Here is a 57036-nt window from a genome sequence, read left to right as displayed (position 1 = left end):
TTATAATATCCCCGTCCTTTGTGATCAGAAACTACATTAAAATGATCCTCTTCTAAAGATTAAAGCAAATATAGCTTGCCTTCAAGTTTTTAACATCTTAAATTTTCCATTTTTTAAAATATATAAGGAAAGAAGGCTCCTTGTGACCACCCATCCATTAATCGGTTTTGCAATTATGAGCTAGCGAGCACAAATACTTTTCAAACCAATTTGAATTAACGTTTCCCTTCCTTATTAAAGGGACCCGGACAAAATAAAATACTACCTTATTATATATTGGACATTTAATGAAAAACGGACACATTATTTTTAATAAATAAAGTGTCCGTTCATCTATAATAAAATTCCTTGTATTGAAATTGATTCATTTCCTTTATTCATTCTCCTTCAAGATCTCTGCAGCCAATTATTTACAAGGCTTTCAATTTCAACAATTCCAAGCGGATGCGTTCTAGCCTTTGCTTGCATTGTGACCTCTTTTGGTCATTCTCTTCACCAATAGCTTCAAAAAGGGTTGCTAATTCATAGTCCATTTCCATCCTTAACACTGCAGCTCTATGTCTTTCAACTTCTTTAGCTTTTAATGCTTGGTTCATGACTTGTTTCATAATTAACATTCTCCCTTCAACAATTAACGTAATTTTCTGAATTTATCTTATCATATGACTTCCTACCTCAAATAGCAACTAATTTGTGTTATAACCTATAAGGAAATTTACATTGCCAATCCAAATCGTATTTTTTAAATTTTACTTTTACTTATGCTACAATATGTGCAGATATTACGGTAGGAGAGATGAAAATGAATGTAGCAAGTTTTACAGCAAATGATTTTGATGTTTTTAAAATTGATGGTCTGGAACCGCGCATGGATGCTTTAAAAGAACGGATCCAGCCCAAACTACATGCACTTGGAGAGCATTTTTCTCAAAAACTGTCAGTTATGACCGGCGATGAAATGCACCCTCATGTTGCAAAGCATGCCAGACGGTCAGTGAATCCTCCTAAAGATACTTGGGTTGCTTTCGCTGCCAATAGCAGAGGTTATAAAATGATGCCGCATTTCCAAATCGGGTTATGGGAAACGCATATGTTCATCTGGTATGCCGTGATTTATGAAGCCCCTAATAAAATTGAAATCGGAAAGCGACTGGAGCAACAGGCAGGCCAATTGGTGAATAGCATTCCCTCCCATTATGTTTGGTCAATGGACCATACAAAACCTGATGTCATCACTCATGGTGGTCTTGGAGTAGATGATTTGAATTCAATGTTCACTCGTTTGCAAACTGTAAAAAAAGCCGAAATCCTTTGCGGTATAAAAATTTCACGTGATGACGCTATTAAGTTAAAAGATGATGAATTCATTCAAACCATTCAAGATGCGTTTGAACATCTTTTACCCTTATATCAATTAAATTAAACACATTTGCTTCGTATTCGGATTGAATATCGGATGCCTTCAAATAAACTGGTTAAGAAAAAAGGAGAGCCTTGACGGCTCTCCTTTCCTTATTTCTGCGCTACCCCTTTGCTTGCTTGTATCAAATCACCAATTTGATCTTCCTTACCTGTTTCCAAGCATTCGATGATCTTGCTGCCGACAATGACACCATCGCAGTATTGTGCTGCATCACGGACATGATCTGGCGTCGATATGCCGAACCCAGCAAGAACGGGAACCGGACTTATCTCTTTTACCTTCTTCAAATAGCCTCCAAGTTCTTCCCCAAAGGCGTCACGGGCACCCGTAATGCCTTTGACTGTAACTGCATAGATGAATCCCTCCGCCCCTGCAGTAATCTCAGTGATACGTTCTTTCGAAGACGTGAGTGTCACAAGTCGGATAAGAACGATCCCTGCCGTTTTGATTGATGAAAAGATGGCTTCTTCTTCAATCGGTAAATCGGGGATGATGCACCCGGAAATCCCTGCACGGAGACAGTCATTCGTAAACTCTTTAAGTCCATATGCCAGGATTGAATTCGTATATCCCATTAAAATAATTGGGATGGTCACTTCATTTTTGATTTCCATTACTTTTTTCAGGACATCTTTTAAAGTTGTTCCATTTTCCAAAGATCTGATGCCCGCTTGTTGGATAATAGGTCCGTCAGCGACAGGATCAGAGAATGGTATACCTAGTTCGACGGCAGTCGCACCGCTGTTTTCAAGGAAAAGAAGCTGGCTCTTTAACCGTTCAAGACCTCCATCCCCTGCCATTATATAAGGTATGAATGCTTTTTCCTTCTTTGTTTGACATTCTTCAAGCGCATTTGTTAATTTATTCATGTTCACTACCCCCCATCAATGATTGGACCGTTTCAACATCCTTATCACCACGGCCGGACAGGCAAATTACCAGTCCTGTTCCTTTTTCCATTTCTTTAGCAAGCTTTAAACCGTAGGAAATGGCATGTGAACTTTCTAAAGCGGGAATGATCCCTTCCTCCCTGGAAAGCATCGCTAAAGCTTCCAAGGCTTCATCATCGGTTACTGAAGTATATTCAACCCGATTTGTATCTTTTAAGTAACTATGTTCAGGCCCTACCCCTGGATAATCCAGCCCTGCTGAAATTGAATGTGCCTCCTGGATCTGACCGTCCTCGTTCTGCAGTACATACATGAATGCCCCGTGGAGCACCCCAGGTTTCCCCTTAGTCAAACTTGAAGCGTGTAATGGTGTTTCAAGTCCATGCCCTGCCGCTTCCACTCCGTATAATTTTACCGTTTCATCCTCAATGAAGGGATAAAACATTCCCATTGCATTACTTCCTCCGCCTATGCAAGCGACTACTGCATCCGGTAGGGAATGAACCGCCTCCGAATATTGACGCTTTGTTTCATTTCCTATCACGCTTTGAAAATCACGTACAATAACGGGGAATGGATGCGGACCAAGAACCGATCCCATTATATAGTGGGTGTCATCCACATTCGCCACCCAATATCGTAACGCCTCATTCACTGCATCCTTCAGTGTCCCGCTTCCTTGTGATACAGATATGACCTTGGCTCCCAAAAGCTCCATCCTGAATACATTCAATTTCTGTCTCCTGATATCTTCTTCTCCCATAAAGATGATGCATTCCAGCTTCAGCAAAGCACACACAGTCGCCGTTGCAACCCCATGCTGTCCTGCACCCGTTTCGGCAATCACCTTTTTCTTGCCCATTTTCTGAGTCAGCAAAGCCTGACCGATCGTATTGTTTATTTTGTGGGCTCCGGTATGATTCAAGTCTTCTCGCTTCAGATAAATATCTGCACCTCCAGCAAGCCTTGTCAAGTTCTCCGCAAAATAAAGTGGTGTTTCCCGACCGATATATTGTTTCAGGTAATAATTTAGCTGCCTTTGGAATTCAGGATCATTTTTAGATTGTTCATATACTTCTTCAAGCTCCGTAATCGCCGCCATTAAAGTTTCCGGAACGAAACGGCCTCCATATGCCCCAAAATGTCCAGTTTTATCAGGTTGTGTATAAGTGTTCATCTATTCATTCCTCTTTTCCGGCTGTATATTTTGCCTCATTAATAAATGCCTTTATTTTTACGGCATCTTTTAATCCGTTTGTTTCAACGCCGCTGGCTACGTCAACTGCGAATGGTGAAACGGCATTAATCGCTTTTCTGACATTTTCCGGAGTCAGCCCACCCGCTAGAATTACCTTCCCGGGTGGCAGATCCGCTTTTCGGATCATATCCCAATCCAAAGTCAATCCCTTTGCAGATGAAATCTTAGGAAGATCTACTAATAGATAATCCGCTGGGTATTCATGAAGGTTTTCAAGGTCTTTCTCTGAATTGACGGAAAAGGCCTTTATCACCGGTAGGGGCATCCTGCGGGCAAAGCTGGCAGACTCGTTACTATGAAGCTGAAGATAATCCACCCCTGCGATTTCAGCACTTTTTATCACTTCTTGTTCAGTTTGATTGGCAAACACTCCGACTTTTTTAACCTGTCCAGCTAGATTCGCCGCGATTTCTCCTACTATCTCTGGCTCAACCTTCCTGCTACTCTCGGCAAAAATGAAACCAATGAAGTCTGCCCCAGATTCAACAGCAGTCTGAGCGTCTGCCAATGTCTTTATCCCACAGATTTTCACTAACATATTAATCTCCTTATATACTCATTTGCAGTTCGGCCATCGTGTGCGGAAGATTTGACGCAGTCATCAGTGTCTCCCCGACTAAAATCGCTTTTGCACCAGCTTCCTTCACACGCATCACGTCTTCTTTTGTTTTGATTCCACTTTCACTGATAATGATATGGCGTTTTGGATCAAGTAACTTCGCCAATCGTTCCGTTACAGCCAAATCCACTTTGAACGTCTTTAAGTTCCGATTGTTAATCCCTATTAACTCTGCATTCAGCTCTATAGCCCGTTCCAGTTCGGCTTCATCATGGACTTCCGTCAATACTTCAAGCCCTTTTCTTTTTGCATATTGATATAATTCATGAAGGCGCTCTTTAGAAAGTGCTGCGACAATCAATAGAATGATAGTGGCACCAGCTTGATGGGCGCGATCGATTTGGACTTCATCGATGATGAAATCTTTGCACAATCGGGGAATCTGTATGGCCTCGCTTACTATTCTCAAATCTGCAATCGATCCTTTAAAGAAAACCTCATCGGTCAATACGGATATCGCTGCCGCTCCGCCGCTTTCATATGAAAGGGCCTGCTCGATCGGATTTACATTGATTTTAATATCCCCTTTTGAAGGGGAAGCCCGTTTTATTTCCGCGATAACCGCCATTGATTTCGCCGTTTTCAAATTCTCCACCAAAGATGGTCTGACTATGTTGATCATTACCGAATCTTCTAAGCCCCTTTCTTTTAATTTTGCGACTTCCGCCTTTTTCTGTTCGATGATTTTCGTTAAGATATTTTCCATTACATGACCACCTTATTTCTATTGCCATAAGCAATCAGATTTTCTAACTTCGCAAGTGCCGATCCGCTATCAAGGCTTTCTTTAGCCATGGAGATCCCTTTTTTGATCGTTGCTGCCGTACCATGTGCGTATAATCCCAATCCAGCATTCAATAAAACGGTATCACGATAGGCCCCTTTTTCCCCTTTGAGAAGCCTAAGCATGATATCTGCATTTTGTTTGGCGTCACCGCCGCGAATGGCATCATTTCCGTAAACCGGCAGATCCACTTCTTCAGGGTGCAGCGTAAAGGGAATGATATCCCCTTGCTCCAAAAGTACGAGTGAATTTTCACCCTGTAGGCTCGCTTCATCCATAAACCCGGCGCCATTAATCACGACCGCGCGTTTCCTGCCTAATTTATGTAGGACTTCCGCAAAAAGCTCGAGCATATCACGTCGATTGATTCCCATTAATTGCGAGTCGAGTTGCACTGGATTTGTCAGAGGACCGATTAGATTAAATATCGTCGGGATTTTCAGTTCTTTTCTCACTTTCATTATCCGTGCAATATTAGGGTGGACCGATGGGGCAAATAAGAATGTGATTCCATTTTCCTCCAACAGTTCTTTTAACATGTCAGGCCCCAAGTACAAATTAACACCCAATTCTTCCAATACATCGGCACTGCCCGTTTTGCTTGAAATGCTGCGGCTTCCATGTTTGGCAACCTTGACACCGGCCCCGGCAAGTACGAAGGCTGATGCTGTACTTATATTGAAGCTTTGTGACCCATCTCCTCCCGTTCCGCAATTATCCATCACATTAAGAGAGCTTGTTCGTACACTTCTTGCTTCTCTTCTCATGACTCTGACAAGGCTTGCTATTTCACCTGCCGTTTCCCCTTTGGATTTTAGGGCAATGATGAAAGCTGCCATCTCGCTTTCGGTGATATCTTTGGAAAATAACGCTTGGGCTGCTCTGCTCATCTCTTCTTCCGTCAATGTTTGACGCTCTGCTAACTTCGCTAAATACTCCTTCACCGCTAACTCCCCCAGTCGTTTTTTGTTTTATAGGATGGATCGTTCCTTTTCAGATTGGAAGGTTCCCGCAATCTCATAAAATTGATGTAATAATTCCTTGCCGATTTTCGTCCCTATTGATTCAGGGTGGAACTGTAAACCGTAAAGCGGGAATTCTTGATGTTTCAGGGCCATGATCTCCCCATCATCCATCGCTACTGCCGTCACAGTCAGTTCATCTGGCAAACTCGCCCTTTCAACTACAAGGGAATGGTAACGCATTACCGGGAATTGTAAGTCCTGTTTGGCAAATACACCTGTTCCATCATGTTCGATAACCGATGTTTTCCCATGCATGATTTGTTTCGCTCCAACCACATTCGCACCAAAAACTGCCCCAATGGCCTGATGCCCCAAACAAATGCCCAATAGCGGAACCTTCTCATAAAAATTACGGATGATTTCCATACTGATACCAGCATCTTCCGGCCTGCCGGGTCCCGGGGAAATGACAATTGCCATTGGATCCAGTTCCTCAATTTCCGCAAGCGTGATTTCGTCATTCCTTTTTACTATGATTTCTTTTTCCACTTCTCCTAAATATTGATAAAGGTTATAAGTGAACGAGTCATAGTTATCAATTAATAAAATCATTTTGTGTGAACCTCCATTAAAGCGCGTGCTTTATTTTGTGTTTCTTCAAATTCCGTTTTTGGGTCTGAATCATATACAATTCCTGCCCCTGCCTGTACATAGGCCTTGCCATCTTTAATGATCATCGTCCGAATCGCTAAAGCCATATCAAGATCCCCTCCAAAACCAATGAACCCTATCGAGCCCGAATACATCCCCCGTTTACAATTTTCCAGTTCATTGATCAGCTCCATTGCCCTGATTTTTGGAGCACCGGAGACTGTTCCGGCAGGGAGGCAGACCGTCAGCGCATCTAAACTCGTGAACCCTTCCCTAAGCTTTCCGCTAACCTTCGAAGCAATATGCATGACATGCTGATATCTTTGAATTTCCATTTCCTCGGTGAGGTGGATTGAACCGATTTCGCAAACCCTGCCAAGATCATTCCTGCCCAAATCCACAAGCATCTTATGCTCGGCTAGTTCCTTTTCATCCATCAGCAGGCTTTTTTCGAAGCCTTTATCTTCTTCATCCGTTTTCCCTCTCGGCCTTGTACCGGCAATGGGATTAACATGAACCGTTCCTGATGAAACGCTGATCAAACTTTCAGGAGACGACCCAATAATTGTATAATCACCAAATTCTATATAAAACATATAAGGAGAGGGGTTGGCTAAACGCAAACGACGGTAGGCATCGAAAGGCTCCCCATCGAAGTCCGCTTTGAACCTTTGTGATAAAACAACTTGGAACACTTCACCAGCTATTATCGCTGATTTAACTTCAAGGACCATTTTCTCGAATTCATCTTGACTGAAATTCGATTTGAATTCCAAATATTCCGACGATATTTCCTTTGACGGTTTGCTTGCCTGATTGATTTTTTCCTTCATCCCCAATAAACTTTTTTCACTATCTTCTTCAGCAGTCAAAAGATGGATTTTCTGCAGAACATGATCGAATATATACAGTTCTTTATAAAAGAGAAAATGAGCATCAGGCATTTGCAGAGAATCTGGAGGCACCGGACCTATATTTTCATACAGACGAATGATATCATAGCCCATATATCCGATTGCACCACCGTTAAATGGCGGAAGATGTATGGGAGCCTCTTCTATCTCCACTAATAATTCGTTTTTTAGAAACTCGATGATATCCATGTTCTTTACAATTTGATCACCTGTTTCAGTATCTTTCACATTTACTTGGCCAGCAAGTGATGTCACCTCAAGATAAGGTTTTGAACCTAGATAAGAATAGCGGCCGTTGTCGTGATGCGAATTCGAGCTTTCCAATAAAAACTTCTGGTCACCATCTAATTTCTGAAATATGGCAATGGGTGTGTGGATATCCCCTTCAATTGTGTCCATTTTGAAACGGAGTATTTTTTTTTCATCCAAATTATTCATCCTTCAATTCCCTCCCGATTCTTATGCGCTCTTGTAAACCCCTGGAAGGGAAAACCCTCTTGGCCGAGCCGGAGTTTTCACATCCTCTGGTTTTTGTTTTTTTCTAAAAGATATATATATATTGAAATTCCAATAAAAAAATCCCCCGCAAACACAAATATGTGTCTGCAGAGGACGGTAAACCGCGGTGCCACCTCAAGTTGGAAAAACGCATCATTTTTCCCTCTCAAGCAAGAAATGAAAAATTCTTGCGATTACCCTTTAACGGTGGCGGCCGAGTTTCCCTACTTATTTCAAGAAACCACTCATAAGTCCATTCATCTTCTTATATCGTACCGGTTTCCACCTATCCCGGCTCTCTGTTACGCATCTAAAAAGATTACTACTCTCATTCATAGATTTAATTATCATTTCCATAAAAACGCAAAAAGGGCCCTCATCCAAAGGACGAGGAACCCGTGGTACCACCTTAATTAGCTAAATTAGCTCACTTTACGGCATTAACATGCCTATCTCCACTAACGATGAGATAATCGCCAAAGCCTACTCCGTTCATCCGTTTCGGTTTGGGGCTCGGAAGTCCATTCGCTTAAATTCGTTCACCAGTTTTCAGCAACCACTGGCTCTCTGCAGAACATCATTAAGGTACTCTTCTTCGTCACTGCCTTTATCATTTTCTTGCTTATTATGTTAAAACAATCTTTTCAGTAAGTCAATGGAGTTTTCTAAAAATATTTTTAATTTTTCATTTTTATCCATTCCCCGTCATCGATTCCTTTTGCCTTCTTAATAACAAGATAGGCTGAATAAGTGCTGACTGACTCAAACTCATCCGTATACTTTTTTTCATCCGCCTTACCGGGGACTATTTCCTTGAATCTTCGGTAAGCCTTCATAAATTCTTCCTTTTGTATTTTGTTTTCATAAGCCTTTTCTACAGCTTCAAAGAATCTGATCACATCTACGATTTCTTCAGTAGACCAATCAAGATCCATTGGATATTGATAATCCATACCCTAAACACGCTCCTTCTAGATAGTTTTTCATGCTGTCCGGCAGTCCATGCATCATCAGTCTGCCCATTTTGAACGAATTGCTTCCGCTTGGTCGATAATCCGACTGAATAGTTCAGCAGTCGATGGTACATCATGAATCAGCCCCATCACTTGTCCGGCCCAAGCAAAGCCTTCACCTTCGACACCGTCATGGATATAACGCTGATTCGCTTTTCCGCTTATGTAATCCTTCAATTGTTCATATCCGCCATTTTCTTTTTCTATTTCAAGAATCTTATCGGTCCAGCTGTTTGCAATTACCCTTGCTGGTGCACCAATGGAACGCTTGATGACAACGGTATCATTTTCTGTGCCGGAAACCAAGGCGTTTTTATATAATTCATGTGCATGAACACATTCCTTGACCGCTATGAATCGTGTTCCCATCTCAATTCCTTCGGCACCAAGTGCCAATGCTGCCATCAAACCGCGTCCATCGCCAAAACCACCCGAGGCGATGACTGGAATATTAACGGAGTCCACGACTTGAGGAATTAACACGGAAGTTCCAATATCATCACGGCCTAAATGTCCTCCTCCCTCCTGACCAACTACCATCACCGCATCTGCCCCAAGCTGCTCAGCTTTCATTGCCTGCCTTTTTGCAGCAACAAGCACGAGTTTTTTCACCTGGGTGCCTTTGACGTAATCAAGAAATGGTGCAGGGTTGCCGCCGGTTACGGAAACAGCTGCGATATCCTCTTTCAAGGCTGCTTCCAGCATGTTTTCATAAGGCCTTCCATGCTGTCCGATTGCAAAGTTCACACCAAACGGTTTATCCGTCAATGATTTGGTTTTTCTAATTTCATCTGTCAGTTGCTCCGGGTTGTCCAAGGACATGGCCGTTACCTGCCCCAGCCCTCCTGCATTCGAAACTGCCGCCGCCAGGTCTGCATATGCTAAATGGGCCAATCCCCCTTGTACGATTGGGTATTGAATGCCTAACAAATCGGTCACACGCGTTTTCCACTTCAAACTCCTCAGCTCCCTTTTCATTTTATGTGGTTTGTTTATTTAGCTGAACTCTAAAACCATTAGCTTCATTATGGCAAATATTGTTTAACCGTTCAATTTTTAAACTCACCTACAATATTAATAAAAGAAGAATTCTTGAGTAAAACCAGTAAATACTAGGAAAATGGACATTTATAATCTGCTGATAATTTTATTGGGCCCCTTAACAACAAAGACATATATAAATGGTTTAAGTCAGGACATTAAAGTCACTCTAGGCATTTATTATAAGACGTGCTATAATTCATATGTTTTATGTCATCCACATGCTTACTAACCATACGATGGAATCGGAGAAACATACGATCATTAATAGAAAAGGAGTATATACTCCCAAATATTATGTACCTATTTTATTGAAAAGGGGCCACAAAGAATTGTCACAGAATGAAACACCCTTATACACTGCCTTATTGCAGCATGCAAAAAAAAATCCCGTTCAATTTCATATTCCAGGCCATAAAAAAGGGAAAGGAATGGACGCTGATTTCCGTAATTTCATTGGAGAAAATGCATTATCCATAGATTTAATCAATATCGCTCCGCTCGATGATCTCCATCAGCCAAAGGGGATCATTAAACAAGCTCAGGATCTTGCCGCGGAAGCTTTTGGGGCGGATCACACATTCTTTTCCGTTCAAGGAACAAGTGGAGCGATCATGACAATGGTCATGACAGTCTGCGGACCTGGGGACAAAATCATCGTCCCAAGGAATGTACATAAATCCGTAATGTCTGCCATTGTATTTTCCGGAGCTGTTCCCATTTTCATCAATCCTGAAATAGACAAAGATTTGGGCATCTCACACGGCATCACCGTCGATGCCGTCGAGAAAACTTTAAAGGAACATAGCGATGCAAAAGGATTGCTTGTCATCAATCCAACCTATTTCGGCATTTCGGCCGATTTGCAAAAAATAGTGGAAGTTGCTCATTCCCGCCAAATCCCAGTACTGGTGGATGAAGCACATGGTGTCCATATACACTTCCATGAAGACTTGCCGATGTCAGCCATGCAAGCTGGAGCGGATATGGCTGCAACGAGTGTTCATAAACTGGGCGGTTCACTAACGGGAAGTTCCATATTAAATGTTAAGAACGGTTTGGTTTCCGCAAATCGTGTTCAAGCCATATTGAGCATGCTCACAACCACCTCAACTTCCTATATCCTACTGGCTTCCCTGGATACGGCCAGAAGACAACTTGCGACGGTAGGGAGGGAAATGATTGATGAAGCGATCAATCTCGCAGGGTATATCCGTGAGGCTGTTAATGAGATTCCTTATCTTTATTGTGTCGGCAGCGAAATTCTCGAGAGTGAGGCAGCCTTTAGTTATGACCCGACTAAATTAATCATATCCATCAAGGAATTGAATATTACCGGATACGACGTTGAGAAATGGCTTCGTGAAAAGCATAATATCGAAGTGGAACTTTCTGACTTGTACAATATCCTTTGCCTGATAACACCTGGAGACTCAAAAACAGAAGCGGATCTTCTGATTGCTGCCCTTAGAGACTTGGCGGATGAGTTTAAGGAAATGGCGGCTGAACATGAAAAAATCGAGGTCCTGCTTCCTGATACACCACCACTGGCTTTATCACCAAGGGAGGCATTTTATGCAGACACCGAAGTGGTTCCCATTGAGGAATCTGTCGGCAAAATTAGCGCTGAGTTCATCATGGTTTACCCGCCTGGAATTCCGATCTTCATACCAGGAGAATTGATTACTGAAGATAATATCAATTACATCCGGAAAAACATCGAGGCCGGCCTTCCTGTTCAAGGCCCTGAGGACCCAGAAATAAAATATTTACGCATCATTAAAAATTGATTGATTCCATCAAACCAGAGCAAAGTGCTGCTCTGGTTTTTTTGCCCCTTATTATTGAGCAGCAACTCCTGATCAACTGAAGATTTCGCTTCATTAACTTCTATAAAAAGGGTGCTCCAGGTTACAATCCTGAAACACCCTTAAATTCTATTAATCTTATTATCCTTTGTCGATTTATTTTTCAGAGGCAGCTGTATCACAGCTTTGGCAGTTGTGATTGTGTGTATATAGTACACTTACTTTTTCATCTTCAAAATGTTCAATCGTGCTATTGCAAGTTTGACATACGATAGTTCCCATTTTTACAACCCCTTCCTCTATATTGTATGCATCAATAACGTAATGTAACCGCTTTATATGAATTATAATATAACACATTTATTATTTCAAGTTAAAAAGTATAACATATATGCTTTTTCCTCATTAAATGAACACTCATGTTGGAATAAATTGACTCCAATCGTTCGTTCAAGTGATTCCTTTTTGGACCCTGGAGTTCATTTCATCGCACCCTTACTTTTGCATAGCAAGGTGAAAAAGGAATTTCGCCTTTTAATTTACATATAGATATGTATATAATACATCCATAAAATGTTAATATATTCTTATATCCTATCGATCTAAGGGGGATCCGCATGACTGAAAATGCCTATATCAAACTCGTTCCTGAGTCCGTGAAAGGGACTGTAACCATCGAAGACGTGAAAGAATTGCTGAACTATTATCAAATGATCACAGCGAAAACCGGAAAGCAACTGGATTGGGACTATGATAAGAAAGCATTTCCTTATGAAATGAAAGAACCAGAAAAGATGAAAGATAAGGCCATATACCTCCAATCCAAAGAAGATCGATATCACATGATCTTGATAGGCGTTGACCAAGAAGTCGTTAAGGATGAAGATGGATCAGAGCGGATTCAATCCTATATCCAATTCACCCTCCCTGAAACAGCAACTTTCGGTGATAAGGGGAAAGCTAATGAACTGTGCAAGTTCCTTGCAAAGAAATTACGGGCTCAGCTACATCTATTCAATAAACGGGTGATGTATTATTATCCAAGGAAATAAAAAAACCTGCAGAAGCCGGAATTGGCTCATGCAGGCGTTTCAATTAACTTTGGATTAAGGATCTCATAACCTTCCTTTTGAAAACCTTTCACGATATCCTCAATGGCTTCACTCGTCCATTTCCGGTCATGCATCAGTAAGTTCGCACCATTTCCTAAATAAGGGCTGTTCAACATGATTTCCGTTAACGCTGTTTTATCCTGATATTCTTTTTCCCAGTCATATCCGTATGTCCAATTCATGACCAACATTTTTTCTTTCTCAGCGACTTTTTTTGAATGCTCGGTATTCGATCCAAATGGCGCCCTAAAGTACTTCGGGCTTACCCCTGTAATGCCTTCTACCATATTGTTCAATTTTACGATTTCCCGCTCTTGTTCTTTTTCGGTCAACTGTTTTAAATTCACATGGGAATAAGTATGATTACCGATAGAAAAACCCATTTCATGAATTTCTTTTAGCATCGCCTTATTTTCATCATTTTCAAGAAAGTGACCGTTCACGAAAAAAATAGCAGGTACTTCAAGGCGCTTCAGGGTCTGGGCGATTTTCAGAGAATATTTATCAGGTGCATCATCAAATGTTAACAGTACAACTTTCGGATTTGCATCCCCAATTGGTTTAAATGACCAATTATTTTCGTCCACCCGATATTCTGCCTTTACATTTCCAGCGTCAATCGTTTTTGACGTTTCGTTTTCCGGGTCTTTCTTTTGCTGGCTTTCATCTTTGACCGTTTTTGTCGTTTCCACACTTTTTTGGTTTTCATTTTCTGTTGGACCGGAACTCGGTCCATTACATGCCATCAATAAAAATGATACTAATGTAAATAATGCTACTCCTTTGTTAATCATGATTCCTCCGTGGTTTCTTGTGTCATAGCGGCTTGCTTAAAGGTTTAATAAAGGGGTACTAGCGTTTCCAAAAGGATTTGCAAAATACCGTAGCATAATAGACTTATCACGGTAACAAGCATTGTTCGCCTATTGGATTTTAAAATCATTTTACCAATGTAAATGGCTAGATAGGAAAAGACCAGAAACATGAATACTTTGAAAACGAATCGATCGTTAACAGACAGCCATTCAACTAAGGTATACCCACTCCAAACGATTAGTTGAAAGAGGATTACCAGATAATTTTTCAAGTGATCCACCCCACTTTAATATGAATATATCAGCCATGATCTCTTTATTGGCAAAAAATATTCAATTAACATCGCTCATCTTATTTTTTATCCTTTATTACCTTTCTCAAAACCTTTCAAGGAGAAAAAGTAAGAAGTCCTTTTTATAGCTTATGCCCTTTTAGCCCTTTTCATTTAACTAGCTTGAAGAAAATGATGAATGGGGAGTCATCCTTCATTTTCGGATATCTGCCAAACAAAAAAAGCGTACTGCAGGAGGCAGTACGCTTTTTTATAAAAATCGATTACTTGATGATGTGAATAGGAGTTCCAAGGGCAACTTCAGCAGCTTCCATTGTAATTTCCCCTAAAGTTGGATGTGCATGGATTGTCATTGCGATATCTTCGGCAGTCATTCCTGCTTCGATAGCCAGACCAAGTTCTGCAATCATATCAGAAGCGTTTGGTCCTGCAATTTGTGCTCCTATAACCAATCCGTCTTCTTTGCGAGTGATAAGCTTCACAAATCCGTCCGTATTATTTAAAGAAAGAGCACGTCCATTTGCAGCGAATGGGAATTTAGAAGCAAGCGCTTCGATTCCAGCTTCCTTCGCTTCTTTTTCATTATAACCGACAGAAGCAAGTTCCGGTTCAGAGAATACAACAGCCGGAATAGCAAGATAGTCGATTTCGGATGAATGTCCTGCAATGGCTTCAGCAGCAATTTTACCTTCATAAGAAGCTTTATGAGCCAACTGAGGTCCAGAAACGATATCACCGATTGCGTAAATGTTTTTCACGCTTGTACGGCATTGTTTATCCGTTTCGATCAAACCACGGTCAGTCATTTTGATTCCGACTTGCTCCAGGCCGATCTCTGCCGTATTTGGACGACGTCCAACTGTTACTAATACGTAATCGGCTTCAACTTTTTTCTCTTCGCCTTTTACTTCATAAGTAACGGTTACACCTGTTTCAGTTTCTTCCACACCTTTTGCATTTGCTTTAGTGACAATTTCAGCACCCTTGTTTTTAAGGTTACGCTTAACAAGTGCTGCCATTTGTTTTTCAAAGCCTGCAGAAAGGATTTCTTCAGTACCCTCAAGGATGGTCACTTTAGTGCCGAAGCTTGCGAATGCTCCGCCAAGCTCAGTACCAATGTAACCTCCGCCGATTACCACGATCGAACCTGGAACTTCTTCCAAAGCAAGAGCACCAGTGGAATTAAGTACACGTTTCGTATATTTAAATGACGGAATCTCGATTGGCGATGAACCAGTGGCGATGATTGCGTTTTTAAATGTATATGTTTGGGCTGAGTCTTCATTCATAACACGGATGCTGTTTTCATCAACGAAATAAGCTTCACCAGTTACAACATCAACGTTATTACCTTTTAATAGGCTGCTTACACCGCCTGTTAATTTTTTAACAACAGAACCTTTCCAAGCTTGTACTTTAGAAAAATCAACAGAAACTTTTTCTGCAAAGATACCCATATCTTCTGAATGCTGAGCATCATGGAAACGGTGTCCAGCCGAAATTAAAGCTTTTGATGGGATACAGCCTACATTCAAACAAACTCCGCCGATTGTTCCTTTTTCAACGACCGTTACTTTCTGCCCAAGCTGTGCTGCGCGAATTGCGGCAACATATCCCCCTGGGCCTGAACCGATCACTAAAGTATCTGTTTCGATTGGAAAATCTCCTACTACCATTGTTTACGCCTCCATTAACAATAATTCTGGGTCGTTCAATAACTTTTTGATATGATTCAATGCATGTTGAGCTGTTGCTCCATCAATCATGCGGTGATCAAAGCTCAGTGATAATGCCAGAACTGGAGCGGCGATAATTTCCCCGTCGCGTACAATTGCTTTTTCGGCAATGCGTCCAATCCCTAGAATGGCAACTTCTGGATGATTGATTACAGGTGTGAACCATTGACCGCCTGCGGAACCGATATTCGTAATGGAGCAAGAAGCACCTTTCATTTCGTTAGGAGCCAATTTGCCGTCACGGGCTTTCGTCGCTAATTCATTAATTTCTTGTGAAATAGCAAAAGTTGATTTACGATCTGCATCTTTTACAACCGGAACGAGCAGTCCTTTGTCTGTGTCTGCCGCAATTCCGATATTGTAATAGTGTTTATGGATAATCTCACTAGCCTCATCATCAAATGATGTGTTTAGCATAGGGAATTCACGCAATGCACTTGTTAACGCTTTAACAACATAAGGTAGGAATGTAAGCTTGATTCCTTTTTGTGCAGCAATTTCCTTGAATTTCTTACGGTGAGCAACCAATAGCGTCACATCGACTTCATCCATTAATGTAACATGTGGAGCTGTCTGTTTGGATTTCACCATAGCTTTGGCAATCGCTTTTCTCATGCCGCTCATTTTTTCGCGAGTTTCAGGATATTGCCCTTCAGGAATTGTAACTTTTTGTTTTTCGGTTGTTTCCGTATCATTTTGTTGTGAAGCTTCACTTTGAGCTGCAGGTTGCTGTGGAGCAGTTTTGCCGTTTTTGAAAGCATCTATGTCATCTTTCATGATGCGGCCATTATCTCCAGAACCAGAAATCTCACGAATATTTACCCCTTGTTCGCGCGCATATTTCCTAACAGAAGGCATGGCGATGATACGTCGTGAAGGATCTGCCTCAACTTGTGGTTGTGCTCCCGCGCCCGTTACACCATTATTTTCTTGAACCGGAGCAGCCTCTTTCTTGACTTCCTGTCCAGCTTCAGCAGTTGCTTGAACCTGGGCCTCCGTATTCTTCTCACCTTCTGCCTTCGCTTCTTCTCCATGGTCCCCTTTAAACTGAAGATTTTCATAACCTGGAGCATCGAATGTTACAAGTACATCGCCAACAACGGCAACCGTTCCTTCTTGAACAAGGATTTCTTCCACGGTACCTTCCACCGGTGATGGGATTTCAACAACGGCCTTATCGTTCTGAACCTCGCAAAGCACGTCATCTTCTTGAATCTTATCTCCTGGTTTTACAAACCATTTCACTATTTCACCTTCGTGTATACCTTCTCCGATATCAGGGAGTCTAAATTGGAATGCCACTGAGTTCAACCTCCTATATTAAATCATACTTAGTGCTTTGAATAAAGTCCTTTATCTTGCATTACCGTTAATGCGATATTACTTTCCCAAGCAGGACATTCATTCCATTACTCAAGATGTTAAAACTTCAAGACTTTAGTCGCCGTTTCAATAATGTCTTTATAATTAGGGAGCCATACTGTTTCAGCTTGTGAAAACGGGAATACCGTATCAGCAGCCGCCACTCGAAGTACTGGAGCATCCAAGCTCAAAATGGCACGTTCGTTAATTTCCGCTACGACATTCGCTGCAATACCAGCTTGCTTTTGTGCTTCTTGAACAACGATAGCTCGTCCAGTTTTTTCTACAGAAGCAATGATTGTATCGATATCCAATGGAGAAACAGTCCGTAAGTCGACCACTTCGACGGAATGACCTTCCTTAGCCAATTCCTCAGCTGCCTTGATGGATTCCTGTACCATTGCACCATACGTAATAATGGATAAATCCGTTCCTTCTCTTTTCACATCGGCTTTTCCCAATGGAATTGTATACTCTTCTTCAGGCACTTCCTGACGGAAAGAGCGGTACAATTTCATGTGCTCAAGGAAAATGACAGGGTCATTATCACGAATAGCTGAAATCAATAAGCCTTTTGCATCGTAAGGAGTGGAAGGGATAACTACTTTTAACCCAGGTTGCTGGGCCATTAAACCTTCCAAGCTATCAGCGTGCATTTCCGGAGTATGCACTCCGCCTCCAAAAGGTGAGCGAATTGTAACCGGTGCACTGTAACGTCCGCCTGAACGGTAGCGCATACGTGCAAGCTGACCGCTTACGGAATCCATTACTTCATATACAAACCCAAAGAATTGAATTTCAGGAACAGGACGGAAACCTTGTAAAGAAAGACCGACCGCTAATCCACCGATTCCAGATTCAGCAAGAGGTGTATCGAACACACGATCTTCACCGAATTCTTTTTGAAGATTTTCCGTTGCACGGAAAACTCCTCCATTAACACCAACATCTTCCCCAAAAACGAGTACATTCTCGTCATTCTTAAGTTCTGTACGTAATGCTTCTGTAATTGCTTGAATCATCGTCAATTGAGCCATGGCTTACTTCGACTCCTTCTCTTTATAAATTTCATATTGTTCTTTTAAGTTATAAGGCATTTCTTCATACATGTTTTCAATAAGGTCTGTAACCTTTTGCTTAGGTTCTGCATCTGCCAATTTGATTGCTTCTTTAATATCGTCTTTTGCTTTTTCTATCGTTTCGTTCTCTAATTCTTCATTCCAAAGTTTTTTGTTTTCCAAGAACTTGCGGAAACGAACCAATGGATCTTTCAGTTCCCACTCGTTATCCATTTCGGAAGTACGGTAACGTGTCGGGTCATCCCCAGCCATCGTATGCGGACCATAACGGTAAGTTAATGTTTCAATCAATGTAGGGCCTTCACCATTAATTGCACGTTCACGCGCTTCTTTAACGGCTGTATAAACGGCCAACGCATCCATACCATCAACTTGGATGCCTGGGATACCTGCAGCCACACCCTTCTGGGCTAATGTTTTCGCTGCTGATTGCAAATCAACCGGAGTCGAGATTGCGAAACGGTTATTTTGCACAATGAAGATAGCCGGCGCTTTAAATGCACCTGCAAAGTTAATTCCCTCATAGAAGTCACCTTGTGAGGTTCCGCCGTCACCCGTATATGTGATGGCTACAGCTTTTTTCCCGCGTTTCTTCAACCCAAGAGCAACACCTGCAGCTTGAATATATTGAGCGCCGATAATGATTTGAGGAGAAATTACATTGACGTCTTCAGGAATTTGATTTCCCTTAAAATGCCCCCGGGAGAACAAGAATGCTTGCCAAAGCGGAAGGCCATGCCAAACGATTTGCGGAACATCACGGTAGCCAGGCAGAATGAAATCTTCTTTTTCCAAAGCATACTGGGAAGCGATTTGAGATGCTTCTTGACCGGCAGTCGGTGCATAGAAACCTAATCTGCCTTGACGGTTCAGTGATATAGAACGTTGATCCAAGATGCGTGTATATACCATACGACGCATTAATTCTTGCAATTGTTCATCACTTAAATCAGGCATTGCCGCTTCATTAACGACTTCTCCCTCTTCATTTAAAATTTGAAAAGTTTCAAATTGTTCTTCTACTTTCTTAAGCTGATCCTGAACATTAATTTTAGCTTGTTTAGTTTTTTGAGCCATTTGGCACCTCATCCTTTCATTAAAAAGGTTTGCTATTATTATTCTATAAAGCAAAAATAGTTTGCTTTTTAGTTTCTTCAATCATTCATTCTTTTATTTTTCCCTTAAGCCCAATCCTCAAACGTGGATATGCTTAATATGTCTCAATCTTATTCTGTACCATAAAAAAAATCAAGGAAAATGATACAAGAATTTTTATAGATTAAGTTTACAAGATGAATTAACATCAAGTCAATCACTTGGAGTTCCTTATAATTTTGATTTAATAGAATTTCCAATACTCATACTTCTTCTCTGTAATAGTTTTCACTTTACAACTGTACTATTAAATTTCCCCTATTTTTCAATTTAAGGATTGCGAAGGATAACATTTAAAACCCCCAGCATATCGGATCGATTCCAAAACCGCTTTAACTATAGGCATTTGAGCCTTCGGAATAATATTCCAAAAAAATATTTAAACGCTTTCATATAAGTCTGCTGTTAGAATTTTGATTATCGTTTTTTTTTAGTACAGGTATGAAAATCCACATCAAGGTGGTTACACAAAAAAAGTCCATTCTAGAATTTTTCTGTCCCTACATGAACTGGATTGAACAAAATATGGGCTGTGAGTGAGAATCACAGCCCATCATTATTTATATTATTTTGTTGAATCAGCCATTTCTATGCCGGAACTATCATAAAAACTTTCTTTTTTTTGATTTGATTTTTCAGTTAATGCATTAAATTCCTCATTCGCTTTCAGAACTTTTGTATAAGAGGTATTTATTTTCTTGATTTGCACTTGTAATTCATCCATTTTCAAATCCTCTTTTTTAAAAAGTTCATATAATTCACGATCATAAGCCAGACTTTGTTGATAAGCATCATATAAATTATCGTAGGTGCTATAGCGCTCACTCATGACCTTTTTCATTTCAGTCGCTTCTTTTTTTATTTTTTCATCCTCTATTTTCCCGATTTGTTCATCTATCTGATTGAATTGTTCTTTTGAGGATTGCATACTGCTTTGTTCCTTTTCAATTATTTTTTCCCTTTGGTCGATATTCTTGGTGGCTTCATCTGAAAGCTCGACAATCTGTTCATAATCATCCAATCCAAGTTTAATGATTTTCTCATATTTTTCTTTTTCTTTTTTCTCCAAATCATTAAGAGGCTCTTGATGTTCGGTGAAATCACTTTCCTTTTCTGCAGTTTTCTCTAGGATTTTGTGGATTTTTTCTTCCGGTGAACCATTAAAACAACCAGTCAAGATCACTAAAGAAAGAAGTAAAATAACATATGGACCAAAACGCTTCAACATAGACAGCTCCTTCTAATAGTACTTCGATGATTCATTTTTCTCTAAATTCCCTTATTAGCAGCAATCACTTGTTACAATCATATTCCGAACAGGTTTTTTTCATTACTGGGCGCTAGCCTACACCCTTTAGACCATACTGCATAGGCTGTAGTGACCGTTTCAAATCAGAGTGGTCAGTATTTTAATAATACAAAAAACGGAGGTATGAAATTATGTATGGAGGTTACAACCAGGATTGCTGTTATCCGGTTTCCGTTGCACCCAGCTATGGTTATGGTGATGGTTATGGCTATGGTGGTGGAGGCTGCGGCTTTGGAAGCGGCTTCGCTCTAATCATTGTCCTGTTCATTCTGTTAATCATTGTCGGCGCGTGCTTATGCTAACCGGGTAATTACTATTACCTTTACCCGAAAATGTTAACTATTTACCCTGAATAACAAAAAATGATTTATTTTTTTAAAATAGACCTTAACTCGCAATTAATATAATGGCTGGGATAGGAATTAATGTCTTGATTCCATCCCTTCCATTTTTCTTTCATTAGACATCCATTAACTTTCAGTGTTTTTTTTGTTAAAATAACCCTATACATATTATAAGAATTTTTGCGGGGTGAAAGATAATGCTTACCATGGATGATTTTGTTAATGAAGACGATCCAATCTTAAGGCAAGTCGCGGTAGAGGTTCCGCTTCCGGCATCAAATGAAGATAAGAAACTTTTAGACAGCTTGATGGAATATGTCCAAAACAGCCAGAAGCCCGATATTTCTGCACTATACGGGCTAAGGGCAGGAATTGGCTTGGCTGCACCACAGGTGAATGTTTCAAAAAGGATGATCGCGGTTCATTTGAAAGAAAAAGATGGTCAACTGTATAGCTATGCACTTTTCAACCCTAAACTCATCAGCCATTCAGTGGAAAAAGCATATTTGACATCCGGAGAAGGCTGCCTTTCCGTAAATCGTCCCGTTTCCGGCTATGTGCCCCGTTATGCTCGAATAACGGTTGTGGGTACGGACCTGGAAGGAACATCGGTTCAACTCCGCCTGAAAGGCATCGCAGCCATTTGCTTTCAGCATGAAATCGACCACCTTAATGGAATCATGTTTTATGATCATATCAATCCGGAAGACCCCTATGCCATCCCGGAAAATTCAATTGCGTTGGAAAGGTAACGCAATAAGCAAAACCCCTGTCTGTTGGCTGACGGGGGTTTTGTTTTTTTATATCAGTTCTAGTTCCTTCAAACCAAAAAGTATGCCATCATCATCGACATCCTTCGTTACAAAGTCGGCCTCTTGCTTCACAAGTTGACCGGCATTCCCCATTGCCACGCCATATCCCGCTACTTTTAACATCTCTATATCATTTAAGCCATCTCCAAAGGCGTAAACATCCTCCAAAGCAAACCCGACTTTTTCCATTAATATTTTAATGCCTTCAGCTTTTGAACCCCCGAATGGAAGTACATCCGTTGAATATTCATGCCATCTAATGAAATGAAAGTCGTCATATTTCCCAACAAAGTTCCCTTCTTCATCTTCCGAACAGAATAATAAGGCTTGATATATATCATGGTCCTCATAAAAATCTGCCACATGTTCAGGGTGGGGAAACTTCAGGCTGCTTAATGCTTCTTCGATTCTGCTATGATGTGGAACACTCGATTTCATTGTCTCCTCATTCATGAAAACGATCGGTATTTCATTTTTTTCAGCATGTTCGTGGAGCCGTTTTATCTCAGGTATGCTCAAAGGGTTTTTATAAACGACTTTCCCTTCAAAAACAACGTATTGTCCATTGAAACTTACAAATGTATCGATGCCAAGCTCTTCCCTTAAAGATTCGAACATGAAAGGAGCCCTTCCTGTGGCAATCGCTACAAAAACCCCGCTATCCTGCAGTTGCTTAATGGCTTTTTTTGTTGAAGCAGGTAACTTTTTTTCATGATCGAGCAATGTTCCGTCAATATCAAAGAATACAATTTTCACTAACGATTCACTTCCAATTCATTCATTTTTCCTTTTTTAATATGTACCCATTTAATAATTGTCATCAAGATAAGTCAAGTAACATAACCGGATTCCACTCAATTTACGTTTTTTATTCATGAATGGGCATATACTATTCTTAATAGAGACAACTCAGGCTTTCTTAGATTACTTCCTTCCCATCCTTCTTTCCTCCAAAATCCCAGCCGCTTGTTTGAATGAGCCTTTTTTTTCAAAAATGGGCCAAGTACCTGTAAAGACGTATTTACATTATTGAATAATCCTATACAATAATAGTAAGGGAGCGTGATCGCCATGTTAAAAAAGCTTCGTAAAAAGCTTGCTAAGCAGTGGAATGATCTTTTAAGAAAAAAATCTATCGCATGATTTGCCACTCATTCCTGCCTTGGCCGTCATCCATATGCGAATTTTTTTCGGACAGCTCTTCAAAAACTTGCGAAGGGCTTCTTCCTTGTTGTAAAGTTCTTGTTAAGCATTCTTTCTATCTTGGCTTTTATATGGTCAGGTGAATACATATTTCAAATAAAGATATGAGTCGTTGTGTTTTCATGAAACGCTGACACAGTCGTACTGTTTTAATTAGAAAGAAATCGTTTACGAAAAAAAAAGATCCCATGATTTAAGTTTTACACATGGCAAAAACGGATAGGATATAAGATAGAGGAAGACAATTGGATTGATACCAGAATCGGCCATCTATTTTTTTATATACTTTTAGACATTGGTATATTTAATTTAATTCATCAAACCCCTTCCGTTTTATGGCGGAGCTGGGTTTATTTTTACATGATGTTGAAAAACATGAAAAAATTGTTGTTTTTATATATAATGAAAAAAGCAATGCAAACAAGTGAGGAGAGATTAAAATGGTTTTTAAGGTATACTATCAAGTAACCATATCAGAGGTTCCCATCAGGGAGAATACTAAAACAATGTTTGTCGAAGGTGAATCCGTTCGTGACGTTCGTTTAAAATTAAAAAAGGAACCTTATAACGTAGAAATCGTATTACCCGTAACCGGAGCATATTTAGAATATGAAAAACAAAATGAAGATTACAAAGTATTGGAGCTATAATTTATGAAATTTGTAAAAAACGATCAAACAGCTGTATTCGCCCTGGGCGGTTTAGGCGAAATCGGTAAGAACACATATGCTGTTCAGTTTCAAGATGAAATCATCATCATTGATGCTGGAATTAAATTTCCTGAAGATGAGCTTCTCGGTATTGACTATGTGATTCCAGATTACAGCTATTTAGAAAAAAATGTAGATAAAATTAAAGGTGTCTTCATTACCCATGGCCATGAAGACCATATTGGCGGGATTCCTTATTTGCTTAGAAAAGTGAATGTCCCTGTATACGGCGGGAAACTAGCACTTGGACTGCTTCGTAATAAATTGGAAGAACACGGCCTTTTACGCCAGACAACCATGATTGAGATCAGTGAAGATGAAGTGATCAAGTTCCGGAAAACGTCCGTCTCATTCTTCCGTACAACACACAGTATCCCTGACTCTTATGGAATCGTTGTAAAAACACCACCTGGACAAATTGTCCATACTGGCGATTTTAAATTCGACTTCACACCAGTGGGCGAGCCTGCAAACCTGACCAAGATGGCTGAGATCGGTAAAGAAGGTGTATTGTGCTTACTCTCGGATAGCACAAATAGTGAAGTGCAGAACTTTACTATGTCCGAAAGCCGTGTCGGCGATACCATTCAAGACATTTTCCGTAAGGTTGACGGCCGGATTATTTTTGCAACGTTTGCATCGAACATCCATCGCCTTCAGCAAGTTGTCGAAGCAGCCGTGGCTAACGGACGTAAAATAGCCGTTTTTGGCCGAAGCATGGATTCAGCCATATCAATTGGGCAAGATCTTGGTTATATCGTAGCACCTAAAGATACATTTATTGATGTACAGCAATTGAATCGTATGCCTGCGAATAAAGTAACCATCCTTTGTACAGGCAGTCAAGGTGAACCAATGGCAGCATTATCGCGCATAGCGAATGGCACTCACCGTCAGATTCAAATCATTCCTGGTGATACTGTAGTATTTTCATCTTCACCTATCCCAGGTAACACCATCAGTGTTTCGAGAACAATCAATCAATTATATCGTGCAGGAGCAGACGTCATTTCAGGTCCTTTGAATGACATTCATACATCAGGACATGGCGGACAGCAGGAACAAAAGCTGATGCTTCGTTTGATTAAACCAAAATTCTTCATGCCAATCCATGGTGAATACCGTATGCAAAAACTACATGCCCGCCATGCAGTCGATTGCGGGGTTCCGGAAGAAAATTGCTTTATCATGGATAATGGCGAAGTTCTATCCTTAAGTGAAAACACAGCACAAATCGCTGGTAAAATCCCTTCAGGTTCAGTTTATATCGATGGAAGCGGCATCGGGGATATTGGTAATATCGTTCTCCGTGATCGTCGGATTCTTTCCGAGGAAGGCCTTGTCGTTGTCGTTGTCAGCATCAATATGAAGGAATTCAAAATTGCATCCGGACCTGACATCATCTCACGGGGATTTGTTTACATGAGAGAGTCAGGAGACCTTATCAGCGATGCTCAATCCTTGATAACTAAGCATTTAAATAAGGTGATGGAGCGCAAAACTACACAATGGTCTGAAATTAAAAATGAAATTACAGACACTTTATCTCCATTCCTATATGAAAAAACTAAACGGCGTCCAATGATCCTGCCGATCATCATGGAAGTCCAATAATAATAGAAGCCCAGCCATTGATGGCTGGGCTTCTTTGTGGATAAAAAGTGCGCACTGCCCGAAATTGAGCAAGGCTTGCTTATTCCACAATTTTTTTTTCAAAGCGGTTTATGTCCGAATCCGCGCCGATGACGATCAATATATCACCTTTATGAATTAAATCGCTCGCCTGCGGGGAGACATTTATATCATTCCCCCTTTTGATCGCGACTATATTCAGCCCATAATGAGCACGGATATCAAGGTCAAAGATCGAGTTTCCATTCATCTTTTGGCTTGCAACAATTTCGACGATGGAGTGTTCATCAGAAAGCTCCAAATAATCGAGAATATTATTGGAGACGATATTATGGGCGATTCTTCTCCCCATATCTCGTTCGGGGTGCACGACATAGTCGGCCCCGATTTTACGAAGAACCTTCTCATGATAATCATTTTGCGCTTTAACCGTAACATTCCCGACACCCAATTCCTTAAGCATGAGCGTCGTCAATATGCTAGCTTGAATATTCTCGCCAATCGCTACAATGACGTGATCAAAATTCCGAATCCCTATGTTTCTCAGTACATTTTCATCTGTCGTATCCCCTACTACGGCATGTGAAGCTATTCTGGCAAATTCATTCACTCGATCTTCGTCAGCATCGATAGCCAGAACCCCTAATCCTTCTTCAGCTAATGTCTTGACTATGCTGCCGCCAAAACGTCCAAGTCCAATCACCGCAAATTCTTTTTTCACAATAAGCCCTCCAACGTCATTCGTTCTCTCTTTAGAGCATGTTCAATACTGAAAAGCATTTTTTACGCTTCGCTTCCTTTAAACGTTATATAGTCCGTTAAGTGATTGATCGCGAGTTCAATCGCAGTTTCATCCGGACTTAACTTAGCGTGATGCAATCCGTAATCCGATGAAACCCCCAGCCAGAACATGAATCCTGGAATCTCCTTTAACATATAACCAAAATCTTCACCAGTCATCGCTTCAGTGCATCGATGCAAATGAACAGCGGTTGACTTCTCTGTAAATTCCATGAATTCCCGGGTCAGCCGTTCTTCATTATACACCTGGTGATACATCGCACCATAGTCGATTTCAGCCAAGCACTCATATCCCACTTGTATGCCATCCACAAGCGCTTTTATTCTTGACTTGACCTTTACCATCGATTCTGGGTTAAGGGTGCGTATTGTACCTTCTAACCGTGCTGTCTCCGCAATAATATTTTGAACGGTGCCTCCAGTAATCTTCCCAACTGTAATGACAGCTGAATCAAGTGGATTGACATTCCTAGAAACGATTGTTTGCAGCTGCCCTACAAGCGAACAGGCCGCAATGACCATATCATTTGTTTCATGCGGATAGGCTGCATGCCCTCCTTTCCCCCTCAAATCGATGAATAATTCAGATGTATTGGCAAATAGAAGCCCTTCTTTAACGGCAATCGTCCCAACTGGGTACTCTGGAGCAATATGTAAAGCAAGAATCATATCCGGCTTCCATTTTTTCATCGTTTCCGATTTAAGCATCGGTTCAGCTCCGCCAGGACCTTCTTCTGCAGGCTGGAAGATGAATAGCAAGTTATCATCGATTGGGTTTTCGGTGAAATATGTCAATAATCCCAAACCTATGCTCATATGAAAATCATGACCGCAGGCATGCATATATTCCTCGTGTGTGGATGCAAACGGCAATCCGGTTTCCTCTTTTATCGGCAGACCGTCAATATCAGCCCGGTAGCCAATCGTTTTTCGCGGATTCATTCCCTTCACTTTCACGAATATCCCAGTCCGCCAAGTTTCTATCTCCATTCGCTCCTGGGCCAGTTTCGTTATGTAGTTAAGTAGGTATTCCTGCGTCTTGAATTCTTGGAACCCTATCTCCGGTATTTGATGCAAATCACGCCGGATCTCGGCAAAAGGACTTATTTTCACATTATTTCCTCCTATACAGAAAGCGTGGATATATTTATCCACGCTTCAGGCAATATTCACTAAAGAAATTAAAGTTGACGAAGTTCTTGCATGATTTCTGTTTTTGATTTTGTTTTTTCGTCAATTTGTTTAATGACCCTCGCCGGGATACCGGCAGCAACGGAGTAAGGAGGAATGTCTTTCGTTACAACTGCACCAGCCGCCACAACTGAACCTTGACCGATTTTCACACCTTCCAGTACGACCGCATTGGCTCCGATTAAAACATCATCTTCCAAAATGACCGGTTGTGCGGAAGGCGGCTCGATGACGCCTGCTAAAACGGCACCTGCGCCTACGTGACAGTTTTTACCCACTGTTGCACGACCGCCCAGTATTGCGTTCATGTCGATCATTGTGCCTTCACCGATGACAGAACCAATATTGATTGATGCACCCATCATGATGACTGCGTTGTCTCCAATGGATACTTGGTCACGGATTACTGCGCCAGGCTCGATACGGGCTTTGATGCCTTTTAGGTCCAATAAAGGAATGGCAGAGTTACGGCGATCATTTTCAACTACATAATCCTCGATTTTTGTTCCTGCTGCCTTGATTGCTTCTTCGACTTCAGACCACTCACCGAATACAACACCTGTATTTCCTGTTATGAAAGTTTTAGAAGCTGGTCCAAAATCCATGCCTTCTAAATCGCCTTTGACATATACCTTTACAGGTGTAGATTTTTTACTATTTGAGATAAAAGAAATAATTTCGTTTGCATCCATTTTGTTCATTCCGGGTAAACCTCCTAAATATGTATCATTACTCGTTTTAAATTTACCAGACAACTGCCGGCAAGACAAGTTGAATGTCACTCTTATATATTATTCTCCCCTATTGACACTTTCGTCAGCGGACCTATAACATTCCTTGGTCGCGAATATGCTCTTTCACCACTTCCGTGAATGCTTGCACTTGCTTTAACTGGAAGGCAGATTCATAGCCGCAAAGCCATGTATCTCGTTCGATTGAGTGGTTATGCCCATCCAGTAAAGGGATTTTAAAAACATTCGTATCTTTATCATGCAAAGTGATGGCTGGCAGGATTGCATATCCTATACCATTGAACACCATTTGTTTGCAAGTTTCGATTTGATCCACGACAATGGTGTTTTTTGGTGTCGTTTTAAATTGCCGATGCCACCAGTCCTGGATTTCCTGATAATAATTCGAATCGCTTTTAAACTGAATGAACGGCCGGTCCGTTTCGAACACTTGATTCAGTTCCTTCATTTCAGTATCGACCAGATACAGCATATCCGTAAATAAATGCTGTTTTACGCCTTTCCAATCCGGGGCTCCCCTTATGATGCCAATATGCACCTGTCCTTCATACAAAGACTTTAAAATCTCACTGCTCCAGCCAGTGATTAAGGAAATTTTGGCATACGGATATTTTTGAACGAACTTTTTCAATACTTGCGGCAGCCAATTTTGACCGACAATCGAAGCACAGGCTATTTTCAAAGTCCCATATACTTCATGGTCCATAGCTTGAATGCTTTCCCTGACCTTTTCTTCTTTTTCGATAACCTCATTGGCCAAACGAATTACCGCTTCACCTGCCGGCGTCAGTGACAGCCCTTTTTGTGAACGAAGAAACAGTTTCGAGCCCCAATCCTTTTCTATGGATTGTAAACGCTGTGATAAAGCCGGCTGGGAAACGAACAACCGCTCAGCTGCTTTTCTCATATTCATTTCCTGAGCAAGCACGGATAATAAATGAAATTCTGAAAATGACATACACACCAACCTCTTGATAATTAATTCTTATCATGATGATTTAATTTATTTAAATTTTATTATCAACAAAGTCGGCCTATAATACAAGAGAAAAGAAACGGGGAGAATATCCTTTGACGATCATTTTACTGCTTGTCATCAGTTTTGCAGCATCCTCCGTCGGCACATCGGCTGGGAGCGGCGGCCTTATCGGAATGCCATTCCTTCTTTTGATAGGTTTACCCATACACCAGGTTATTGGTTCAGTCAAATTTCCCAAATATGTTTTCTTCTTTTTCTAGCTTTTATACTTTATTCAAGAAAAAGCAGCTACTAAAATTGAAGGATGCCTTCCAGTTAATCCCATTCTCCCTTTTCGGTGGCTTTTGCAGTGTCCTGCTTGCTAATTCATTCTCTGAGAAGGCAATGAATTTGTTAGCCATCTGTCTCTTGACTGTAAACTCCATTTAAAGAGTCTGCCTTTTTTCCCTATGCCTTCTTATTCTTTCTTAGTCTCGTAAGTAACAGGAAGCTGATTACAGAGAAGACCAGGACAATAAGATAAATCGTCTGTAAAGACAATGTAAGTCCTTCCTGTAAAACATTTACCACATTTTCAGGAAGCGACATGCGTTCTTCACTGTTCAACAGTTTATTTGCCGTATCTATCGTCACTCCCGAGCCGGCTGGCGCATGCTCGTTCAAGTAGGCCTGAAGCCTCATATTCATGATTCCTCCAAGTAATGCAGCACCTACAGTATTTCCTAAATTACGCATGAACATATTGGAAGCTGTCGCAATGCCCCTTCGTTCCCAGCTGACGGTTTTTTGAATGACGACAATGAATGAGGTTGAAGTCAAGCCCATGCCCACTCCGACAAAGAAGGATCCCATGGCAGCAATAAGGGGGCCAGCTTCCGGCTTCATCCACACTAGGATCAAGCTCCCAAGAATCAATGAACACCCTCCAAGGAGGGAGGTTGATTTGAATCCTATTTTCATCAATAACCTGCCAGAGACCATCGATGCTATCGGCCAGCCAATTGACATGGCTGTCAATGTAAAACCAGCTACCGTAGGCGAGCGTTCCATCACGCCCTGAACGAAGGTCGGGAGGAAACTTGATAATCCGATCATCATCACCCCTGTCGTCAGGGATACAAGATTGGCAATCAGGATGGAACGCTCCTGCCAAATTTCAAATGGCATCATCGGTTCGGCCGCTTTCTTTTCCTGAAGAATGAAGAAAATGAAGGTGATGATGGCCACTAATGCCAAGGATATGACCGGAGCTGAAGCCCATGACCATTTCACTCCCCCTTCTACGAGAATCACCATAAGAGTGGATATGGATAACGTCAATAGCGTTGCACCTAGGTAATCGATATCACGTTTTTTCTTTTCGATATTTTCATGAAGGAAAAACCAAATCCCAATAAAAGATAATAACCCCAAAGGGATATTCACCCAGAAGACAAGCTTCCAAGTCAGGGATTCAACGAGCAAGCCGCCCAAAGCTGGCCCCATGACAGCTGAAATGCCCCACACGCTCGATAGATACCCTTGAACGCGCGCCCTCTCTTCATTTTTATAAATATCACCAACAATTGTCGAGGCCACAGGAGCTACAGCCCCTGCCCCAAAACCTTGTATAAAGCGATATATGATGAGTTCCGTCATAGAATCTGCAAAGCCGCAGAGAAGGGAGCCAATGAGGAAGACAATGATTCCAAATAATAAAACAGGTTTTCTCCCGAGAATATCCGATAGCTTCCCATATATCAAGACTGTTACCGCGTTCATTAGCAAATAACCTGAAAACACCCAGCTGTAAAGTGAAAAACCGCCTAAATCACTTACAATGGCTGGCATTGCCGTTGACACAATCGTTCCTTCAATAGCATTCATAAACATAGCCAACATGATTGCAGCTAATATGAAGGGACGTTTCAATTTTTTATTCTGCACCTTAGCACTATTCACTTCTTGGCCCAATTTCAGCATCCTCCCCTAAGACCCTAACTGTTTATAGACTTTACCACTAGCTGGATCAAATATGTAAAAACAAGAAAACTCGCCAACTGGCGAGTCTTGAGGTTAACCATCTTTTTAAGCCTTACTTATTTATCGGGTGTATTTTGTTTAAATACCTTTTTCAGGATTGCTCTTCTCGTTAAGATACCTTCAAATACATGTTCGTCATTCTCCACACAGACAAAAGGATGATCAATCAACAATTCCACACCCTTTGTCAATGTATCATCAATATGCAGGCGAGGTATTTCTATATTCATTATTTCGGAAACTTTTTTATTCTCAAGATTATCAAATTCAATTCGTTCCAGTCCCAAGATTGAATCAAGAATGACTGGTGTGCTAATTAAACCATGCAGTTTATACATCGGATCTAACACAGGAATGGCCGTATAACCGCTCTTTGTTAATACCAATAGTGCATGTTCTAAATTATTGGTTACCTGCACGTGGGCCACGCGTTCAGAAGAAATCATTAAGTCTTTAACGCTGGATTCCAATAAATCCCCATCATGAGTACCGATCATGTTAAAACCCCTTACCATATGTTTTTATATACAGCTCTTTTTCTAGTTTAACATATGTAAGCAGAAAAGGCTCATTCCTAGACCAATAAAATCCCAAACGGCGGGATGTCCGCAAGAGATTTTTAGCCTTTACTAGTTTTGATGTTAACCTGTTTAAAACCGCATTCCGGGCATTGATAAATTACATTTTGGTTGGATTGTGCCGTTAATACATCATCCATTTCTCTTTCCTCACCGCATGCTGGGCATATTACCATTGGATTTTTCATTTTACATCCCTCCAATTAATAAGATGTGTAATTTTCACTGCTTCATTCACAATAAAAAAGCCGCTTCCAAAGGAGGGCGGCTTTTCGTGATTTTTTTAAGATTGAAGAAGATCAAAGATTTCAATGGTAATCATATCAATATTATCAAATTGATATTTGGATGATTTCCCTTTATCACTGTATACTTCAAGCTCGAACATTTCTGTTTTGCTGAAATATGTAACCTGGCACTTTTTCACACCATCTATTTCAAAAAAACGTTGAGCAGATTCAGATTCCTTCGCTTGCTCTTGAAGACTTTTCAATCTGGTAAGGATGCCCTGTAATTGAGACATACTCCCTCTCCTTTCTGAATAAAACCTTTTCGATAGGTTTCACTATACCATACTTTTCTATCCAGTAACCACGCTGAAATAAATTCAGAATAATTTAAAACTTCATTCTTTACATGGCACTATTAACAGAATAAAATAAGGATTGGATTTTGTACATGAAAAATTTTTTAGGGGGTAGATTCTGTTGCAAAACATTAGTGAACTTGGTTATCGCATTTCATTGATTGATGGTTTTGATTTGGATAGAAGAAATCGTACAGGTACATATGTAATTGCCGATGAAGACATCACATTAGTCGAAACTTCCGCCAGCCCCTCCATCCCCCACTTAATGAAGGGGCTCGAACATTTGGGAATCGCCCTTGAAGATATTACATATATCATTCTTACCCATATTCATTTGGACCATGCAGGTGGAGCTGGACTTTTTTTACAGCATTGCCCGAACGCCAAAGTGATCGTCCATCCAAAAGGTGCACGTCATCTAGAAGATCCAACACGTTTGATTGCTGGGGCTAAAGCAGTTTATGGTGATGAATTCAATAAGCTTTTCGATCCGATTTTACCTATCCCGTTCGAAAGAATGCTGATTAAACATGATCGGGAATCCCTGCAAACAAGTGAAAATTCAAAGTTGACCTTTTTTGATACTCCCGGACACGCAAACCATCATTTAAGCATATTCGATTCGGTTTCAAAAGGGATGTTTTCAGGTGATACCGTAGGCATTTATTATCGTGAACTCGATGAAGAAGGTCTGGAATTTTACTTACCTTCCACATCGCCAAACCAATTTAACCCCGAAGCGATGCTTGCAGCAGCGGAATTGTATGAAAGCATCGGCGTCGAACGTATATATTTTGGCCATTATGGGGTATCCGAAAACCCTAAGGAAGTATATAAACAACTTCATTTCTGGCTGCCTAAATTTGTTGCGACTGCCAAATCGGCATACAGGGAATATGCGAGCTTTGAGGAACGAGTGGCAGCGACCAGTAAAAATATTTTCACGGAAGTCGCCTTTCATTTAGGCGAAAAAGGAGTCACCACAGATCATCCTGTTTTTGAAATCATCGCCATGGACCTGAACGTTTGTTCCATGGGATTGATAGACTATCTGGTAAAACAGGAAAAAGGGAAGTAGAACGGGTGCTAGGAGTGTTTTCCTATTCAAATGTATCGGCATCCTCTATAATGAAAAAATAAACCTTACCTAAATCATACATGGAGGATTGAAATGAAAGACGTTACGCTATATACCCAACCTGATTGCCCTCCCTGCAAAATCATGAAAATGTTCTTTGATGATAATAATGTCGTTTACAAAGAAAAGGATATTAAAGCAGATGGACAAGCCCGAAAAGAATTAACGAATAAATACGGCGCCTATTCCACACCAACGGTCGTCATCGACGGGAAAGCCATTGTTGGTTTTGAATTGGACGAAATAAAAAAAGAACTGAATATATAAAAAAAGTCTAGAGAAGGCAGTGACCTCCTCTAGACTTTTCTATTTCCCATATTTTTCAACTAAGAAAAACTTGCTTTATTTCATTTTATCACTTTCATAATTTACATCCATTACCTTCCAAACATCATTTTCCTTTTTCAAGGTAACTGATTCAACATGTTTTTTCATCGATACAGGTCCGTCCCCAGTGTCCTGGAATTTCTCCTGAACATAAATGACATCACCATTTTTCCCATATACAATTTCCGTATTCTTGTCGTAACTGAAAAAAGGGATATAATACGGAGCGAAATCTGATCCAAATGCCATATAACCGCCATCGACTTCCACTACATTCGCTTCGACAAATTTCTTGATGAAATCACCTGTGAAATGTTTACCTAACTTCGCTTCAATCGCTTCCTTAGTACGTACTTCCTCACTGATCGAACCTTGGTTCTCCATGGCATCTTGTACTAAAGATAGTACTTCCTCTCTATGTAAGCCTTCCGCTGAAGTTGTGAACCCTCCACTTAAAAATAAAAGGATACTGGCAAGACATGCAACTAGATATTTCCTCATTACAATCATCTCCTTGTTATAGAATTTCTCCTAATGGTTCTGATTTTTGCCTATGCTTTTCAATACCCGTCATAATCAAAGCCAAACTACAAAATCAAATTCCCCGGGATACCTAATACCATTGCCCATTCTTCACAATAAAAAAGGAGATTTCATGATATTGAAATCTCCTTCTCACAATTATCGAAAAGCATAGTAAAAGATAAAACCGGCAACCAAAATCGTCCCCACGAAAAGGGAAACGAATACCGGGTTCTTTAAATAAGGATGTTCTTTAACAGAATCATCGATAGTCGAATCATATCTGGCCTTCACTTTCTGTGCCCTTGCTACAGAATAAGTATAAAAGAGCAGATATAATGCCATGATCGTAACGATTATGATTAGAATCCAGATGTACGTGCTCAAAATATGTCTCCTCCAAGCGCATCATTTCTGCTTATCGTTACACATTTAAAGCGATTATATTCATGATTCCTTTTTTATAATAGTGCTTCATTTTCATATAAATAACTATAAGAAAGATCACAGAAAATGTATTCCTTATTATTCAGGGGGTATGAAAAGGTCCGTATGGTTTCCCCTGTTTCGATATCACTGTATAAATCGGATAGTCTTCCTTTTTTCTCATTGCGCATCTTTATGATATTTTCGAGAAAATAAGGTCTCCAGCTCCAATTTTTATTCAAATAACTAGGTTGGACTAGCCATTGCCCGTCCTTATGTAGGATATTGGGGGATTTTTGATACCCCTCTTCATCACAAATATAAAGCCGAAAACATACGGAATCCAACTTTTTCGCCAAAATATTGAGAAACTCTTCATGGGAGCCGTTCCGCTTTTGCTGTTTTAAGAAATTTTGCATATTCTCGTTGAATTGCAAGGTTTTTTGATAAACCGCTTCAAGCTTCTTGGTCTCTAAGGAAATGAAGGACTGACATTCTTGATGGAATTTATCACGAAGTAAATCTTTATTAATGAATTCACCTTCCGGTTTCGCCAAAAAATACCCTTGATAATACCGTCCCCCATTCTTCCATGCAAAACGAAGCTGGTATTCGGATTCAATGTTCTCAAATAGTAAATTGGCGCCGATTTTACGTGCAAGCATGCTTAGAGAAAACAGGATGACCTGGTAGGCATCTCCACCGGAAATGCGAAGCTGGTCCAGGTTAACTTTTAAAATATTCGGAGAAATTTGTGCGATTCGGTCCAATTGCGTATCTTGTCCTAAATGATCTAAAGCTATCTTAATCCCATATGTTTTAAAGTAAGCAAGCACATGCTGCAAAGGATCTAAGTTTTCCGGACTGATCGTGTCTGATAGTTCCAGCACGATCCGGTGCATTTCCTCCGGTTGAAAATGACGATGTAAAATCTCCATGAATTCTTCACCATGATCCAGCATAAGCAAATTAGGATCTCTGTTGATAAAGATTAGAAAATCTTCACCATAGTCTTTTATTCTCTCCAAAGCAATTTCAAGTACGTAATTATCCACTTCCACCCTATACTCTTCCGGCACTGCAGAATCGTGAAAAAAAGGTCCAAGGCTTTTATATTCCGATTGTTCCTCATAGCGCCCTAGAATTTCATATCCGATTACCTGATGTTGATCTGCACTGAAAATCGGTTGAAAGAATGGTGTCACCCTGTCTAAATTCTTTAATATCTTTTCTGTATCCATGATGCATCTTCCCCCTAATTACGAAAACACCAATATGCCAAAATTATACCATTAGTTTCTTGCATTGATAATAAATAATTTAAATTCCTACTGCATAACTCTTTTTTCAGAACCACATTCATTCAATCCATTTGAAAAGAAACACATTGAAAAAGCATTGTCCATAACTGAACAATGCCTTATGTCTTATCAAAAAGGGAAGAACCACGGTATTGTGATCACCATGATAACGCCGATGAAGATCTGTATGGATATCCCGATCATGATGAAATCTTTATGCTTGTAATCACCCGCCGTCATGACAAGCGCGTTGGTAGTGGCAACCCTTGGAGTCGATAAAGCCAAACTGCCAGCAACGGCAAGGCATATAAACACAGGAATGGGATCGATGCCTTGATTCACCGCAGATGTCAGGGCGATGGGCGTCATGATTACCGTCGCGGCTCCATACGGGATGAATTGGCTCAGGATCAGTGTCAGCAAGTAAAAAACCGCTAATATGCCGTGTGGCCCGATATTACTGAATAAAACGGCCAGCCAATCACTTATCATCCTCACTCCGCCCGTATTATCCAATGCAGCCGTTATTCCGAACATGGCGGCAATCAAAAGAACAGGTTCCCAGTTAATCTTTTGAAAAGCATCCTCCATCGAACGGACACAGCCACTGATCACCATCAACAATGCGGCCGTCAATACCGATAGTACGGCAGGGACAGACTCCATCGATAATAGAATGACCATCAATGCAGTGATTCCCAAGGCAATCCATGCTTTGCCCTTGGAGTTGACTGGAGAGCCATCTTCCGAAGTACTTCCAATGACGATGACATCCTGTAAATCCGAGGAAATCCTCTCAATGTTCTCCCATTCCCCATGTATCAGGATTGCATCCCCCGGTTTAAGGCGTTCCGTTCCGACATCCGCTTGAATATATTCGCCATTCCGATTGATTGCAAGCACATTACATTGGTATTTCTCACGAAAATGCACATCTATCAAGGTTTGATTCTCATAATCCGAGTTCGGGACGATCAATATTTCTGTCAATCCAAATCTGCTGCTAAGAAAATGTTTCTTTATTTGTTCGGGATTGAAATGTTTAAACTCCAGTTCATAGTTAAGTGCCAATCTCTCAACTGCTTCTTCTTCTCCAAACACCAAAATGATATCTTCAGGATGAAGAACCTCATCCGCCCTTGCAGAAATCGTCAGCTGTCTTTGCAACAGCGGTAATTGCTTATCCTTTGGCTTCCGCTGGATTTCAATCAAAGTCAATTCATACTGAATAGGAAGCTGGAGGTCAGACAGCCTTTCTCCAACAATATCGGAAGTAGCGGGTATATGCAGGTAATGCAATCTGTCATATACTTTGTACATGCCTGCAAGCTCCCCTGCAGACAGCCCCTTGACACTATTGTTCGCGGCTATCGTCTTCTCCGGAAGCAACAGGCGTCCGAGTGTCAACATGAAGAATACCCCTGCTGCAAAGGCGATCAAGCCCACGGGTGTAAAGTCAAAAAACTCTAATGTCCCTATTCCATTTTGCCGTAATACATCAGCAACGATCATATTGGAGGGAGTACCTGTCAGTGTTAATAGCCCTCCTATACTGCTTGCATAGGCAAGTGGCAATAAATACCTTGTCGGACTTGTTTTTTGTTTTAAGGCCATGCTCATAACGAGCGGTAGCATTATGGAAACAATTCCCGTTCCGCTTAAAAAGGCACTTAATATTCCTGCTGCAAGCATGACGATAAGCAGCGATTTCCATTCACTGCCCCCACATAAACCTAACAACTTATTCCCTGCCTTTTCCACGATTCCTGTATTTAACAGGCCGGCACCGACTATAAATAGCCCAGCCAGCATGATGACCACTTGATTCGCAAACCCGGCCACTAGTTCATCCAATGTCAGAATCCCCAGTAAACCCAGAATGGATAGTGCACTTAGTGCAATTAAATCTGCTCGAAATTTCCCTTGTATAAAAAGCGCAATCGCGCATAGAAGTATAATCAGTGTAATAAACATTGGTTCGGTCATCATGTTACCTCCGTATAGATGTTCAATTTCAAACCGGCTACGGTTTCATCAAACCCCAGTTTACATGTTTTTCAAATGCTCATAGAAGATATTTTCTTCATTTTATGTATATTGTTTGTTAGTATGAGGAAGTAACATTTTTATATTAGATAGGTTGATTAATTTGAATAAACCCATATCCAGAAGAACATTCTTAAAGAAAAGTTTTGGTACATTGGCTACCTTAACCGGTTTGGGTATTGGCGGAAACTATTATGCCCATAATTTGGAACCGAAATGGTTAGAAATCAAGCATAAAATCATCAGCCACCCGCTTATCCCAAAAGGTTTTCATGGCATGAAAATGATCCAATTCAGTGATACACATTTAGGCTTTCAATTTCAGCTTAAAGATTTACAAGAAATTGTCAATAAGATAAACCAACTGGACCCTGATGTTATTTTATTTACCGGAGATTTGATGGACCATCCTAATGAATACAAGGATCACCAGAAAATCCCCCTCATTTTAAATCAGCTCAAAGCGCCGCTTGGTAAATTCAGCATCTACGGTAACCATGATCATGGGGGATATGGCTCAGAAATTTACAGCGATATCATGGAAAAATCCGATTTTACCATGTTGCAAAATACCTCATCTAAGATTACCTTATTAACGGCTGAAGAAATAGTAATTGCCGGGATTGATGATGCCATGCTAGGAAAACCTGATTTTGAAAAAGCACTATCCGGCATCCCTGATGAAGTGTTCACCATTATGCTTTCGCATGCCCCTGACCTTGCCGACACATCAAGGACTTATGACATCCAGTATCAAATAAGCGGTCACAGTCACGGAGGACAAGTACAAATTCCCTTTGCCGGTGCCCTTGTAACTCCCCCATACGCTGAAAAGTACCGGGAAGGCACGTATGAAATCGATTCATTAACGTTACATGTTAATAGAGGGCTTGGCACTACCCGTCTCCCATATCGTTTCCTTTCACGTCCGGAGTTGACAGTTTACGAATTCCAATCCGAAAGATGATAGGAAAAGAATACAGGGGAAAACCGCCAGACTTTTTAACAAAGCCTGTGCGAATAAAACGACTTGTTGCCATAAATCATGTGTTCATGTGTAATGGACTCCTATGAATTATAGCATTAGAAGTATATCTGAGAAAACCAGGTTTTTTTTACCAGCACCAAATGGTAGTTGCCATAAAGGTTATACCATACTTAAATAGCCGCACAGGAAAGTTCCGATACACCCTAAAACAGATACCGTTATATAGATAAGGCTATCTATATAACGGTGTTTCCTAATAAGTTCAAGTGTTTCCATGCTGAATGTTGAAAAGGTCGTAAAAGCACCCAGGAAACCTATTGTCAGAAAAACCTGCAAAGATAAAGACCAGCTTTCTTTCTGTGGCAACGCCAGTCCGAGCCCAAAGGAACCTATAAGGTTAATCAGTAAAATGCTAATGGGTATCGAGATGGCTGGCAATAGCCTATTAAAAATAATCTGCAAGACATATCTTGATGCCGCTCCAAAAAAGCCTCCTATAAAAACTGAAAGAACCTCGATCAAAGGGACTCACCTCTCCGTCTATTAAAAAGGCCCAGTCCAAAGAAACCAGCAACCAAACCACAAAAAAGCGTGGCACCAATATACAGTCCCGCCAATGCCAGAGAAGTCTGCAGTAGATTCACCACTTCTTGGGAAAATGTGGACATCGTGGTGAAACCGCCGCAAAACCCGCTGCCCAGCGCTAAAAAAACAAGCGATTTCTTTTTCAAGGCGAAATAGCCATTGATCATTCCAAGTAAAAAGCTGCCTACTATATTTATTAAGAGGGTTCCAAACGGGAAGAAGGAATGACCAGCAGTCAAGATTACGCAATATCGCAATATCGCTCCAGCTGCTCCTCCAAAACCGACTGCAAAAAAGCTTTTAAACCAATCCATCAAGGTCCCCCCAAATTTTACTCATAAGTAGATTCATTATAACAGATTAAGATGGAACAGGCTCTTTTCTAAAAAAATTCCATACTATGTAAAGAATTTGAGAAAAGGAGGCAAATTATGCAAACACAATATTTTCCTTACTACCACTATCCGCAGACCATTATGCTACAGAACGATTACAGAAATGCATATGGGAATGAATATGGACCTGAATATTGGAATGACGAGCGCTTCTTTCCTTTCTTTCCTCTATTGGCGCCTGTAGCTTTTGTTGCAGGATTGGCAATTGGACCGTTGCTATTCAATAACCGTCCACCTGTCTATGCTCCATATCCTCCTCCATACCCGCCCGCTTACCCTCCTTACCCCGCTTATCCAGCGTACCCTGCTTCTCAAGCGTACCCTGCTTCTCAAGGCTTTCAGGGTTCCCAGCAACAATTCGGCGCACAGGCTGCGGTATCTGAAAATATCAATATATACACTCAATAAGGGTTGGACAGAAGGCGACATAAGCGCCTTCTTTTTTCTTGGACCAAAAGGCTTCGGATTGAATTTTACTTCACTATATATTTTGAAGTGGTATAATATGAAAATGAATAGATGGTAAAGTGTTGGGAAATGATGGTCATACCCTAGAGATGTACATGCAGTATTTTTTCACTTTTTTCTGTCCGGTTGCACACACGGCTCTATTTCATCCAATATATAAAAACGGGTTTTTACTGAAGGAAATCTGTTTATAACGTCCTTCTAACCTCATTAAGAAAAGGAGTTTCCACAATGAACCAAACGAAAGGACATTCTGAAAGGGATGAGTTTTCGATAAACTCCCTTGCCCAAGCCGTGTTTATTGTCAATAAACACGCAAAGACTGCATTGGAGCCCAAGAATTTATATAATTTAAAACGGCTCGCATTAAGCAAGCTTATGCAAGAAGGAAAAGCGAAGAAGATTGGACTTCATTTTTCTGATAACCCTCGCTTTGCAGCACAACAATCCGACGTCATTGTCGAATGCGGATCATATGTTTTTCATTTACCTCCCACAAAGGAAGATTTGAAAAAACTACCCCACCTCGGCAGCCGGGCAGCTTCCATACGGAACCCTAAAGCCGCGTTGTCATTATCTAAGGCAAAACAGATCCTGCAAACTTACGTTGGACAAGCAGGTGAAAAACAACCGAACAATGCCAACACCGAGAAAAGGGCTCACGGACGTGGGTCGGTCAAGCAACCATTTCACAATCCATTCCCATCCTCCTTTTTAGGAAAAGGTTCCAAGTATTAATCATTGATAAACCAAACGGGCCGTGAGGTAACGCCTCATCGGCCCGTTTTCACATTCATAATACCAATCTGTCTATCAACTTTATAAGCTCTGCAATTTCTGGCTTGCTGATTTGTGCGTCAGCCCCTACGACCTGACCTTTATGACGAAGGCTGTCAGTAATCAAAGAAGAGAAAATAATCACCGGCAACCCAGCAAGTTCCCCGTTTTCCTTTATTCTTCTAGTCAAATGATGTCCATCCATTTGTGGCATCTCAATATCGGTGATCACAAGATTCACTTCATCTTCAACCACTTTTCCTGATTCAATTAAATTCTCCAGATAATTAAATGCATCAAGTCCATTTTCATAAAACTCCAAGTACTTGAATCCAGCTTCTGACAATGTATCAAAAAGCAGCTTTCTCAGTAATGGAGAATCTTCTGCAATCAGGATTCTCTTGTCTGAATTTTGCCGGGCACCAAGCTTTTTAACCTGTTGGATATTTATTCCTGATTCCGGATTGATTTCGACCACTATTTTTTCAAAGTCAAGTAACAATAACATTTCACTATTTAATTTTATTACTCCGATAATCTGACTTTCAAGGCCTTGATACATATCCGAAGGCTTTTCGATTTGGGACCAGGAGATACGGTGGATCTGTGTTACGGTATGGACATGGAAAACCACTTTTTGCTGATTGAATTCAGCCACTATGAATTTATCCTGATCAGGAGTCTCAGATGGCGGAAATCCTAAAGCATCCGCCACATTCACAACTGGCAGGACTTCTCCACGAAGCTCAATGATCCCCTCCACATTTGGATGGGAATGAGGGACAAGCGTGATGGGGACAGGATTAATGATTTCCTTCACCTTGATTACGTTAATGCCGAATTTATTCTTTCCGAGACCGAATTCCACTATCTCAAGCTCATTCGTGCCACTTTCCAGTAATATTCCTTTATTTGGTTCCATTGTGTCATCTCGCCCTTCTCATACTTTTTCATTTCATAATTCCACAAAAATTTCATGGTTTTATCAATGAACTCCTACCTAATAATTCGGTTAAATATTTCTTTTGTTTAGAGCACAGATAAAAAAAGGAGCAAGCAGTGATTATCTATTGAAGCCAAACTAAAAAAGGGACCCATCAGAGCCCCCTTTTTCCAAAGTTCATTTTTCACCGCTGCCATCCTGCCCATCATATCGATAGTAAAGGGGCCTGTCTCTTCGACAAACCCCTCCATGATATATCCGACATGGGTTATGAAGCAAACCTGATGGGCTGGTCTCAAAACGCCCTGCAGCCCTTCCAAACCCTATTCGCGGAAAGCAACAAAGAATAAAGCTTATATGCATGTGGAAAAGTAAATTGATGGTGGTCCCCACGTTTAAAACGAATAGACCATTCGTTTGCCCACAATTTCCATCGTCGCTCCATTCAAAAAAATACTAATCTCAATTAAACCTGGAATAGCAGGCCAGTTGGGTCATTTCATCTTTTTCGCGACCTATTCTTTGGATTGAGCCAACCTTTTTTAACAAAGAATAAAAACATCATCAAAGCAATTCCGCCCATCATTCCAAGAATGAGGAAATAGCCATAATGCCAATTTAATTCCGGCATATATTCAAAATTCATCCCATATACGCCCACTATGAAGGTCAGCGGCATGAAAATGGTAGTGATGACAGTCAATGTCATCATTGTTGAATTCATATTATTAGAGTTCACAGACAAATAACTATCACGTATATCGGACGAAAAATCTCGATAGGATTCAAGCATTTCAGTCAATTTAAGAAGATGATCATACACATCATTAAAATAAAGGTGCTGATCTTTCAAGTAATTCAGTCGCTCCGACGAAATCATTCTGTACAATAAATCACGCATCGGCAATATGGTCCGACGGAGCTTGGACATATCTGTACGTAAATCGAAAAGCTGATCCATCAATTCGTTAATCGTGTCATTTTCAGTATTTTCCTCAATGCTACCCAATTCGCTTTCAATTTTATAAACAGGTGGGAAGAATTCATCGACGACCCTGTCAATTATCCTATGCATCAAGAAAAAGGGACTTTGCTTCAACATTTTATTACCAGCAATTTCTTCCCGTACCTTTTCCAGCTCAAGCATATCTTCTTTATGAAAGCTGACTATCCATTTTTCACCAACGAACATATCCAATTCCACTGCTTTAAATACCTTCTCCCTTAGAGCATGAATCACAAGAAATTGGTAACCCTCATAAAAATCCATTTTGGGACGTTGATTAAAATCATCCAGGCAATCTTCAATTGCCAGCGGGTGAAAGTGAAAATGACTGGATAAAAGTTTGATTTCCTTGTTTGTGGGGTTGGAAAAATCCACCCAGAACCACTCGATATCCGGATTATTCATTTCCGTTAGCGGTAAATCAAAACTGATTTCTTGATTAGATGTAATTGCGCAAGTCCGTATCAAATGTATCAACCCTCAAAATTTTCTTATCATACATTATACCTTTAATTCATTAATCTCAAAAAGTTTTCTCCCCCATCCAAACTAAATGATAAAATAGAATGAGTCAAACATGGTACATAATTCATGTAGTTAGATAAGGGAGGATATTCATAGATGGAACATTTAATAAACCCTCTAGTAAAAGACGTTCAAATATCAGGAATCCGTAAATTCTACAATATGGTCGCTGATATCGAAGGCACCATTTCCTTAACGATAGGACAGCCTGACTTTCCAACTCCAATGCATATTAAAGAGGCGGCAAAACAAGCCATCGATAATGACTATACCGTTTATACTCACAATGCCGGCTATCTGGAATTGAGGGAAGCCGCTTCAAAATATGTAAAGGATAAATACAAGCTTAGCTATGATCCGGCGAATGAAGTCATAGTGACTTCTGGTGCCAGCGAAGGCATAGACATTACCTTTCGGACGATCCTCATCCCAGGGAACGAAGTCATATTGCCGGGTCCTGTATACCCGGGATATGAACCCATCATTAAGATGTGCGGTGCAACACCCGTTTATGCCGATACAACAAAAAATGGATTTCGTTTGACTGCAGATATCATTGAAAAGTACATAACCGATCATACACGGTGCATCGTTCTGCCCTATCCATCGAATCCGACCGGGGTAACATTATCTGCCGAAGAATTATTGGACATTGCCGAACTTGTCAGGGGCAAGGACATATTCATATTGGCTGATGAGATATACAGTGAACTGGTATTCGATCAGGAGCATGTTTCGATTGCCACTTTCTTAAAAGAACAAACCATCGTCCTGAACGGATTGTCCAAGTCCCATTCCATGACAGGGTGGAGGATTGGCCTTCTGTTTGCGCCTGTAGCCATCTCTCAGCATATCCTGAAGGTTCACCAATACAATGTAACTTGTGCCGCCTCCATATCGCAGAGAGCTGCCTTGGCAGCATTGACGGCAGGCAGAGATGATGCCATTCCCATGAAGACCGAGTATGCCCGGAGACGGGAATACGTATACAATCGCTTACAAGCGATGGAACTGGAAATAGTCAAACCAAATGGTGCCTTTTACTTCTTTATAAAGCTGCCTGAAGGCTATGCCTCTTCCCTTGATTTTTGCCTAAAGCTTGTTCAACAGGAAAAAGTGGCAGTGGTCCCTGGAGATGCCTTCTCTCCCCTTGGCGAAGGGTACTTCAGGATATCTTATGCCTATTCCATGGAAACCCTTGAAAAGGCTTTGGACCGTATTGAAGCTTTTTTAGCTAAAAAGTAACCGAAAAAAAGTGGCCTTCAATTGGATGAACAATTGAAGGCCACTTTCCTATTTTTCAAAGATGTCAGGCTACCTGAGGTTTTTCACCAAGCCAATCAACTAATACAATCTCCGTAAAAAACGAATTTCCCGATATCCTTCTTCCTTATTTGTCGTGGTAAGGCTCACTTCAACGATGGATCCAAGTAAATCAGCCATCACTTCTTCAAATTCCTTTGCGGAGCGCGGCTTTGAAAAACCTAAACTCTTCAATTCGCGCATCAGGATCTGAAAACCGGCATTCGTTTCGATATGACTGAATTTCACCGGCAAGATTAGCGGACTTTCATTCATTAATTTCAGTTCCCAACGAATGGGCTTTGTTTGATGAATGGTTTTTTCCCGCTTAAAGCCTTCAATCCTTACAATATATCGACCATCTTCTAATTCCTGGAATTTCATATTGATATCATCGAATTCGCCCATAGCTTTCACTCCTTTTTGTAAAGGCTGTCGCTATCAGCTTATTCATGATAAAGAAATGCTAGCACTTAATTATAATGTTTATATAACGCCTGTGTACCGCTATTTTCCTCGCCAGCTTCTGCCAGCCCCTCATACAGGGATTTGCTTAGGCTTAATCCAGGAGCGTCCATTCCCATTCTTTCCGCTTCATCAAGTGCAATCTTCATATCCTTGATAAAATGCTTGATATAAAAACCAGGTTCAAAATCCCCTTCAACCATCCGCGGCACAAGATTGGACAGTGACCAGCTACCGGCAGAGCCCGATGATATGCTTCTTAATACCCGTTCCGGATCCAACCCCGCCTTTTGGGCATAGGAAATCGCTTCAGTCACTCCGATCATATTAGATGCAATGGCGATTTGATTGCACATTTTCGTATGCTGTCCCGAACCAGCCGGGCCTTGATGGACAACATTGCTGCCAATGATATCAAAAATGGGCAGGACCTCTTCAAATGCCTCACTAGACCCGCCGACCATGATCGTAAGCTTTGCATCACGGGCACCGATATCCCCTCCGGAAACCGGTGCATCCAATGATTCCATGCCTCTTTTCTTGGCCTCCTCCGCTATTTTCACTGCCAAAGACGGTGTGGAGGTCGTCATATCGATTAAATGGGTTCCTTGTTTCCCGTTCTCGATAAGCCCATTTTCCCCAAGATAGATTTCTTCCACATCACTAGGGTATCCTACCATGGAAATGATCACATTGGCTTTCTGCGCAATTTCCTTTGGTGCAGATGCCCACTTCGCGCCCTGTGAAAGCAGTTCACTTGCCTTATCTTTCGTCCTTGTATAAACATATACCTTAAATCCCGCATTAAGTAGATTTGCGGCCATGCTTTTTCCCATAACTCCTAAACCTATGAAGCCAATCACTTTGTTCGATTGCATCACTGCGGATTCCTCCCAATCATTTTGTTTCAAAAATCCTTAAATGGACTTTATCATTCCTCCGTCAACTAAATAGGACTGCCCCGTTAAATATGTATTGGCACCTGAAACAAGGAAAGTAACGAACCTTGCAAATTCCTCGGGTTCCCCATAACGGCCAAGAGGAATTTTGTTAATGGATTGTTCTGTCATTTCCTCAGGGGTGACGCCTTGTTTCTCTGCATTCATTTTATCAAGGTGCTGAACGCGGTCCGTTGCGATTCTACCTGGTCCAACTGTATTGATCAATATCCGGTCTGGTGCTAATTCTGAAGCTAACGTCTTTGACAATCCAACAATTGCAGTCCGGAATGTATTCGATAGAATCAATCCAGGAATCGGTTCTTTAATGGATGAAGAAGCGATATTAACGATTTTCCCGCCCTGTTTTTTTAAATGTGGCAAGCTCTCACGGATCGTCCTTATAAAGCTTAGTAAATTAAGTTCAAAAGATTGTTGCCATTCTTCATCGTTGAAATCTGTAAATGACCCCCCTGGAGGACCTCCGGCGTTATTAATAAGAATATCGATACCCCCGAACTCTTCAGCAGTTTGCCTAACCAAGCTTTCAATATCTTCAGCTTTTGTAATATCCGTTACCATATAAGCAACTTTACCCGCCCCAAGCTGCGATATTTCCCTTTGTACGGCGGCAAGCTTTTCTCCATCCCGGCTGGCTAGCATGACATTTGCTCCTTCTTTAACCAATTCAGCTGCCATGGCCTTCCCCAAACCCTGACTCGAAGCTAAAATCAAAGCATTTTTCTTTTCCAAATGTAATTCCATATTTTATCATGACCTCCATTTTCCCGAATTTATAATTCCATTATATCGCCATTTTCGAAAAGTGAAAAATCTGAATAATCATTCTTATGATTTTTTATATCCAGCGGTCAAAAAAAATTGCCGGTTGGATACCCAACCGGCGTCAAAGGGGGAAATGAGAATGTCAGCTGCCCTAATAGAGCTAAACAACTGTGCTTGCTTTTTATTTACCCCCATTTTGGTGCAATAAACATTTTTGCTTAAATGTTCAGGCAAAAATTACAGGAAAGCACCCCATCCGAAGATTCTGTGATGGGGTGCCATTTTTCCTCATTTTTTTATTTCTTCAAAGCGTTAATTACCGCTTCTTTCACATTATCATTCGTATCCAACCCTAAAACTTCCTGAGATAGTTTTTTCATCTCTTCAAGTGAAAGTTGGCTAATTAAAGAACGTGCTTTTAAAATCGAAGTGGCACTCATTGAGAATTCATCAAGACCCAATCCGATCAAAATCGGTATGGCAATTTCATCTCCAGCCATTTCACCGCACATCCCGGCCCATTTCCCTTCTTTATGAGCGGCATCTATGACCATTTTAACCAGGCGTAAAATCGCTGGGTTATATGGTTGATATAAATAAGATACTCTCTCATTCATTCGGTCAGCGGCCATCGTATACTGAATCAAGTCGTTAGTGCCTATGCTGAAGAAATCGACTTCCTTAGCAAATATATCAGCCATCACTGCAGTTGAAGGGATTTCAACCATAATTCCGACTTCAATTTTTTCGGCAACTTGAATGCCATTATCAAGCAATTCCTGCCTGACTTCAGCCAAGACGGCTTTAGCCTCGCGGAATTCAGCTAGTGTGGCGATCATCGGGAACATGATTTTCAAATCCCCATAAATGCTTGCGCGAAGCAGGGCACGGAGCTGAGTCCGGAAAATCTCCTGCTCATTTAAGCAAAGGCGAATCGCACGGTATCCAAGGAAAGGATTCATTTCCTTAGGAAGCTCCAAATAAGGCAGCTCCTTGTCTCCGCCTATGTCAAGCGTTCTGACGACTACAGGCTTACCTGACATACCTTCCAGCACCGCTTTGTATGCCTCGAACTGCTCTTCTTCACTCGGAAAGTCATTTCTGCCCATATAAAGAAATTCCGTACGATATAATCCGATGCCTTCACCGCCATTTTGATGAACGCCATCCAGATCTTTCGGAGTACCGATATTTGCAGCCAATTCCACATGATGGCCATCATTTGTAACGGTTTGTTCATGAACCAGTTTCGCCCACTCAGCCTTTTGCATCGCATAGGCTTCCTGCTCCTCTTCGTAGCGTTTCACGAGTTCAGGAGTAGGATTTATATGCACTTCACCCTTTAGCCCATCAATGATGACCATGTCACCATTTTCAATGGAAGAGGTCACTGATTTTGCTCCAACGACTGCTGGAATTTCCAATGAACGTGCCATTATGGCTGAATGGGATGTACGTCCACCGATATCGGTCGTAAATCCTTTGACGTATGCCGGATTCAACTGTGCTGTATCGGATGGAGTCAAATCCTCCGCAATGATGATCACTTCTTCAGCAATCATGCTTGGATTTGGAATATGAACACCTAAAAGATGCGACAGTACCCGTTTCGTGACGTCACGGATATCCGCAGCCCGTTCCTTCATGTATTCATTATCCATTTGTTCAAACATCGTAATGAACATGCTTGCGGTTTCATTTAAGGAAAACTCAGCGTTGACGCTTTCTGATTGGATTTTATCCTGAATCGGAGTTATAAGTTCCGGATCAGCCAAAACAAGCAGGTGTGCGTCAAAGATAGCGGCTTTATCGGCCCCTAAATCCTTTTCGGCTTTATCCCTGATTATCTCCAATTCATTTGTTGACTTTTGAATAGCTTCCTTAAAACGGGATATTTCCGCCCCGACATCTTCTATGCTTCTTTTTTCAATCGATAAATCTGGCTCTGTAAGTCGATAGGCTTTAGCGATGGCTATTCCGTTTGAAGCTGCTATTCCACTAATCAAAGTGGACATTATTCTGCTAATCCTTCTCTGTTCAACGTTTCAGCAAGTGTATTTAGTGCATCATTTTCATCGCTTCCTTCAGCAGAAATCGTAATTTCCGCACCTTGGCCAATACCCAGTGACATTACACCCATAATGGACTTAAGATTCACTTTTTTCTCTTTATAAGAAAGGTTTATTTCTGAATCAAATTTTCCTGCAGCTTGTACAAGCAATGTAGCCGGACGAGCGTGAATTCCTGTTTCTGCAGTTACTGTAAATGTTTTTTCTACCATATAAATCAATCTCCTTTAAGATAAATTAACATAAATAGGTTATGTAAGGGGGGTTCTCCATCCACTCATGAAAGAAATGAAAAAAGAAATGCCCTTTTCCTTATCAGGATAGCATTATCATTCCCAACAAACAAACCAAAACTATTGGTACCTACAAAATAGTACAAAAATATAGATGGAACTGCAACTATTACTTTTCAGATTCTTCAATGATTAAATGGATAACTGTGCATTTTTGGTGAAAAAAGCCCTGAAACTCAGCATAATGAAAAGGACCACCGTTAAAGAAACACTTCCTAGAATCCCGATTATTATCGCAATCTGGTATTCAATAGCGATGAGCGGGCTTATCCCCGACAGGATTTGCCCTGTCATCATTCCTGGAAGGAAGATAATCCCCATCCCTAGCATATTGTTCAAAGTCGGGAGCACTGCGGAGTCGAATGCAGCATCCACATATTTCTTCACAGCCCTCGCTGGAGTCGCTCCAAGCATCAACATCGCTTCCACCTTTTCACGATTACTGCTAATCCCATCATGAAGGTTTTTAAGCGCCAATGTCACTCCAGTCATGGCATTCCCAACGATCATCCCTGCAATTGGAATGAAATACCTCGGCTCATACCACGGCGTGAAATGGATGACAACCACATTAAAATAAAATAAGGCCGCCATGGGTCCTGACAACATACTTAGGATAACCATCCTTTTGATTTTCTTATTAATTGTATAAGGCACTTGCTTAAAAATATTATGGATGGAAAACAGTGCCATCGCACATAAAAATCCTAAAGAAAGTAAAGGGTGGGGATTTTCAAAGATATATGTCAAAACATATCCGGCTAGAATGAGTTGCACCGTCATCCGTACCGTAGCGAGCATGATTTGCTTTTCCCGTGAAATCCCCCGCCATTTCACGATTATGAGCAGAATCACTACAAAGACATAGGCTGCACAGAGACGCCAGAACTCAATATCTATTATCCCATTCGCCTCCATTAATAATCACCCTCCTTCGCCTTTTTCAAAACAATCTTCTTTTCAGCACATATTTCCGTAAGCTGTTTGGAATGGGTTATCATGATGACCGTTCCTTTTCCCCGCTTCACTTCTTCTAAAAATCGGCTCATGACCGTCAGCTCGGCTTCTTCATCAAGAGCTGAAGTCGGCTCATCCAGTAAATACACCTCGGGTTTCAATAAAAGTAACCTCGCCAGTGCCAGCCTCTGTTTCTCCCCGCCAGAAAGATTCTCCGCCCCTTCATCTAAAGGCTTCTGCAACTGGACGGTTTCAAGTGCTTTAACCAATTCGGCTTTATCCTTTTTTTCCCGTTCTGTCAATTCCAGGCCAATCTGCAGGTTTTCTTCAATCGTACCCGGTAAAGTGAACGGTGACTGAGAAAGCATTGTGACTTTACGCCGGAGCTCTATCGGGTTGAATTCATCCAGTAACTGATCCTGATAATAGATCGAACCGCTATCCGGGTCATCCATCCTGTTCAATAATCGGAGCAGAGAGGTTTTCCCTGCACCGCTTTCCCCGGTCAAGCAAGTAACCATACAAGCGGATATTCTCAAATCATCAATTTTCAAAATCCCTTTATACCTAATATTTTCAAGCCTAAATATCATTTTACACGCCTGCCTCCCTTACTCCACCCTATCATTATAAGAAACTATCATGATATGAGGTAGCGATGCATGAAAAAATTTCAAAGATTTTCATTTTCTTTCCCTTTTTTATAGGTTAGTATTATTCCTGCTGAATATATCCATGACGGACGTGGAAAAACTTATATAAATGGAGGGACTTATCATGAACGGAAATTCCTTTTTACATTCTTATCTGAATGCTTTTCTCCTGACTGCACTTTGCCTGATCACGTTGTCTGGCTGCCAGGCTGCATCAGATAACCTAATTAATCAATCCAAACAGGAAGATTCAATTTCCAATGAAGACAACCGATCCAGTGCGGATTCTTCAAATGAAGAAAAAGGCAAGACATTCAAAGCCGAGATCATTAAAGTTGTTGACGGAGATACAGTAAAGATCAAAATGGCTAATGGAAACGAAGAAACGGTCAGGCTACTTTTGGTGGATACTCCAGAAACCGTGCACCCATCCAAGCCCGTTCAGCCTTTTGGACCTGAAGCAAGCAAATTCACCAAGGAACTAATGCCAGCGGGTTCTGAGGTTGAAGTAGAAACCGGCATAGGTGAAAGAGATAAATATGGCCGGCTGCTGGCCTATTTTTATGTTGACGGTAAAATGGTGAATAAACTCCTGCTTGAAAAAGGACTGGCCAGGGTGGCCTATGTTTATGCACCGAACACGAAATATCTTGATGAATTGGAAAATATTCAGAAACAAGCCCAAAAAGACGAAATCGGTATTTGGTCAATTGAAAACTATGCAACTTCAAAGGGGTTTGATGATTCGAAGTCCGTAGAAGCTTCAGTGGAAATGCCAACTGCATCTTGCAGTAACCCGCAAATTAAAGGGAATATAAACTCTAAAGGCAACAAAATATATCACATTCCTTCGGGCCAATATTACGAAATAACCAAACCGGAGGAAATGTTTTGTACCGAACAAGACGCACAGGATGCTGGATTCCGAAAATCGCAAAGTTAACAAATACAATGGTTAATAGTATGCCCGCTTTCTGAAATCACCATTAAGAACGTATAAGGAAACTTGAAAGAGATTAGTTTGCCTGCTTTCAGAAACCCGCTCCCTGTCTGCCGAGCCTCATCAAAGCAAGCATCTAGAGGGGCTCGGCTAGCAAGTTTTTCGGCAGGAATGCCGCAAATTTCTTCATTCAAATGAGGATCACAGAAAAACCATTGAAGATAAGCCAGTCTCAAACTTGGTTTGGGATGAGTCCAGTTGATTGGAACGGAAGGTACGAGACTCCTGCGGGAAAAGCGCGTCCAAAGGAGACCCCACAGGCGCAAAAGCGCCGAGGAGGCTCCCGGACCGCCCGCGGAAAGCGAGTGCCTGGAGTGGAAATCAACGTTCCTTTTACAAACCCTCAAATAACCGTTTCAGTGATTTCAGAAACCCGCTCCCTTTTTTCGAAAACTGAACACATCCCCATGATATATGGCTTTACATTAAATGAAGAAGTATTGAATGGTTTTGGCACATCCAATCTAAGGATGTGTTTTTCATTTGGCCATCCCCTCATTAAAGTTCAATTGAATCAACATTTTCCTATTAATAAGATCCTCGTTAATCCCTTTAAAACTCACTTTTTATTCCTTCCATTTACCCGTTATGCCATCTGGCTTTAGCCGAACGATTTATTTATGGTAAAAGCACCCGGGAATACAGGTAAGTGCACTTTCTAAAGGTGGCTCGCTTAATGGAAGATTTCTCAGTACTAACGTCTGAATTCACGCCGATGATCCATCATATAATCCGCTCACTTTCCATCTATAAAAATAAGGAAGAATATTTCCAAGTAGGATTGATTGCTTTATGGGAGTCACATGGGCAATTCGATGAAGAATGCGGTCAGTTCTCCAACTATGCCTTTACGGTAATCAAAGGCAAAATTCTGAACGAATTAAAGCACCACCATAAATATGAAGCCAACACCGAACCATTTGATTCCTTCCTACTAGAGATTAAAGATCCATTTTCAATACACGATGAGGCCTTTGCCATCGATAATCTCTTAACCTACACGGATGGATTGACACTGAATCAGCAACGCTGGCTTTTACAGACGTACTTGGAGAATAAAACGGTGACTGAAATTGCTGAGGTATATCAAGTTACTACCGCAGCCGTCAAATCATGGAGAAGGTCCGCTTTAAATAAATTAAGGAAACAATTGATTTTTCCATAATGAATAATTTGGGGTGGCTCAATCATGAGCCACCCCAAATAATATCCATTAACTTCTCGCTTCTTCTAAATACGTATAAATTATCACACCGTTATGTTGAGCATTCCCCCGAAAATGTTTAAAGTCTTCCCTTTTAACAAGAACCTCACGAAAAGGTAAAAATTCTTCTTTTGTTATCCTGAATTCATCCATTTCCCGATTTGCCAGTTTATCGAGTACATCTTTTGCTTCTTCTGCATTCATAAGATTATCCTCCTCAATTATCAAATGTTCTATCATTTCTACAGGAGAAATTCCGTTTTTATTTTAACATAAGCTTGCCACTTAATATAATTCAGAACTTTTTAAGGCACACTGCTACATAATTCTTTACGAATGCTTTAAAATAGTGCAAACTGTATAGTAAAATATCATAATGTAAAATGATTGGCATTTTTTGTGCATAGAATTACATACTGGTACGTATAACTGCGTTCACAATATATACCAAATTATGCCATATCATTACATCTGCTCCATCACAAGAAATCGTACCTTCTTTTAAAAGTCTAGCTTACTGTACCGACATAAGAGATAACTTTTTCTCTTACTAGCACCTCCCACGTCAAAATCTAAACCGCAAGATGTTCGAATAATCCAATTACTCCATAGTTACTTTTTGATCATTGGAAACAAAATGGGAAAGGATGATTGCCATGAAGAAAGCGGAAGTTGGAAATATCATTGAATTTAGAGAAGGCTTAAAAGGAATCGTCGAGAAAGTGAACGAGAACTCAGTAATCGTGGACGTCACGTATATGGAAAATTATCGTGATTTGGAACTTGAACAGAAAACCGTCGTCAACCATAAAAATTATAAAATCATAGGATGATTGAATGTACTCAAACGGGATGGTTACTAGATGACCATCTCGTTTTTCACTTTATCGCAATCCTGCAAATTGATTCCCCCGCTTTTTGTAACCATTTCCACTTCATTCCGTCTAATTCATTAAAGGGTACAATACCTGTTTTTGATGCAGGTTCTCCAAATTCAGATTGGAATTTCAATCAGAAAGATGAGGGAAACACATGACTAGTTGGACACGTTATATTGGCTGTGTCACATTCGCCGTTTTTCTTCTGACTGGCTGCGGTACAGCCACAGACGAAAATACAGATGAGCCACGGGAAGACACAGTAAAAGAGGGGAATGAAGGCAACACCTCTCAAGGAGATAATCACGATAACCGAAGTGATAATAACAAAGTAAGACTGATGGAGCAAAATCTGCAGTATACAATTAACGGGGAAGCAAAAGAAAAAACAGCTTTCCTAAAAAAAAGTGATAACCAACCGTTCAGCCTCTATGTTTTGCAACAATTCAGGTTAAGTGCCGAAGAACCAGGAAAGGATATTGTGTTCCTGACTGAAGATGACTCCATTTATATGAGAATCGAATTGTTGAAGACGGATGTCAATTGGGATGAGGTGGAAAAAAATGTTCAAGCCCAGCTGAAAAGCATTTCAGAAACAATTAGCGATCCTTCACTTGATGTCGAGGGCGGAACGGGCTTTGAAGTGGAAAGCGGCAATGATGTGATCACTTCCATATTGCTCAAGGATGAAAAATCACCCGTCCGCTTAACTATATTCACGAAAAAAGATAGAGATTACCGGGATGCATTTCTAGTGATGGCTAAGACGCTGATGAAAAGGTGAACATCGATAAGGAGGGCTAAGGACAGGCCCTCCATTCTTCATTACTCCTTCCCCGCCTTGCTTTTCCAGACCAATATTAAAAAAAGGAGACTTATGTATCCAAAAATCGGATAAATATATCCTAGTAATCTTCCATATCCGAATTCACTGATGATCAAAGCTATTAAAAAAATCACCGCTATGATCATCATGCTTGGCAATTTAATATAATTGCTGATTTGCCTCTGTAATCCATAAATGTTTCCGATGACCGAAGTGAATATCTCCCCGTAAATCACCAAAATGAACATCCAATATAACTGACTGGCTGCCGTTCTCATAATAACCGCTGAAGGAATTTCATATCTATTCACGTCAGGAAGTGTCATAAGTGAAAAATGCCCCGTCAATAATATGATCGTCAGGAATATCCCCCCAAGAATTGCACCATGTTTAATGACCTTCTCATCTCGAACTTCATACGCAACCGGAACCAGCACAGCCTGTGCCAAAGCAAGGTTAAAGGCTGTATAGGCAAATGGTGACAAAATCATTTTCACGGTGATCCCTTCATCAGGAACTTTTGTTAGTGTCTTAAAGAAATCCCCATTATCCAAAGTCGAGAAAAAAAGGATCAAGCTAAAGCAGATCATGATTGGTACAACAAAAGAATTCACAGTGAAAACACCGCGCATGCCCATCATCAGGACCAAGGATGCCAGTATGATCGTAGACCAACTTCCTATACTTTTAGGCACGCCAAGTTGTTCTTCGAAAACGGCTCCTGAACCCGAAATCATGACAGCCGTCACTCCTAACAGCATGATAAGGAAAAAGAAGTTGATGATTCCCGCTATTTTCCTCCCAAAAAGAAATTGATTGAACTCCTCATAAGAAGATGCTCTTATCCTTGCGGAAATGAGCATGATTTTCGTCCCCGTGAAAATGAAAATATAACCTGCTATTAAAATCCCGATAAAGCCATAAAAGCCATAACGGGTAAAAAACTCGACAATCTCTTTTCCAGTTGCAAATCCTGCACCGACGACTGTGCCTACATAAACTGCTGCAATCTGAAAACTCCCTGACCACCTTGACAGCATATTCTCCCCTCCTCCCTACATTTATATGTAAGGAAGAGACATTTAAGACAAGCCGAGCAATATTCCTTGCGTCGGCTGTTTTTGTCTTAGGCTAACATTCTCTCATTATGAAGGCTGAAACTCGCTATGCATTTCTCTGTGGAGCGAAAATCACCACTTTTCATGCCCAACATTCCGAACGTATGAAAGATAAAAAAACGCTTGGAATAATCTCCAAGCGTTCATATCATACAGACTAATATTTCATAATGCCTTATCATCTACATTGGAGAGCCATTCGTCTATCACCTTCACAACGGACTGTACAGTGCCATCATCAAATGGGGAATTCAGATTCGCAGATTCAACGAGATCAAGGAACGACTTGCTGCCTCCAAGTTGGCACAGATTCAAATAATCACCCCAAGCCGTTTCATCTTTTTCAGTCGACCTTTTCCAGAATTGGAAAGCACAAATTTGGGCCAATGTATAGTCGATATAATAGAAAGGTGATTGATAAATGTGGCTTTGCCGTTGCCAATACCCGCCATTCTCCAGGAATTCATTTCCTTCATAATCCCGATGTGGCAAATATTCCATCTCGATCTTACGCCAAGCCTGCTTTCTTTCAACGGGGGAGGCATCAGGATTTTCATAGACAAAATGCTGAAATTCATCAACAGCTACCCCATACGGGAGGAATATGAGCGCACCGCTTAAATGGGAAAACTTATACTTTTCCGTATCTTCCTTGAAAAACAGCTCCATCCATGGCCAAGTTAAAAATTCCATGCTCATCGAATGGATTTCACAAGCTTCATATGTTGGCCAATAATACTCAGGAATGTCAAGTTCACGGCT

The 57036-nt window shown here is 40.9% G+C and carries 63 protein-coding genes and 2 other annotated features (2 of these 65 only partly in view); of the genes, 18 read left to right on the top strand and 45 right to left on the bottom strand.

Annotated features, from left to right (window positions below; genetic code table 11):
• Both N0M92_RS01445 and N0M92_RS01440 read right to left on the bottom strand, forming a co-directional pair.
• Nucleotide 1, bottom strand: a 1-nt sliver of a protein-coding gene (locus tag N0M92_RS01445) for an inositol monophosphatase family protein (protein ID WP_260284166.1). The gene continues 803 nt to the left of window position 1, outside the view; only 1 of the gene's 804 nt is visible here; its start codon straddles the left edge of the window (only 1 of its three bases is visible, at nt 1); the stop codon falls past the left edge of the window.
• Nucleotides 2–410: 409 nt separating this feature from the next.
• Nucleotides 411–608, bottom strand: coding sequence for a hypothetical protein (locus tag N0M92_RS01440; RefSeq protein ID WP_034314018.1), 198 nt, complete (start codon nt 606–608; stop codon nt 411–413).
• 194 nt (nt 609–802) lie between these two features.
• Here N0M92_RS01440 and N0M92_RS01435 point away from each other — a divergent pair, with 194 nt between their 5' ends.
• Entirely contained in the window at nt 803–1423 is a 621-nt protein-coding gene (locus N0M92_RS01435) for a YktB family protein (RefSeq protein WP_260284165.1), read from the top strand.
• 89 nt (nt 1424–1512) lie between these two features.
• Here the strand turns inward: N0M92_RS01435 and trpA are convergent, their stop codons facing one another.
• The 9 genes from trpA to N0M92_RS01390 all read right to left on the bottom strand — a co-directional run bounded on the left by trpA (nt 1513) and on the right by N0M92_RS01390 (nt 9993).
• Entirely contained in the window at nt 1513–2292 is a 780-nt protein-coding gene (trpA, locus tag N0M92_RS01430) for a tryptophan synthase subunit alpha (protein WP_260284164.1), read from the bottom strand.
• Nucleotides 2285–3490 carry a tryptophan synthase subunit beta gene (gene trpB / locus N0M92_RS01425; RefSeq protein ID WP_260284163.1) on the bottom strand — a complete coding sequence of 402 codons (1206 nt, stop codon included), beginning with the start codon at nt 3488–3490 and terminating at the stop codon, nt 2285–2287. The genes trpA and trpB overlap by 8 nt, the downstream gene beginning before the upstream one ends.
• A gap of 4 nt (nt 3491–3494) precedes the next feature.
• A complete protein-coding gene (locus tag N0M92_RS01420; protein ID WP_260284162.1) occupies nt 3495–4109 on the bottom strand; it encodes a phosphoribosylanthranilate isomerase in 615 nt (204 codons plus the stop codon).
• A gap of 10 nt (nt 4110–4119) precedes the next feature.
• Nucleotides 4120–4896, bottom strand: coding sequence for an indole-3-glycerol phosphate synthase TrpC (gene trpC, locus N0M92_RS01415; RefSeq protein ID WP_260284161.1), 777 nt, complete (start codon nt 4894–4896; stop codon nt 4120–4122).
• Nucleotides 4896–5918 carry an anthranilate phosphoribosyltransferase gene (trpD, locus tag N0M92_RS01410; RefSeq protein WP_260284160.1) on the bottom strand — a complete coding sequence of 341 codons (1023 nt, stop codon included), beginning with the start codon at nt 5916–5918 and terminating at the stop codon, nt 4896–4898. Before trpD ends, trpC begins: the two co-directional genes overlap by 1 nt.
• A gap of 27 nt (nt 5919–5945) precedes the next feature.
• Nucleotides 5946–6551 carry an anthranilate synthase component II gene (locus N0M92_RS01405; RefSeq protein ID WP_260284159.1) on the bottom strand — a complete coding sequence of 202 codons (606 nt, stop codon included), beginning with the start codon at nt 6549–6551 and terminating at the stop codon, nt 5946–5948.
• Nucleotides 6548–7942 (bottom strand): anthranilate synthase component I, encoded by a 1395-nt coding sequence (trpE, locus tag N0M92_RS01400; protein WP_260284158.1) that lies wholly within the window; start codon nt 7940–7942, stop codon nt 6548–6550. The genes N0M92_RS01405 and trpE overlap by 4 nt, the downstream gene beginning before the upstream one ends.
• 167 nt (nt 7943–8109) lie before the next feature.
• Nucleotides 8110–8347 (bottom strand) — a binding site (T-box leader).
• Between the two features lie 35 nt (nt 8348–8382).
• Nucleotides 8383–8613 (bottom strand) — a binding site (T-box leader).
• 66 nt (nt 8614–8679) lie between these two features.
• Nucleotides 8680–8955 carry a UPF0223 family protein gene (locus tag N0M92_RS01395; protein ID WP_260284157.1) on the bottom strand — a complete coding sequence of 92 codons (276 nt, stop codon included), beginning with the start codon at nt 8953–8955 and terminating at the stop codon, nt 8680–8682.
• Nucleotides 8956–9012: 57 nt separating this feature from the next.
• Entirely contained in the window at nt 9013–9993 is a 981-nt protein-coding gene (locus N0M92_RS01390; RefSeq protein ID WP_260284156.1) for an NAD(P)H-dependent flavin oxidoreductase, read from the bottom strand.
• Nucleotides 9994–10388: 395 nt separating this feature from the next.
• Between N0M92_RS01390 and N0M92_RS01385 the strand changes: the two genes are divergently transcribed.
• Entirely contained in the window at nt 10389–11846 is a 1458-nt protein-coding gene (locus N0M92_RS01385; protein ID WP_260284154.1) for an aminotransferase class I/II-fold pyridoxal phosphate-dependent enzyme, read from the top strand.
• A 174-nt stretch (nt 11847–12020) separates the two neighbouring features.
• Here N0M92_RS01385 and N0M92_RS01380 read toward each other — a convergent pair whose 3' ends face one another.
• A complete protein-coding gene (locus N0M92_RS01380; protein ID WP_072272684.1) occupies nt 12021–12146 on the bottom strand; it encodes a GapA-binding peptide SR1P in 126 nt (41 codons plus the stop codon).
• Nucleotides 12147–12481: 335 nt separating this feature from the next.
• Here N0M92_RS01380 and N0M92_RS01375 point away from each other — a divergent pair, with 335 nt between their 5' ends.
• Complete coding sequence (locus N0M92_RS01375) at nt 12482–12916, top strand: DUF1885 family protein (RefSeq protein WP_098371132.1); 435 nt, start codon at nt 12482–12484, stop codon at nt 12914–12916.
• 26 nt (nt 12917–12942) lie between these two features.
• Here N0M92_RS01375 and N0M92_RS01370 read toward each other — a convergent pair whose 3' ends face one another.
• The 6 genes from N0M92_RS01370 to N0M92_RS01340 all read right to left on the bottom strand — a co-directional run bounded on the left by N0M92_RS01370 (nt 12943) and on the right by N0M92_RS01340 (nt 20644).
• Nucleotides 12943–13770, bottom strand: a complete 828-nt coding sequence (locus tag N0M92_RS01370; RefSeq protein ID WP_260284153.1) for a polysaccharide deacetylase family protein — start codon at nt 13768–13770, stop codon at nt 12943–12945.
• A gap of 577 nt (nt 13771–14347) precedes the next feature.
• The gene (gene lpdA / locus N0M92_RS01360; protein WP_260284152.1) at nt 14348–15760 is read right to left on the bottom strand and encodes a dihydrolipoyl dehydrogenase; all 1413 of its coding nucleotides are present in this window, start codon (nt 15758–15760) and stop codon (nt 14348–14350) included.
• A gap of 3 nt (nt 15761–15763) precedes the next feature.
• On the bottom strand, nt 15764–17122 hold the full coding sequence (locus N0M92_RS01355; protein WP_192203916.1) for a dihydrolipoamide acetyltransferase family protein: 1359 nt from the start codon (nt 17120–17122) through the stop codon (nt 15764–15766).
• 119 nt (nt 17123–17241) lie between these two features.
• Nucleotides 17242–18219 (bottom strand): alpha-ketoacid dehydrogenase subunit beta, encoded by a 978-nt coding sequence (locus N0M92_RS01350; RefSeq protein WP_076366780.1) that lies wholly within the window; start codon nt 18217–18219, stop codon nt 17242–17244.
• A 3-nt stretch (nt 18220–18222) separates the two neighbouring features.
• On the bottom strand, nt 18223–19338 hold the full coding sequence (pdhA, locus tag N0M92_RS01345) for a pyruvate dehydrogenase (acetyl-transferring) E1 component subunit alpha (RefSeq protein WP_192203915.1): 1116 nt from the start codon (nt 19336–19338) through the stop codon (nt 18223–18225).
• 643 nt (nt 19339–19981) lie between these two features.
• On the bottom strand, nt 19982–20644 hold the full coding sequence (locus tag N0M92_RS01340) for a YkyA family protein (protein WP_260284151.1): 663 nt from the start codon (nt 20642–20644) through the stop codon (nt 19982–19984).
• A 212-nt stretch (nt 20645–20856) separates the two neighbouring features.
• Between N0M92_RS01340 and N0M92_RS29290 the strand changes: the two genes are divergently transcribed.
• Nucleotides 20857–21027 (top strand): YjcZ family sporulation protein, encoded by a 171-nt coding sequence (locus N0M92_RS29290; RefSeq protein WP_311202498.1) that lies wholly within the window; start codon nt 20857–20859, stop codon nt 21025–21027.
• Nucleotides 21028–21266: 239 nt separating this feature from the next.
• Nucleotides 21267–21821, top strand: coding sequence for a peptide deformylase (def, locus tag N0M92_RS01330; RefSeq protein WP_260284150.1), 555 nt, complete (start codon nt 21267–21269; stop codon nt 21819–21821).
• Between the two features lie 48 nt (nt 21822–21869).
• On the opposite strand, the gene N0M92_RS01325 is transcribed toward def, so the two are convergent.
• Entirely contained in the window at nt 21870–22637 is a 768-nt protein-coding gene (locus N0M92_RS01325; protein WP_260284149.1) for a Cof-type HAD-IIB family hydrolase, read from the bottom strand.
• A gap of 887 nt (nt 22638–23524) precedes the next feature.
• Between N0M92_RS01325 and N0M92_RS01320 the strand changes: the two genes are divergently transcribed.
• Both N0M92_RS01320 and rnjA read left to right on the top strand, forming a co-directional pair.
• Nucleotides 23525–23734, top strand: coding sequence for a DNA-dependent RNA polymerase subunit epsilon (locus N0M92_RS01320; protein ID WP_034314070.1), 210 nt, complete (start codon nt 23525–23527; stop codon nt 23732–23734).
• A 3-nt stretch (nt 23735–23737) separates the two neighbouring features.
• A complete protein-coding gene (gene rnjA / locus N0M92_RS01315; RefSeq protein ID WP_214750625.1) occupies nt 23738–25408 on the top strand; it encodes a ribonuclease J1 in 1671 nt (556 codons plus the stop codon).
• 79 nt (nt 25409–25487) lie between these two features.
• Here the strand turns inward: rnjA and N0M92_RS01310 are convergent, their stop codons facing one another.
• From N0M92_RS01310 to N0M92_RS01295, 4 genes are all read right to left on the bottom strand, one after another.
• Complete coding sequence (locus tag N0M92_RS01310; RefSeq protein ID WP_192203910.1) at nt 25488–26147, bottom strand: potassium channel family protein; 660 nt, start codon at nt 26145–26147, stop codon at nt 25488–25490.
• A gap of 62 nt (nt 26148–26209) precedes the next feature.
• Nucleotides 26210–27340, bottom strand: a complete 1131-nt coding sequence (locus N0M92_RS01305; protein WP_397443794.1) for an N-acetyldiaminopimelate deacetylase — start codon at nt 27338–27340, stop codon at nt 26210–26212.
• 68 nt (nt 27341–27408) lie between these two features.
• Nucleotides 27409–28119 (bottom strand): 2,3,4,5-tetrahydropyridine-2,6-dicarboxylate N-acetyltransferase, encoded by a 711-nt coding sequence (gene dapD, locus N0M92_RS01300; RefSeq protein WP_192203908.1) that lies wholly within the window; start codon nt 28117–28119, stop codon nt 27409–27411.
• Between the two features lie 124 nt (nt 28120–28243).
• Nucleotides 28244–29128: a LysR family transcriptional regulator gene (locus N0M92_RS01295; protein ID WP_063231999.1), complete on the bottom strand. Its 885-nt coding sequence runs from the start codon at nt 29126–29128 to the stop codon at nt 28244–28246.
• 113 nt (nt 29129–29241) lie between these two features.
• Here N0M92_RS01295 and N0M92_RS01290 point away from each other — a divergent pair, with 113 nt between their 5' ends.
• Nucleotides 29242–29409, top strand: coding sequence for a hypothetical protein (locus N0M92_RS01290; protein WP_260284148.1), 168 nt, complete (start codon nt 29242–29244; stop codon nt 29407–29409).
• Between the two features lie 187 nt (nt 29410–29596).
• On the opposite strand, the gene N0M92_RS01285 is transcribed toward N0M92_RS01290, so the two are convergent.
• The 4 genes from N0M92_RS01285 to N0M92_RS01270 all read right to left on the bottom strand — a co-directional run bounded on the left by N0M92_RS01285 (nt 29597) and on the right by N0M92_RS01270 (nt 32272).
• On the bottom strand, nt 29597–31102 hold the full coding sequence (locus tag N0M92_RS01285; protein WP_260284147.1) for an MDR family MFS transporter: 1506 nt from the start codon (nt 31100–31102) through the stop codon (nt 29597–29599).
• Nucleotides 31103–31227: 125 nt separating this feature from the next.
• A complete protein-coding gene (gene cbpB / locus N0M92_RS01280) occupies nt 31228–31668 on the bottom strand; it encodes a cyclic-di-AMP-binding protein CbpB (protein WP_192203903.1) in 441 nt (146 codons plus the stop codon).
• Nucleotides 31669–31790: 122 nt separating this feature from the next.
• Nucleotides 31791–31937 carry a hypothetical protein gene (locus N0M92_RS01275; RefSeq protein WP_192203901.1) on the bottom strand — a complete coding sequence of 49 codons (147 nt, stop codon included), beginning with the start codon at nt 31935–31937 and terminating at the stop codon, nt 31791–31793.
• A 95-nt stretch (nt 31938–32032) separates the two neighbouring features.
• Nucleotides 32033–32272 (bottom strand): YkuJ family protein, encoded by a 240-nt coding sequence (locus N0M92_RS01270; protein ID WP_034314086.1) that lies wholly within the window; start codon nt 32270–32272, stop codon nt 32033–32035.
• A 184-nt stretch (nt 32273–32456) separates the two neighbouring features.
• On the opposite strand from N0M92_RS01270, the gene N0M92_RS01265 reads away from it, so the two are divergent.
• Nucleotides 32457–33416, top strand: a complete 960-nt coding sequence (locus N0M92_RS01265) for an MBL fold metallo-hydrolase (protein WP_260284146.1) — start codon at nt 32457–32459, stop codon at nt 33414–33416.
• A 93-nt stretch (nt 33417–33509) separates the two neighbouring features.
• Complete coding sequence (locus tag N0M92_RS01260; RefSeq protein ID WP_076366808.1) at nt 33510–33743, top strand: glutaredoxin family protein; 234 nt, start codon at nt 33510–33512, stop codon at nt 33741–33743.
• A gap of 75 nt (nt 33744–33818) precedes the next feature.
• Here N0M92_RS01260 and N0M92_RS01255 read toward each other — a convergent pair whose 3' ends face one another.
• From N0M92_RS01255 to N0M92_RS01240, 4 genes are all read right to left on the bottom strand, one after another.
• On the bottom strand, nt 33819–34304 hold the full coding sequence (locus N0M92_RS01255; protein WP_260284145.1) for a DUF3993 domain-containing protein: 486 nt from the start codon (nt 34302–34304) through the stop codon (nt 33819–33821).
• A 180-nt stretch (nt 34305–34484) separates the two neighbouring features.
• Nucleotides 34485–34712, bottom strand: a complete 228-nt coding sequence (locus N0M92_RS01250) for a hypothetical protein (RefSeq protein ID WP_260284144.1) — start codon at nt 34710–34712, stop codon at nt 34485–34487.
• A gap of 74 nt (nt 34713–34786) precedes the next feature.
• A complete protein-coding gene (locus tag N0M92_RS01245; protein WP_260284143.1) occupies nt 34787–35992 on the bottom strand; it encodes an EAL domain-containing protein in 1206 nt (401 codons plus the stop codon).
• Between the two features lie 189 nt (nt 35993–36181).
• The gene (locus tag N0M92_RS01240; RefSeq protein ID WP_260284142.1) at nt 36182–38038 is read right to left on the bottom strand and encodes an SLC13 family permease; all 1857 of its coding nucleotides are present in this window, start codon (nt 38036–38038) and stop codon (nt 36182–36184) included.
• A 163-nt stretch (nt 38039–38201) separates the two neighbouring features.
• Here N0M92_RS01240 and N0M92_RS01235 point away from each other — a divergent pair, with 163 nt between their 5' ends.
• Nucleotides 38202–39065, top strand: a complete 864-nt coding sequence (locus tag N0M92_RS01235) for a metallophosphoesterase (RefSeq protein ID WP_260284141.1) — start codon at nt 38202–38204, stop codon at nt 39063–39065.
• A gap of 180 nt (nt 39066–39245) precedes the next feature.
• Here the strand turns inward: N0M92_RS01235 and crcB are convergent, their stop codons facing one another.
• Both crcB and N0M92_RS01225 read right to left on the bottom strand, forming a co-directional pair.
• Nucleotides 39246–39608 (bottom strand): fluoride efflux transporter CrcB, encoded by a 363-nt coding sequence (gene crcB, locus N0M92_RS01230; protein ID WP_192203886.1) that lies wholly within the window; start codon nt 39606–39608, stop codon nt 39246–39248.
• Complete coding sequence (locus tag N0M92_RS01225; protein ID WP_260284140.1) at nt 39605–39985, bottom strand: fluoride efflux transporter FluC; 381 nt, start codon at nt 39983–39985, stop codon at nt 39605–39607. The genes crcB and N0M92_RS01225 overlap by 4 nt, the downstream gene beginning before the upstream one ends.
• 117 nt (nt 39986–40102) lie before the next feature.
• Between N0M92_RS01225 and N0M92_RS01220 the strand changes: the two genes are divergently transcribed.
• Together N0M92_RS01220 and N0M92_RS01215 are read left to right on the top strand one after the other, a co-directional pair.
• Nucleotides 40103–40474 carry a hypothetical protein gene (locus tag N0M92_RS01220; RefSeq protein ID WP_260284139.1) on the top strand — a complete coding sequence of 124 codons (372 nt, stop codon included), beginning with the start codon at nt 40103–40105 and terminating at the stop codon, nt 40472–40474.
• 291 nt (nt 40475–40765) lie between these two features.
• Nucleotides 40766–41272, top strand: a complete 507-nt coding sequence (locus N0M92_RS01215) for a YkyB family protein (protein ID WP_260284138.1) — start codon at nt 40766–40768, stop codon at nt 41270–41272.
• 55 nt (nt 41273–41327) lie between these two features.
• Here the strand turns inward: N0M92_RS01215 and N0M92_RS01210 are convergent, their stop codons facing one another.
• Nucleotides 41328–42233, bottom strand: a complete 906-nt coding sequence (locus tag N0M92_RS01210) for a chemotaxis protein (RefSeq protein ID WP_260284137.1) — start codon at nt 42231–42233, stop codon at nt 41328–41330.
• Nucleotides 42234–42753: 520 nt separating this feature from the next.
• A complete protein-coding gene (gene corA / locus N0M92_RS01205; protein WP_397443793.1) occupies nt 42754–43728 on the bottom strand; it encodes a magnesium/cobalt transporter CorA in 975 nt (324 codons plus the stop codon).
• 153 nt (nt 43729–43881) lie between these two features.
• Here corA and N0M92_RS01200 point away from each other — a divergent pair, with 153 nt between their 5' ends.
• Entirely contained in the window at nt 43882–45030 is a 1149-nt protein-coding gene (locus N0M92_RS01200; protein WP_260284135.1) for an aminotransferase A, read from the top strand.
• Nucleotides 45031–45129: 99 nt separating this feature from the next.
• Here the strand turns inward: N0M92_RS01200 and N0M92_RS01195 are convergent, their stop codons facing one another.
• The 7 genes from N0M92_RS01195 to N0M92_RS01165 form a co-directional block, all read right to left on the bottom strand.
• Nucleotides 45130–45495, bottom strand: a complete 366-nt coding sequence (locus N0M92_RS01195; RefSeq protein WP_202317326.1) for a hypothetical protein — start codon at nt 45493–45495, stop codon at nt 45130–45132.
• A 65-nt stretch (nt 45496–45560) separates the two neighbouring features.
• Nucleotides 45561–46463, bottom strand: a complete 903-nt coding sequence (locus N0M92_RS01190; RefSeq protein ID WP_260284134.1) for an NAD(P)-dependent oxidoreductase — start codon at nt 46461–46463, stop codon at nt 45561–45563.
• 6 nt (nt 46464–46469) lie between these two features.
• Nucleotides 46470–47255 carry an SDR family oxidoreductase gene (locus tag N0M92_RS01185; protein WP_260284133.1) on the bottom strand — a complete coding sequence of 262 codons (786 nt, stop codon included), beginning with the start codon at nt 47253–47255 and terminating at the stop codon, nt 46470–46472.
• Between the two features lie 317 nt (nt 47256–47572).
• On the bottom strand, nt 47573–49291 hold the full coding sequence (gene ptsP, locus N0M92_RS01180; RefSeq protein ID WP_260284132.1) for a phosphoenolpyruvate--protein phosphotransferase: 1719 nt from the start codon (nt 49289–49291) through the stop codon (nt 47573–47575).
• Complete coding sequence (locus N0M92_RS01175; protein ID WP_076366836.1) at nt 49291–49557, bottom strand: phosphocarrier protein HPr; 267 nt, start codon at nt 49555–49557, stop codon at nt 49291–49293. The genes ptsP and N0M92_RS01175 overlap by 1 nt, the downstream gene beginning before the upstream one ends.
• Nucleotides 49558–49770: 213 nt before the next feature.
• Nucleotides 49771–50556, bottom strand: coding sequence for an ABC transporter permease (locus N0M92_RS01170; RefSeq protein WP_076366838.1), 786 nt, complete (start codon nt 50554–50556; stop codon nt 49771–49773).
• Nucleotides 50556–51185 (bottom strand): ABC transporter ATP-binding protein, encoded by a 630-nt coding sequence (locus N0M92_RS01165; RefSeq protein WP_311202503.1) that lies wholly within the window; start codon nt 51183–51185, stop codon nt 50556–50558. The genes N0M92_RS01170 and N0M92_RS01165 overlap by 1 nt, the downstream gene beginning before the upstream one ends.
• 187 nt (nt 51186–51372) lie before the next feature.
• On the opposite strand from N0M92_RS01165, the gene N0M92_RS01160 reads away from it, so the two are divergent.
• Entirely contained in the window at nt 51373–52191 is an 819-nt protein-coding gene (locus N0M92_RS01160) for a thermonuclease family protein (protein WP_260284130.1), read from the top strand.
• A 733-nt stretch (nt 52192–52924) separates the two neighbouring features.
• Nucleotides 52925–53413, top strand: coding sequence for a sigma-70 family RNA polymerase sigma factor (locus N0M92_RS01155; RefSeq protein ID WP_260284129.1), 489 nt, complete (start codon nt 52925–52927; stop codon nt 53411–53413).
• Nucleotides 53414–53461: 48 nt separating this feature from the next.
• Here N0M92_RS01155 and N0M92_RS01150 read toward each other — a convergent pair whose 3' ends face one another.
• Complete coding sequence (locus N0M92_RS01150; RefSeq protein ID WP_098371164.1) at nt 53462–53656, bottom strand: hypothetical protein; 195 nt, start codon at nt 53654–53656, stop codon at nt 53462–53464.
• 452 nt (nt 53657–54108) lie between these two features.
• On the opposite strand from N0M92_RS01150, the gene N0M92_RS01145 reads away from it, so the two are divergent.
• Together N0M92_RS01145 and N0M92_RS01140 are read left to right on the top strand one after the other, a co-directional pair.
• Nucleotides 54109–54285, top strand: a complete 177-nt coding sequence (locus N0M92_RS01145) for a YkvS family protein (RefSeq protein ID WP_064505160.1) — start codon at nt 54109–54111, stop codon at nt 54283–54285.
• A 199-nt stretch (nt 54286–54484) separates the two neighbouring features.
• Nucleotides 54485–55114, top strand: a complete 630-nt coding sequence (locus tag N0M92_RS01140) for a hypothetical protein (protein ID WP_260284128.1) — start codon at nt 54485–54487, stop codon at nt 55112–55114.
• 41 nt (nt 55115–55155) lie between these two features.
• On the opposite strand, the gene N0M92_RS01135 is transcribed toward N0M92_RS01140, so the two are convergent.
• Nucleotides 55156–56196 (bottom strand): YkvI family membrane protein, encoded by a 1041-nt coding sequence (locus N0M92_RS01135; protein WP_260284127.1) that lies wholly within the window; start codon nt 56194–56196, stop codon nt 55156–55158.
• Nucleotides 56197–56439: 243 nt separating this feature from the next.
• On the bottom strand, nt 56440–57036 hold the 3' portion of the coding sequence (locus N0M92_RS01130; RefSeq protein WP_260284126.1) for a M3 family oligoendopeptidase. 1098 nt of this gene lie beyond the right edge of the window; only the last 597 of its 1695 coding nucleotides appear in the window; its start codon lies beyond the right edge, outside the window; it ends in the stop codon at nt 56440–56442.

Origin of the sequence: Peribacillus aracenensis (genome assembly GCF_025175645.1) — a bacterium.
Lineage (GTDB): Bacteria > Bacillota > Bacilli > Bacillales > DSM-1321 > Peribacillus > Peribacillus aracenensis.
The sequence above is the reverse complement of the archived record's forward strand: the minus strand, read 5'-3'. Positions and strand labels throughout refer to the sequence as shown.

What these genes read in the sequence shown, in the direction of transcription:
- trpE (WP_260284158.1), bottom strand. Translation starts at nt 7,942, where the DNA reads ATGAATAATTTGGATGAAAAAAAAATACTCCGTTTCAAAATGGACACA.
- N0M92_RS01140 (WP_260284128.1), top strand. Translation starts at nt 54,485, where the DNA reads ATGACTAGTTGGACACGTTATATTGGCTGTGTCACATTCGCCGTTTTT.
- dapD (WP_192203908.1), bottom strand. Translation starts at nt 28,119, where the DNA reads ATGAACAAAATGGATGCAAACGAAATTATTTCTTTTATCTCAAATAGT.
- N0M92_RS29290 (WP_311202498.1), top strand. Translation starts at nt 20,857, where the DNA reads ATGTATGGAGGTTACAACCAGGATTGCTGTTATCCGGTTTCCGTTGCA.
- N0M92_RS01275 (WP_192203901.1), bottom strand. Translation starts at nt 31,937, where the DNA reads ATGAAAAATCCAATGGTAATATGCCCAGCATGCGGTGAGGAAAGAGAA.
- N0M92_RS01260 (WP_076366808.1), top strand. Translation starts at nt 33,510, where the DNA reads ATGAAAGACGTTACGCTATATACCCAACCTGATTGCCCTCCCTGCAAA.
- N0M92_RS01395 (WP_260284157.1), bottom strand. Translation starts at nt 8,955, where the DNA reads ATGGATTATCAATATCCAATGGATCTTGATTGGTCTACTGAAGAAATC.
- N0M92_RS01220 (WP_260284139.1), top strand. Translation starts at nt 40,103, where the DNA reads ATGCAAACACAATATTTTCCTTACTACCACTATCCGCAGACCATTATG.
- N0M92_RS01145 (WP_064505160.1), top strand. Translation starts at nt 54,109, where the DNA reads ATGAAGAAAGCGGAAGTTGGAAATATCATTGAATTTAGAGAAGGCTTA.
- def (WP_260284150.1), top strand. Translation starts at nt 21,267, where the DNA reads ATGCTTACCATGGATGATTTTGTTAATGAAGACGATCCAATCTTAAGG.
- trpB (WP_260284163.1), bottom strand. Translation starts at nt 3,490, where the DNA reads ATGAACACTTATACACAACCTGATAAAACTGGACATTTTGGGGCATAT.
- N0M92_RS01390 (WP_260284156.1), bottom strand. Translation starts at nt 9,993, where the DNA reads ATGAAAAGGGAGCTGAGGAGTTTGAAGTGGAAAACGCGTGTGACCGAT.
- N0M92_RS01215 (WP_260284138.1), top strand. Translation starts at nt 40,766, where the DNA reads ATGAACCAAACGAAAGGACATTCTGAAAGGGATGAGTTTTCGATAAAC.
- N0M92_RS01170 (WP_076366838.1), bottom strand. Translation starts at nt 50,556, where the DNA reads ATGGAGGCGAATGGGATAATAGATATTGAGTTCTGGCGTCTCTGTGCA.
- N0M92_RS01435 (WP_260284165.1), top strand. Translation starts at nt 803, where the DNA reads ATGAATGTAGCAAGTTTTACAGCAAATGATTTTGATGTTTTTAAAATT.
- N0M92_RS01175 (WP_076366836.1), bottom strand. Translation starts at nt 49,557, where the DNA reads ATGGTAGAAAAAACATTTACAGTAACTGCAGAAACAGGAATTCACGCT.
- cbpB (WP_192203903.1), bottom strand. Translation starts at nt 31,668, where the DNA reads ATGATCGGTACTCATGATGGGGATTTATTGGAATCCAGCGTTAAAGAC.
- N0M92_RS01375 (WP_098371132.1), top strand. Translation starts at nt 12,482, where the DNA reads ATGACTGAAAATGCCTATATCAAACTCGTTCCTGAGTCCGTGAAAGGG.
- N0M92_RS01380 (WP_072272684.1), bottom strand. Translation starts at nt 12,146, where the DNA reads ATGGGAACTATCGTATGTCAAACTTGCAATAGCACGATTGAACATTTT.
- N0M92_RS01420 (WP_260284162.1), bottom strand. Translation starts at nt 4,109, where the DNA reads ATGTTAGTGAAAATCTGTGGGATAAAGACATTGGCAGACGCTCAGACT.
- N0M92_RS01255 (WP_260284145.1), bottom strand. Translation starts at nt 34,304, where the DNA reads ATGAGGAAATATCTAGTTGCATGTCTTGCCAGTATCCTTTTATTTTTA.
- N0M92_RS01405 (WP_260284159.1), bottom strand. Translation starts at nt 6,551, where the DNA reads ATGATTTTATTAATTGATAACTATGACTCGTTCACTTATAACCTTTAT.
- N0M92_RS01270 (WP_034314086.1), bottom strand. Translation starts at nt 32,272, where the DNA reads ATGTCTCAATTACAGGGCATCCTTACCAGATTGAAAAGTCTTCAAGAG.
- N0M92_RS01350 (WP_076366780.1), bottom strand. Translation starts at nt 18,219, where the DNA reads ATGGCTCAATTGACGATGATTCAAGCAATTACAGAAGCATTACGTACA.
- lpdA (WP_260284152.1), bottom strand. Translation starts at nt 15,760, where the DNA reads ATGGTAGTAGGAGATTTTCCAATCGAAACAGATACTTTAGTGATCGGT.
- N0M92_RS01295 (WP_063231999.1), bottom strand. Translation starts at nt 29,128, where the DNA reads ATGTCATTTTCAGAATTTCATTTATTATCCGTGCTTGCTCAGGAAATG.
- N0M92_RS01150 (WP_098371164.1), bottom strand. Translation starts at nt 53,656, where the DNA reads ATGAATGCAGAAGAAGCAAAAGATGTACTCGATAAACTGGCAAATCGG.
- N0M92_RS01155 (WP_260284129.1), top strand. Translation starts at nt 52,925, where the DNA reads ATGGAAGATTTCTCAGTACTAACGTCTGAATTCACGCCGATGATCCAT.
- ptsP (WP_260284132.1), bottom strand. Translation starts at nt 49,291, where the DNA reads ATGTCCACTTTGATTAGTGGAATAGCAGCTTCAAACGGAATAGCCATC.
- N0M92_RS01340 (WP_260284151.1), bottom strand. Translation starts at nt 20,644, where the DNA reads ATGTTGAAGCGTTTTGGTCCATATGTTATTTTACTTCTTTCTTTAGTG.
- N0M92_RS01200 (WP_260284135.1), top strand. Translation starts at nt 43,882, where the DNA reads ATGGAACATTTAATAAACCCTCTAGTAAAAGACGTTCAAATATCAGGA.
- N0M92_RS01240 (WP_260284142.1), bottom strand. Translation starts at nt 38,038, where the DNA reads ATGACCGAACCAATGTTTATTACACTGATTATACTTCTATGCGCGATT.
- N0M92_RS01210 (WP_260284137.1), bottom strand. Translation starts at nt 42,233, where the DNA reads ATGGAACCAAATAAAGGAATATTACTGGAAAGTGGCACGAATGAGCTT.
- rnjA (WP_214750625.1), top strand. Translation starts at nt 23,738, where the DNA reads ATGAAATTTGTAAAAAACGATCAAACAGCTGTATTCGCCCTGGGCGGT.
- N0M92_RS01135 (WP_260284127.1), bottom strand. Translation starts at nt 56,196, where the DNA reads ATGCTGTCAAGGTGGTCAGGGAGTTTTCAGATTGCAGCAGTTTATGTA.
- N0M92_RS01320 (WP_034314070.1), top strand. Translation starts at nt 23,525, where the DNA reads ATGGTTTTTAAGGTATACTATCAAGTAACCATATCAGAGGTTCCCATC.
- N0M92_RS01195 (WP_202317326.1), bottom strand. Translation starts at nt 45,495, where the DNA reads ATGGGCGAATTCGATGATATCAATATGAAATTCCAGGAATTAGAAGAT.
- trpC (WP_260284161.1), bottom strand. Translation starts at nt 4,896, where the DNA reads ATGGAAAATATCTTAACGAAAATCATCGAACAGAAAAAGGCGGAAGTC.
- N0M92_RS01370 (WP_260284153.1), bottom strand. Translation starts at nt 13,770, where the DNA reads ATGATTAACAAAGGAGTAGCATTATTTACATTAGTATCATTTTTATTG.
- N0M92_RS01185 (WP_260284133.1), bottom strand. Translation starts at nt 47,255, where the DNA reads ATGGAATTACATTTGGAAAAGAAAAATGCTTTGATTTTAGCTTCGAGT.
- N0M92_RS01160 (WP_260284130.1), top strand. Translation starts at nt 51,373, where the DNA reads ATGAACGGAAATTCCTTTTTACATTCTTATCTGAATGCTTTTCTCCTG.
- N0M92_RS01225 (WP_260284140.1), bottom strand. Translation starts at nt 39,985, where the DNA reads ATGGATTGGTTTAAAAGCTTTTTTGCAGTCGGTTTTGGAGGAGCAGCT.
- N0M92_RS01245 (WP_260284143.1), bottom strand. Translation starts at nt 35,992, where the DNA reads ATGGATACAGAAAAGATATTAAAGAATTTAGACAGGGTGACACCATTC.
- pdhA (WP_192203915.1), bottom strand. Translation starts at nt 19,338, where the DNA reads ATGGCTCAAAAAACTAAACAAGCTAAAATTAATGTTCAGGATCAGCTT.
- trpA (WP_260284164.1), bottom strand. Translation starts at nt 2,292, where the DNA reads ATGAATAAATTAACAAATGCGCTTGAAGAATGTCAAACAAAGAAGGAA.
- N0M92_RS01440 (WP_034314018.1), bottom strand. Translation starts at nt 608, where the DNA reads ATGAAACAAGTCATGAACCAAGCATTAAAAGCTAAAGAAGTTGAAAGA.